Annotated in this window: 51 protein-coding genes and 1 tRNA gene (2 of these 52 only partly in view); 23 read left to right on the top strand and 29 right to left on the bottom strand. The window is 65.4% G+C overall.

Annotated features, from left to right (window positions below):
- The 8 genes from F624_RS0117180 to tolB form a co-directional block, all read right to left on the bottom strand.
- Nucleotides 1–271 carry the beginning of a cytochrome c gene (locus F624_RS0117180; RefSeq protein ID WP_245573662.1) on the bottom strand. It extends 980 nt beyond the left edge of the window, so the window shows 271 of its 1,251 coding nt (coding positions 1–271); it begins with the start codon at nt 269–271; the stop codon falls past the left edge of the window.
- A gap of 47 nt (nt 272–318) precedes the next feature.
- A complete protein-coding gene (locus F624_RS0117185; RefSeq protein ID WP_019575568.1) occupies nt 319–1,041 on the bottom strand; it encodes a c-type cytochrome in 723 nt (240 codons plus the stop codon).
- Nucleotides 1,042–1,159: 118 nt separating this feature from the next.
- Nucleotides 1,160–2,230: an acyltransferase family protein gene (locus F624_RS0117190; protein ID WP_019575569.1), complete on the bottom strand. Its 1,071-nt coding sequence runs from the start codon at nt 2,228–2,230 to the stop codon at nt 1,160–1,162.
- A 72-nt stretch (nt 2,231–2,302) separates the two neighbouring features.
- Nucleotides 2,303–2,378 (bottom strand) — tRNA-Lys (locus F624_RS0117195).
- Nucleotides 2,379–2,420: 42 nt separating this feature from the next.
- Nucleotides 2,421–3,227 (bottom strand): tRNA threonylcarbamoyladenosine dehydratase, encoded by an 807-nt coding sequence (locus F624_RS0117200; RefSeq protein ID WP_019575570.1) that lies wholly within the window; start codon nt 3,225–3,227, stop codon nt 2,421–2,423.
- 4 nt (nt 3,228–3,231) lie between these two features.
- Nucleotides 3,232–4,005 carry a tol-pal system protein YbgF gene (gene ybgF / locus F624_RS0117205; RefSeq protein ID WP_245573663.1) on the bottom strand — a complete coding sequence of 258 codons (774 nt, stop codon included), beginning with the start codon at nt 4,003–4,005 and terminating at the stop codon, nt 3,232–3,234.
- Nucleotides 4,006–4,025: 20 nt separating this feature from the next.
- Nucleotides 4,026–4,568 carry a peptidoglycan-associated lipoprotein Pal gene (gene pal, locus F624_RS0117210; RefSeq protein ID WP_019575572.1) on the bottom strand — a complete coding sequence of 181 codons (543 nt, stop codon included), beginning with the start codon at nt 4,566–4,568 and terminating at the stop codon, nt 4,026–4,028.
- A 68-nt stretch (nt 4,569–4,636) separates the two neighbouring features.
- Nucleotides 4,637–5,956 (bottom strand): Tol-Pal system beta propeller repeat protein TolB, encoded by a 1,320-nt coding sequence (gene tolB, locus F624_RS0117215; protein ID WP_031255352.1) that lies wholly within the window; start codon nt 5,954–5,956, stop codon nt 4,637–4,639.
- A 235-nt stretch (nt 5,957–6,191) separates the two neighbouring features.
- Here tolB and msbA point away from each other — a divergent pair, with 235 nt between their 5' ends.
- The gene (gene msbA, locus F624_RS0117220) at nt 6,192–7,994 is read left to right on the top strand and encodes a lipid A export permease/ATP-binding protein MsbA (protein WP_019575574.1); all 1,803 of its coding nucleotides are present in this window, start codon (nt 6,192–6,194) and stop codon (nt 7,992–7,994) included.
- Between the two features lie 235 nt (nt 7,995–8,229).
- Here msbA and F624_RS0117225 read toward each other — a convergent pair whose 3' ends face one another.
- The 9 genes from F624_RS0117225 to F624_RS0117265 form a co-directional block, all read right to left on the bottom strand.
- Complete coding sequence (locus F624_RS0117225) at nt 8,230–9,027, bottom strand: aldose epimerase family protein (protein ID WP_157443503.1); 798 nt, start codon at nt 9,025–9,027, stop codon at nt 8,230–8,232.
- Between the two features lie 10 nt (nt 9,028–9,037).
- Nucleotides 9,038–10,522, bottom strand: a complete 1,485-nt coding sequence (gene rng, locus F624_RS0117230; protein ID WP_019575576.1) for a ribonuclease G — start codon at nt 10,520–10,522, stop codon at nt 9,038–9,040.
- A gap of 37 nt (nt 10,523–10,559) precedes the next feature.
- Nucleotides 10,560–11,180 carry a Maf family protein gene (locus tag F624_RS0117235; protein WP_019575577.1) on the bottom strand — a complete coding sequence of 207 codons (621 nt, stop codon included), beginning with the start codon at nt 11,178–11,180 and terminating at the stop codon, nt 10,560–10,562.
- A gap of 70 nt (nt 11,181–11,250) precedes the next feature.
- Nucleotides 11,251–11,718 carry a 23S rRNA (pseudouridine(1915)-N(3))-methyltransferase RlmH gene (gene rlmH / locus F624_RS0117240; protein WP_019575578.1) on the bottom strand — a complete coding sequence of 156 codons (468 nt, stop codon included), beginning with the start codon at nt 11,716–11,718 and terminating at the stop codon, nt 11,251–11,253.
- A gap of 12 nt (nt 11,719–11,730) precedes the next feature.
- Nucleotides 11,731–12,495, bottom strand: coding sequence for a ribosome silencing factor (rsfS, locus tag F624_RS0117245; protein WP_019575579.1), 765 nt, complete (start codon nt 12,493–12,495; stop codon nt 11,731–11,733).
- Nucleotides 12,495–13,106, bottom strand: coding sequence for a nicotinate (nicotinamide) nucleotide adenylyltransferase (nadD, locus tag F624_RS0117250; RefSeq protein WP_043426138.1), 612 nt, complete (start codon nt 13,104–13,106; stop codon nt 12,495–12,497). The genes rsfS and nadD overlap by 1 nt, the downstream gene beginning before the upstream one ends.
- Nucleotides 13,097–14,035 carry an oxygen-dependent coproporphyrinogen oxidase gene (gene hemF, locus F624_RS0117255; RefSeq protein WP_019575581.1) on the bottom strand — a complete coding sequence of 313 codons (939 nt, stop codon included), beginning with the start codon at nt 14,033–14,035 and terminating at the stop codon, nt 13,097–13,099. The genes nadD and hemF overlap by 10 nt, the downstream gene beginning before the upstream one ends.
- Nucleotides 14,035–15,315 (bottom strand): phosphoribosylamine--glycine ligase, encoded by a 1,281-nt coding sequence (gene purD, locus F624_RS0117260; RefSeq protein WP_031255356.1) that lies wholly within the window; start codon nt 15,313–15,315, stop codon nt 14,035–14,037. Before purD ends, hemF begins: the two co-directional genes overlap by 1 nt.
- Nucleotides 15,316–15,320: 5 nt before the next feature.
- Nucleotides 15,321–16,040, bottom strand: coding sequence for a YebC/PmpR family DNA-binding transcriptional regulator (locus F624_RS0117265; RefSeq protein WP_027474422.1), 720 nt, complete (start codon nt 16,038–16,040; stop codon nt 15,321–15,323).
- Nucleotides 16,041–16,102: 62 nt separating this feature from the next.
- On the opposite strand from F624_RS0117265, the gene F624_RS0117270 reads away from it, so the two are divergent.
- Nucleotides 16,103–17,638, top strand: coding sequence for a helicase HerA-like C-terminal domain-containing protein (locus F624_RS0117270; RefSeq protein ID WP_019575584.1), 1,536 nt, complete (start codon nt 16,103–16,105; stop codon nt 17,636–17,638).
- An 18-nt stretch (nt 17,639–17,656) separates the two neighbouring features.
- A complete protein-coding gene (locus F624_RS0117275; RefSeq protein ID WP_019575585.1) occupies nt 17,657–18,631 on the top strand; it encodes a threo-3-hydroxy-L-aspartate ammonia-lyase in 975 nt (324 codons plus the stop codon).
- A gap of 24 nt (nt 18,632–18,655) precedes the next feature.
- On the opposite strand, the gene F624_RS0117280 is transcribed toward F624_RS0117275, so the two are convergent.
- On the bottom strand, nt 18,656–18,922 hold the full coding sequence (locus tag F624_RS0117280) for a DUF2798 domain-containing protein (protein WP_019575586.1): 267 nt from the start codon (nt 18,920–18,922) through the stop codon (nt 18,656–18,658).
- Between the two features lie 127 nt (nt 18,923–19,049).
- Between F624_RS0117280 and F624_RS0117285 the strand changes: the two genes are divergently transcribed.
- The 8 genes from F624_RS0117285 (at nt 19,050) to F624_RS0117320 (ending at nt 27,849) form a co-directional block, all read left to right on the top strand.
- The gene (locus F624_RS0117285) at nt 19,050–20,039 is read left to right on the top strand and encodes a LysR family transcriptional regulator (RefSeq protein WP_019575587.1); all 990 of its coding nucleotides are present in this window, start codon (nt 19,050–19,052) and stop codon (nt 20,037–20,039) included.
- A gap of 284 nt (nt 20,040–20,323) precedes the next feature.
- Complete coding sequence (upp, locus tag F624_RS0117290; RefSeq protein WP_019575588.1) at nt 20,324–20,953, top strand: uracil phosphoribosyltransferase; 630 nt, start codon at nt 20,324–20,326, stop codon at nt 20,951–20,953.
- Between the two features lie 127 nt (nt 20,954–21,080).
- Nucleotides 21,081–22,049: a BMP family protein gene (locus F624_RS0117295; protein ID WP_019575589.1), complete on the top strand. Its 969-nt coding sequence runs from the start codon at nt 21,081–21,083 to the stop codon at nt 22,047–22,049.
- Complete coding sequence (locus tag F624_RS0117300) at nt 22,049–22,993, top strand: 5'-methylthioadenosine/S-adenosylhomocysteine nucleosidase (RefSeq protein ID WP_031255360.1); 945 nt, start codon at nt 22,049–22,051, stop codon at nt 22,991–22,993. Before F624_RS0117295 ends, F624_RS0117300 begins: the two co-directional genes overlap by 1 nt.
- The gene (locus F624_RS0117305; RefSeq protein ID WP_019575591.1) at nt 22,986–24,563 is read left to right on the top strand and encodes an ABC transporter ATP-binding protein; all 1,578 of its coding nucleotides are present in this window, start codon (nt 22,986–22,988) and stop codon (nt 24,561–24,563) included. The genes F624_RS0117300 and F624_RS0117305 overlap by 8 nt, the downstream gene beginning before the upstream one ends.
- Nucleotides 24,560–25,621, top strand: a complete 1,062-nt coding sequence (locus F624_RS0117310; protein WP_019575592.1) for an ABC transporter permease — start codon at nt 24,560–24,562, stop codon at nt 25,619–25,621. The genes F624_RS0117305 and F624_RS0117310 overlap by 4 nt, the downstream gene beginning before the upstream one ends.
- The gene (locus F624_RS0117315; RefSeq protein ID WP_019575593.1) at nt 25,618–26,541 is read left to right on the top strand and encodes an ABC transporter permease; all 924 of its coding nucleotides are present in this window, start codon (nt 25,618–25,620) and stop codon (nt 26,539–26,541) included. Before F624_RS0117310 ends, F624_RS0117315 begins: the two co-directional genes overlap by 4 nt.
- Nucleotides 26,542–26,577: 36 nt before the next feature.
- Nucleotides 26,578–27,849: an amidohydrolase family protein gene (locus F624_RS0117320; protein ID WP_019575594.1), complete on the top strand. Its 1,272-nt coding sequence runs from the start codon at nt 26,578–26,580 to the stop codon at nt 27,847–27,849.
- Between the two features lie 30 nt (nt 27,850–27,879).
- Here F624_RS0117320 and F624_RS0117325 read toward each other — a convergent pair whose 3' ends face one another.
- The 8 genes from F624_RS0117325 to dnaE form a co-directional block, all read right to left on the bottom strand.
- Nucleotides 27,880–29,121 (bottom strand): cystathionine gamma-synthase family protein, encoded by a 1,242-nt coding sequence (locus F624_RS0117325; protein ID WP_019575595.1) that lies wholly within the window; start codon nt 29,119–29,121, stop codon nt 27,880–27,882.
- A gap of 36 nt (nt 29,122–29,157) precedes the next feature.
- A complete protein-coding gene (gene sbcB, locus F624_RS0117330; RefSeq protein WP_019575596.1) occupies nt 29,158–30,600 on the bottom strand; it encodes an exodeoxyribonuclease I in 1,443 nt (480 codons plus the stop codon).
- Between the two features lie 37 nt (nt 30,601–30,637).
- Entirely contained in the window at nt 30,638–32,851 is a 2,214-nt protein-coding gene (locus tag F624_RS33495) for a PKD domain-containing protein (RefSeq protein WP_169426626.1), read from the bottom strand.
- 355 nt (nt 32,852–33,206) lie between these two features.
- The gene (locus F624_RS0117340) at nt 33,207–33,503 is read right to left on the bottom strand and encodes a hypothetical protein (RefSeq protein WP_019575598.1); all 297 of its coding nucleotides are present in this window, start codon (nt 33,501–33,503) and stop codon (nt 33,207–33,209) included.
- Nucleotides 33,500–33,712 (bottom strand): hypothetical protein, encoded by a 213-nt coding sequence (locus tag F624_RS0117345; RefSeq protein ID WP_019575599.1) that lies wholly within the window; start codon nt 33,710–33,712, stop codon nt 33,500–33,502. The genes F624_RS0117340 and F624_RS0117345 overlap by 4 nt, the downstream gene beginning before the upstream one ends.
- Before the next feature lie 214 nt (nt 33,713–33,926).
- On the bottom strand, nt 33,927–36,263 hold the full coding sequence (gene clpA, locus F624_RS0117350) for an ATP-dependent Clp protease ATP-binding subunit ClpA (RefSeq protein WP_019575600.1): 2,337 nt from the start codon (nt 36,261–36,263) through the stop codon (nt 33,927–33,929).
- A gap of 57 nt (nt 36,264–36,320) precedes the next feature.
- A complete protein-coding gene (clpS, locus tag F624_RS0117355) occupies nt 36,321–36,689 on the bottom strand; it encodes an ATP-dependent Clp protease adapter ClpS (RefSeq protein ID WP_019575601.1) in 369 nt (122 codons plus the stop codon).
- 134 nt (nt 36,690–36,823) lie between these two features.
- A complete protein-coding gene (gene dnaE, locus F624_RS0117360; protein WP_019575602.1) occupies nt 36,824–40,336 on the bottom strand; it encodes a DNA polymerase III subunit alpha in 3,513 nt (1,170 codons plus the stop codon).
- A 264-nt stretch (nt 40,337–40,600) separates the two neighbouring features.
- Between dnaE and pilV the strand changes: the two genes are divergently transcribed.
- From pilV to F624_RS0117395, 7 genes are all read left to right on the top strand, one after another.
- The gene (gene pilV, locus F624_RS0117365; protein ID WP_051107443.1) at nt 40,601–41,236 is read left to right on the top strand and encodes a type IV pilus modification protein PilV; all 636 of its coding nucleotides are present in this window, start codon (nt 40,601–40,603) and stop codon (nt 41,234–41,236) included.
- Nucleotides 41,236–42,255: a PilW family protein gene (locus F624_RS0117370; protein ID WP_031255365.1), complete on the top strand. Its 1,020-nt coding sequence runs from the start codon at nt 41,236–41,238 to the stop codon at nt 42,253–42,255. Before pilV ends, F624_RS0117370 begins: the two co-directional genes overlap by 1 nt.
- 1 nt (nt 42,256) lies before the next feature.
- The gene (locus tag F624_RS0117375; RefSeq protein ID WP_019575605.1) at nt 42,257–42,880 is read left to right on the top strand and encodes a pilus assembly PilX family protein; all 624 of its coding nucleotides are present in this window, start codon (nt 42,257–42,259) and stop codon (nt 42,878–42,880) included.
- 63 nt (nt 42,881–42,943) lie between these two features.
- Complete coding sequence (locus tag F624_RS0117380; protein WP_245573664.1) at nt 42,944–47,404, top strand: pilus assembly protein; 4,461 nt, start codon at nt 42,944–42,946, stop codon at nt 47,402–47,404.
- Nucleotides 47,401–47,910, top strand: a complete 510-nt coding sequence (locus F624_RS0117385) for a type IV pilin protein (RefSeq protein ID WP_031255371.1) — start codon at nt 47,401–47,403, stop codon at nt 47,908–47,910. Before F624_RS0117380 ends, F624_RS0117385 begins: the two co-directional genes overlap by 4 nt.
- Nucleotides 47,907–48,542, top strand: a complete 636-nt coding sequence (locus F624_RS0117390; protein ID WP_043426180.1) for a GspH/FimT family pseudopilin — start codon at nt 47,907–47,909, stop codon at nt 48,540–48,542. The genes F624_RS0117385 and F624_RS0117390 overlap by 4 nt, the downstream gene beginning before the upstream one ends.
- Before the next feature lie 12 nt (nt 48,543–48,554).
- Nucleotides 48,555–49,313 (top strand): sulfurtransferase, encoded by a 759-nt coding sequence (locus tag F624_RS0117395; RefSeq protein WP_245573665.1) that lies wholly within the window; start codon nt 48,555–48,557, stop codon nt 49,311–49,313.
- A gap of 54 nt (nt 49,314–49,367) precedes the next feature.
- On the opposite strand, the gene F624_RS0117400 is transcribed toward F624_RS0117395, so the two are convergent.
- The 3 genes from F624_RS0117400 to F624_RS0117410 form a co-directional block, all read right to left on the bottom strand.
- Nucleotides 49,368–50,252 carry a pirin family protein gene (locus F624_RS0117400; protein ID WP_019575610.1) on the bottom strand — a complete coding sequence of 295 codons (885 nt, stop codon included), beginning with the start codon at nt 50,250–50,252 and terminating at the stop codon, nt 49,368–49,370.
- 92 nt (nt 50,253–50,344) lie between these two features.
- Nucleotides 50,345–50,899 carry a flavodoxin family protein gene (locus tag F624_RS0117405; RefSeq protein WP_019575611.1) on the bottom strand — a complete coding sequence of 185 codons (555 nt, stop codon included), beginning with the start codon at nt 50,897–50,899 and terminating at the stop codon, nt 50,345–50,347.
- A gap of 42 nt (nt 50,900–50,941) precedes the next feature.
- A complete protein-coding gene (locus tag F624_RS0117410; RefSeq protein ID WP_031255375.1) occupies nt 50,942–51,646 on the bottom strand; it encodes a pirin family protein in 705 nt (234 codons plus the stop codon).
- 99 nt (nt 51,647–51,745) lie between these two features.
- Here F624_RS0117410 and F624_RS0117415 point away from each other — a divergent pair, with 99 nt between their 5' ends.
- From F624_RS0117415 to F624_RS0117435, 5 genes are all read left to right on the top strand, one after another.
- Nucleotides 51,746–52,705 (top strand): LysR family transcriptional regulator, encoded by a 960-nt coding sequence (locus F624_RS0117415; RefSeq protein WP_031255377.1) that lies wholly within the window; start codon nt 51,746–51,748, stop codon nt 52,703–52,705.
- Between the two features lie 133 nt (nt 52,706–52,838).
- The gene (locus tag F624_RS0117420) at nt 52,839–53,936 is read left to right on the top strand and encodes an NAD(P)/FAD-dependent oxidoreductase (RefSeq protein ID WP_019575614.1); all 1,098 of its coding nucleotides are present in this window, start codon (nt 52,839–52,841) and stop codon (nt 53,934–53,936) included.
- A gap of 39 nt (nt 53,937–53,975) precedes the next feature.
- Nucleotides 53,976–54,887, top strand: coding sequence for a tRNA glutamyl-Q(34) synthetase GluQRS (gene gluQRS, locus F624_RS0117425; RefSeq protein ID WP_019575615.1), 912 nt, complete (start codon nt 53,976–53,978; stop codon nt 54,885–54,887).
- 120 nt (nt 54,888–55,007) lie between these two features.
- Nucleotides 55,008–55,790, top strand: a complete 783-nt coding sequence (trmB, locus tag F624_RS0117430) for a tRNA (guanosine(46)-N7)-methyltransferase TrmB (RefSeq protein WP_019575616.1) — start codon at nt 55,008–55,010, stop codon at nt 55,788–55,790.
- 280 nt (nt 55,791–56,070) lie between these two features.
- Nucleotides 56,071–56,460, top strand: the 5' end (the start) of a protein-coding gene (locus F624_RS0117435; protein ID WP_031255383.1) for a GGDEF domain-containing protein. The gene runs 633 nt beyond the window's last position; 390 of the gene's 1,023 nt are visible here — the first part of the coding sequence; its start codon is at nt 56,071–56,073; the stop codon falls past the right edge of the window.

Raw genomic sequence — 56,460 nt, forward strand, 5'->3', positions numbered from 1 at the left:
AGTCCCCCTCCGTCCAACGCCCCAGCCCCGTGGCCGGGTCGGAGGTCAAATTGCTGGAGTACACCCGCCCGAACGGCGTCTCGATCGCCCGCCCTCCGGCAAAAGGCCTGCCGCCTTGCGCCGTATGACAAGCCACGCAATTCCCCGCCCTGGCCAGATAAGCACCCCGAGACACCTGATCAACCGGCGACGCCTGCCCAGAAGCCCCGGCCGCGTCAGACCAGGACTCCGGCGCCTGGCGCCACCCCATCCAGAGCAGCACAGCAAACACAGCCGCCCCCAAACCCAGTACAAGCACCCCACCCCAAATCCACCGCCTCATGAGCCCTCCCCGGCGGTCATGCCACCACATTTCAAGGGCAAAGGCTGGGGCAGACTCTTGACAGCCCGGGGATTTGCAGGAAGCGCCTGACTGGCCAGCCACGCCGAGACGGCACTGACCTCGTCCGCGCTCAGCATGCGCGCCACCTTGGCCATGCAGTCTGGCGCCTGAGCCTGCCGCTGGCCGGTCTGCCAGGCCCCCAACTGGCTGTTGAGGTAATCCCGGGGCAGGCCCAGCAAACCCGGCACCGCCGGAAGCAAACCCGTCATCGACGGGCCATGGCATTGGACGCAAGCCGGCAAGCCCCGCCCAGCATCACCCTGCTGCACCAGGCGCCTGCCGCGCTCCAGCAACGCGGAATCCACCACCGGAGGCCGAGGTGGTGGATAGGGAATCTCAAGGCTGGCAAAGTAGCCAGCCATCTCGGCCAGGTAGGCATCACTCAGGTGCTCCAACAGGCCAGACATCAGCGGGTAGCGACGCCGCCCCTCGCGGAAATTCAACAACTGGTGATAGAGATAACCTTGCGGCTTGCCCGCCAGACGGGGGAAGTAGCCATCCGGAGTGGCCCGCCCTTCACGGCCATGACAGGCCGTGCAGGCCTGGACCCGCGCCGCCGTCGATTCAGGAGGGGGCACAGCAGAATTCACCGCCGGCACACCGGCATCCGGCTTTTGCGCCCAGGACAGGGCCGAGGCCAGCAAGACCGGCACCAACAAAGCCCTCAACAAGCAAACACCATGCACCAGCAACCTCGCCCGCCTTGAATCAACGATACGAAGACTCTAACGGTTGCCGGTCATGCAGCCCATAGCAGAAGCCCGATAAAAGACCGGATCAGCGCAAAGCGGCCAGTGCGCCCATCACCTTGGCACTGCCGCGATTTTCAACCAGGACCCAGAACAGATGACCGCAGGCCAGGCTGGCCGTCAAAGCCAAACCCATCCCCAAGATGTTCACCCAGGGCTGGGTCGGAAACCAGTGGTGCCATGCGGCGTTGAACACCAGGCACACCGGGAAATGGATCAGAAACACCGAATAGGAGATGCGCCCCAACCAGGCCAGCAAGCCGTGATGCAACCAATGCCAGGAACCACGCAACAACACCACACCCAACACCATGGACGTTGCCAAGGCGATCGCAATGCGGATGCGGAACTCCAACATCAAGGCCAGACCACCCACCGCAGCCAAGGCCGCCAACCACAGCCAGGGGTGTCGGCGACCCGAGGCCCAGCGGGCCATCATGCCCAAGGCATAGGAGCCAAAGAAATAAAGACCGGTGATGTCGAAGCCCGCATCCCGGTTGAAGAACAGGAGCGACGCAAGCATCAACATGCTCGTCAGGCTGACCACCCATGCGGTCAGACGAGAGCGCGCGACCACGTCATGGGGATCCATCGGGCCAGCCAGCTTCTGGCCAATCCAGAAAAGCAGCACCGCCAGGCTGTACAACTGCAAGTCGATGGCCACATACCAGACACCAGCCGACAAGGCCTCATGCCCCACCCAGTTGTGCAGCATGAACACATGGGAGGTAACACGCCAGAAATCAGGCGCCGAAGGTACCGACTCGTGATGCAGCCAAGGGCGAATCAGGGCCGCAACGACGATGGCCACCAGCAAGGCAGAGACATAGGGAATGGCCAGGCGAAGATAACGCTGCCAGACCAGAGACAAGAGGGGAACACACTGCCCAGAACGGGCAAAGCGGGACAGCTGAGCTGCCGTGAGAAAGCCGGCCATGACCAGAAACACCTGAACAGCCAGGCGCCCATAGTCATACAGCCAACTGATGAGCGAGGGCGCCAAGGACAGCGCCACATCAGACATGGGCCCGTAAAAAGCCAGATGGTGACTCACGATGAGCACACAGGCGACACCCTTGAGGGCATCGACCAGAGGCATTCGATTGACAGCACTAGAAGTCATTGACGGCCCATGAAAAAAGCCAGCCCCACGGGCTGGCTTGGGTGTCTTTGGTGGGACGTGCGGGGGTCGAACCCACGACAAACGGATTAAAAGTCCGCTGCTCTACCAACTGAGCTAACGTCCCAACAGCTTCTTCAAACATTTGAATATCTGAATCAGCGAAGCCTCAAATTATATCGTGTTTTTTTGGCTTTTTAGAACTCGGCGCTGCCAATTGATCCAGAACCCAACCTGCCGCACATTGTCCGAAGGTGGCCGTGACACTCACGACGGATCCGTAGCCATGGCAATTCAAAGAGCCATCACCAGACAACTGGCAGGATGGATCCGGTGGCGCCACCGCCTCACGACTGAACACGCAGCACACCCCCATGCGCTTGCCGTCCTTGGGGGCCCCCTGCTCACGCCGCAGGCGGTACCGAAGTTGGGCCAGCAAGGGGTCGTGCGTGGTCTGACTCAGGTCGTCGATGTCCACCAGATGGGCGTGCCGCTTGCCACCAGCCGCGCCCACCGAAATGAAGGGCACCGAACTGCGCCTGGCCCAGGCTGCCAGTGCCGTCTTGGTCTTGACCTGATCGCAGGCATCGATGACCGCCGAAGCCCCGGCTGGACAGAAGCCCGGCCAGTTCTCTGGCGTCACAAAGTCTTCCACCCGGTGCACCACGCAAGCCGGATGAATGTCGGCAATGCGCTCGGCCATGGCGTCCACCTTGGCCTGCCCCACCGTCGCACCCAGAGCGTGGATCTGGCGGTTGATGTTGGATTCGGCCACGTTGTCCAGGTCGATCAAGGTCAGCTCGGCCACACCGCTGCGCGCCAAGGCCTCGGCCGCCCAGGAGCCCACGCCCCCGATGCCAATCACCACCACGTGAGCGGCACGGATGCGCGCGGCGCCATCCACACCGTACAAACGGGCCAGCCCGCCGAAGCGCCGCTCCAGATCGGGCTCCAGGCCCACCAGCACATCCGTCACAGGGTCACTTCATGCGGGCAATGCGGTCGCGTGCCGCGGTCGCGGCCTCGGACTGCGGGTACACCTTGACCAGGTCTTCCAGCGTCTTGCGGGCGGCCTTGGTGTCCTTCAACTCGGTCTGGCAGTTGGCAATCGACAACGCGGCCTCAGGCGCACGTGGAGAGTCGGAAGCCACGCTCAACAGCGTCTTGAAATTGGCGATGGCCTCTTTGTAGTCACGCGTTGCGTACTGGGCATTGCCCAGCCAGAACAGCGCGGTCGGCATGTACCCGCTTTGCGGATAGCGCCGGATGAAGTCGGCAAATGCACTCTGCGCCTGAGGGAAAGCTCCCTGCCTGAACTGACCCAGGGCGGCCTCGAAGTCTTTCTTTTCGGCCGGATCGACCTGGAACTCGCGACCATCCACCGTCACCTTGACGGGCTCGAAGCGCCGCAGGCGGTCGTCCACGCCCTGGGCCATGTCCTTCTGACGCCGTTGCAGTTCGGCCACATCGCGCGCAAGTTGTTCGTTCTGACCGCGCAGACTGGCCTGCTCGGCACGCAAGGTCTCGATCTGAGCCTGCAGATCCAGCAGGCTGCGGCGCAACTGACCCAAGTCTTCGGCGGCCCGGGAGGCCTCGTCAGCTTGGCGCCGAGCTTGAACATCCACTTTCTGGCGCAACTCGATGATGGCCTGACGCGCCTCATCGTCACCAAACAGCGCAGCCTGGCTGGGCTGCGAAACCAAGGCCGCGCAGGCCAGGGCCACGCCCGACAGGGCGCGGACAACAGGGTTCATGGTGCAGCGCATGGCCGTGCTCAACGGTAGGTGAGTTCAACGCGGCGGTTCTGCGCCAGCGAGGCTTCGTCGGTGCCCAGGGCCACCGGCTTTTCCTTGCCGAAGCTCACAGCTTCCAGCTGCGAATCAGACACGCCCAGCAGGGTCAAAGAACGACGCACGGCCTCGGCACGCTTCTGCCCCAGGGCCAGGTTGTATTCACGACCACCGCGTTCGTCGGTGTGGCCTTCCAGGTTCACTTTGCGGGCTGGATTGGCCTTCAGGAAGCGGGCATGGGCATCCAGCAGCGCCTGGAATTGCGGCTTGACCACGTAGCTGTCGTAATCGAAATACACCAGACGCTCCACACCGACCGGGCCCGCCACCTTGCTGTCTGCGCCGTTCAGGTCAACGCCCTTGACACCGCTCTGGGACGTGCCAGCAGCATTGCCGCTGGCATCGGTCGAACCCGTGGTGCTCGTGGCGCTGCGGTCTTCGACCGGGGCCTGGTCAAGCTTGACGCCGGAGCTGCAACCGGCCACCAGCATGGCGGCGACCAGAGCGATAGAAAAACGTTGGATCATGAAAAAACTCCTGAATGATGTGAATCTGTAAGTCTGTCAGGCCTGCGGTGCACAAGGCACAGCCAGGCTCAATTCTTCTGGAAAGGGGCCCAGTCGGGCTCGCGGATGTCACCGCCCTGCCCGGCCAGGCGGGCTTTGATCTTGCCGTCCAACGTGGTGGTCATCAGGGCTTCACGCCCCCCCTGCTGGGTGGCGTAGACGATCAGCTTGCCGTTCGGTGCAAAACTGGGGCTTTCATCGGCCATCGTGTCGGTGATCGCGTTGACGGTGCCCGAGCCGAGGTCCATCACATGCAGCTTGAAGGCGCCAGACACTCGCGAGATATACGCCAGCCAGCGGCCGTCCGGACTCAGTGTGGGCGAAATGTTATAGCCCCCCGTGAAGGTGACCCGTTCCGCAGCGCCGCCGGAGGTGGACACGCGGTAGATCTGCGGAGCTCCACCCCGGTCACTGACAAAGTAGATGTACCGGCCATCTGCCGAATACACCGGCTCGGTGTCAATGCCATTGCTCTGCAAGAGCCGGCGGGGTTCACCGCCGTTGACCGAGTCAATGGTGTAGAGCTGAGAGCCCCCATCGCGGCTCAGCGTGACGGCCAACTGGCGGCCATCGGGCGACCAGGCCGGCGCACTGTTGGAGCCCTTGAAATTGGCGATCAGTCGGCGCTTGCCACTGGCCACGTCGTGAACATAGACCACCGGCTTGCGCGACTCGAAGGACACATAGGCCAGTTGCCCGCCCGAAGGCGACCAGGCCGGCGAGATGATGGGCTCGGGGCTGGTCAGGGCCGACTGGGCGTTTTCACCATCGGCATCGGCCACCCACAGGTTGTACTTCTGGCCCGCCTTGGTCACATAGGCGATGCGGGTCGAGAAGATGCCTTTTTCGCCGGTGAGCTTTTCGTAGACGAAGTCGGCGATGCGGTGCGAGACCAGGCGAAGGTCGGCGGCCGGCACGGCGTAGCTCTGGCCGCCCAGATCCTGCCCCCTCACCACATCCCACAGCCGAAAGCGAACGTCGTAACGGCCATCGGCCAGTTTGGAGATGCTGCCCGTCACCAGCGAATCGGTGTTGCGCTGCCGCCAGGCGCTCATCTCAGGGCGGGAGGCCTCATCCAATTGAGGGCCGGAGGCGTCGATGGGGCGGAACTGGCCGCTTCGCTCCAGGTCGGCGGCGATGATGCTGGCCGGCCTTTGCGGTGTGCCGGCCTCGCCCTTGAAGGGCGCCACCGCAATCGGCAATTGCGTCAAGCCCACACCTGACACTTCGACGCGGAACTGGGCCATCGCCGGTACCGCGGCCGACAAGGCCAAGGCCGACAGCAAAGCGCGCCGCGAAGCAAGGAACAGGGGGGCGGAACCGGGGAGATCGTGACGTTGAAGATTCATTCGCAGTGGTGGTCAGGTGACGACACGGGAATCGGTCGGGCGGCTGATGAAAGGCGAAAGGGGCCGCGCCAAAGACCGTGATGTTACACACTGCCCGAGGGGCACTGTCACAAAGTGTGTACTTTACACGCCCTGCAGAGGTGTCAATCTGTATCAAACAGGGGCTTTCACGCCGCCCCGACGCGTGCTTGCGAGCCGTTGAGGCAAGCAGTGGGCCCGTAGAATCGGCGCCAACATGCCCACCGACGAAGCCAACCACCCCACCCTGCCCCTGCGCCAACGACTGGCGCGCCTGAATGGCTACTTCGGCCGCCAACCCATGGCCTGGAGCATGGCGGTGCTGGCCACCCTGATCGGGGCCGGCACCGAACCTTTGATCCCGGCGCTGATGCAACCGCTGCTGGACCAGGGCTTCACCAAGGGCACCTTGCCACTGTGGTTTGTGCCACTGGCCTTGATGGGCTTGTTCGCAGTGCGCGGCTTGGCCCAATTTGTAGCGCAGTACGCGCTGGCCCGCATCGCCAATGACGGCATGATGCGCCTGCGCAAAGACCTGTTTGCCCGCCTGCTCAGCGCCGACCTGCGCCTGTTTCGCGAGCAAAGTGCCAGCGCCTTGTCCAACACCGTGGTCTACGAGGTACAGACCGGTGCCCAATTGCTGGTGCAATCGGCCCTCGGCTTCTCTCGTGACGGCTTCACTCTGCTGGCCCTGCTGGGCTACCTGCTGTACCTGAACTGGCAGCTCACCCTGATCGTGGGGGTGGTGGTACCGGGTGTGGCCTGGGTCATGAAAACGCTGTCCAAACGACTTTACCGCCTGACCAAGGCCAGCCAGCAAGCCACTGATGAGCTGGCCTATGTGGTGGAAGAGAACGTGCTGGCCCACCGCATGGTGCGACTGCATGGCGCGCAGAGTGGCCAGGCAGGCCGTTTTGAGGGGCTGAGCCAGCGCCTGCGCGGCCTGGCCATCAAGGGCACGATTGCCTCCTCCGCCATGACGCCCCTGACCCAGTTGCTGTCGGCGGGCGCCTTGTCTGTGGTGATCTGCGTGGCGCTTTGGCAGGGGCGCCAGGTGGCCGGTGCCGCCAACGCCTCCATCACCGTGGGGGGCTTCGTGGCCTTCATCACCGCCATGCTGATGCTGATCGCCCCCATCCGGCGCCTGGCCGACCTGGCCAACCCGCTGACCCGTGGCCTGGCTGCGCTGGAGCGTGGACTGCGCCTGATGGACCAGGTTCAGCCCGAAACCGAAGGTTCGCACCGGGCCGCCACTGTGCGCGGGCATCTGGAACTGCAGGACGTCTCCGTGAGCTACCACGCCGACAGCCCGCCCGCCCTGGACAAGGTCAGCCTGCGCATCGAGCCCGGCGAGGTGGTGGCCCTGGTCGGCCCCTCGGGCTCGGGCAAGACCACACTGGCCAATCTGCTGCCCCGTTTTGTGAGCCCCAGCCAGGGCCAGGTGCTGCTGGACGGCGTTGCCCTGCCCGACTGGAACCTGGGTTCGCTGCGCCACCAGTTCGCTCTGGTCAGCCAGGATGTGGTGATGTTCAACGACAGCCTGGCCAACAACGTGGCCATGGGCCAGGCCGTGGATGATGCGCGTGTGCTGGCCTGCCTGCAGGCAGCCAACCTGGGCGACTACGTGGCCAGACAGCCCGACGGGCTGCGCAGCATCGTGGGGCACAACGCCCACCAATTGTCAGGCGGTCAGCGCCAGCGCCTGGCCATTGCCCGGGCCCTGTACAAGGACGCCCCGATCCTGATCCTCGACGAAGCCACCTCAGCACTGGACACCGAGTCCGAGCGCCTGGTTCAAGAGGCCTTGAACCGGCTCATGGCGGGCCGCACCACCGTGGTGATCGCCCACCGCCTGTCCACCATCGAACATGCGAACCGGGTTGTAGTGATGGCCGAGGGGCGGATTGCCGAACAAGGCACCCATGCGGAACTGATGGCCCGCCAAGGCCTTTACGCACGCTTGCAGGCCCAAAGCGGCGGCGGGCACGGCACCTCGCTCGACAGCGCAGCCGGGCCCTGAGGGCGCTCCCAACGGGCCTGGAGCACGCCCTCATGGCCCCTTGCTTCTGAAAAACAAACTTAGCAGGCGGCTGTTCAGATCGATGCAGATAACATTTAGGACCTTCTGATCAGACCGCTCTGTGGGGCCAATGCCCTCTTCAAGCGGTGGATTCCAAATCAGTCACTGTACGAATCCGCGGCCCTGCATGGGTCACGTGTGCATGGGCAACTTCAGGCGCAGCGGGGGTAAGCCCCTAAGCGCCTTCCCAACGCACCTGCAGCGTGCCCTCGAATCCCGCCCCCGGCGCCAACCACTGCATGGGGCGGGCGCACACCGGTTCGATGCAAATGAAACGGAGCGCATCGTGATCAGGCAGATCAGCCAAACCCCTGGCCCCTTCCAGCCCTGGATTCCAGACCATCCACTGTGTGAATCCACTGCCCTGCAAGTGCAGGGTGTGGGTGGGGGTTCTCAGTTGCAGCGCGGGCAGCCCCTCGAACAAGTACTCCATGCCCTGCGGCCCAAAGCGCCAGGGCTGAGCCTGAGGCAGCAAGGGCTGGCCGGACAGGTTGTCCAGCCCCGGGGTGGTCTCCAGCCCCAGCAACTCACAGGCCTCCAACGACGGCACCGCCCAATAAGGATGCAAGCCGCCACCCCATTCGAAACCCGTCTGGCCGGTGTTTTCCACCTGCCATTGCAGGTTCAAGGCCCCGCTGCCCAGGGTGGCGATCAAACGCAGTCTCGCAGCGTGGGGCCAACCGTCCAACTGGCCCGGCGGCACCTCCAGGCCATAGCTCAGGGCTTGCGGCTCAGCGCGCTCCAGCGTCCAGCGCTGATGCCGGGCAAAGCCGTGTTTGCGCCCAGGGCCGAACTGAGCAAACTGCGGAAACAGCAAGGGCACGCCCCCACGGGCCGGCTGACCGTCCACGCTCAAAGGGCTCAGGTACAGCAGCGGCAAGCCCTCTGGGGTGATCGCCTGAAGAACCTGGGCGCCCAAAGCCTGGTGCTGCAGGCCCTGCATCCCCTCTGAAATGGCCTCTGAAGAGTTCACCCTGGCAGCCTCACAGCAACACGATGTCGTACTGATCCTGCCCCATGCTGCCTTCGGCCTGCAACGAGATCGGCTTGCCGATGAAATCCGACAAGCCAGCCAGGTGCTGGCTTTCTTCGTCCAGAAACAGATCGACCACCTGGGTCGAAGCCACCACCCTGAACTCGCGCGGATTGAACTGTCGGGCCTCGCGCAGGATTTCGCGCAGGATGTCGTAGGTCACGCTGCGGGCGGTCTTCACCTGCCCCGAGCCATGGCACAAGGGGCATGGCTCACAAAGCATGTGGGCCAGCGATTCGCGCGTGCGCTTGCGCGTCATCTCGACCAGGCCCAGTTGCGAGAAGCCCCCGATCATGGTCTTGACCCGGTCGCGCCCCAACTGCTTGCGGAACTCGCCCAGCACGGCTTCGCGGTGGTCATCGCGCACCATGTCGATGAAGTCGACAATGATGATGCCGCCCAGGTTGCGCAGCCGCAGTTGCCGCGCAATGGCCTGGGCCGCCTCCAGGTTGGTCTTGAAGATGGTGTCGTCGAAATTGCGCGCCCCCACAAAACCGCCGGTGTTCACATCCACCGTGGTCAGGGCTTCGGTCTGGTCCACGATCAGGTAGCCACCCGATTTCAGATCCACCCGCCGCCCCAGGGCACGCGCGATCTCCTCCTCCACCCCGAACAGGTCGAAGATGGGCCGTTCGCCCTTGTAATGCTGCAGCTTGCCCACGGCCGAGGGCATGAACTCCTGGCCGAAAGCCAGCAGCTTCTCGGATTGCTCTTTCGAATCGATGCGGATGTTCTGCGTCTGCTCGCCCACCAAGTCGCGCAGCACGCGCTGCAGCAGGTTCAGGTCTTCGTGCAGCAGGGAGGCCGGCGGCAGGCGCACCGAGGCGTCCTTGATGCGGGCCCAGGTCTTGCGCAGGTAGGCGATGTCGTCGCCCAGTTCGGCATCCGTGGCATCCTCACCATTGGTGCGCAGGATGAAGCCCCCCCCTCCCCCGGTGGCTTTTTCGCCCACCAGGGCCTGCAAGCGGCTGCGCAAGGCCTCACGCTCGCCCACGGGGATCTTCTGCGAAACACCCACGTGCTCGTCCTGCGGCAGGAACACCAGCAAGCGCCCGGCGATGCTGATCTGGGTGGACAGGCGCGCCCCCTTGGTGCCAATCGGGTCCTTGATCACCTGAACCATCAAGGCCTGCCCCTCGAACACCTGGCGCTCGATGGGCACCGCGGGCTGGGCCTGGCGCGAAGCCGGGGACTCCCCTTCCGGGTGCTTTTGCCACACGTCGGCCACATGCAGAAAGGCTGCGCGCTCCAAGCCGATGTCGATGAAAGCCGATTGCATGCCGGGCAGCACCCGGGTCACCTTGCCCAGGTAGACATTGCCCACCAAGCCCCGCTCCAGCGAGCGCTCGATGTGCAGCTCTTGCACGGCGCCGTGCTCGATGACGGCGACACGGGTTTCCTGGGGCGACCAGTTGATCAGAATGTCTTGTTGCATGGCTTGGCTTTTTCCTCAAAGTCAGGCCGGGCAGGCCTCAAAGTTTCCAGCCGCACTGGCGCAGCAGTTCGGCCGTTTCAAACATCGGTAGCCCCATGATGCCCGAATAACTTCCACTCAACTGCGAGATCCAGGCCGCCGCGCGGCCCTGCACGGCATAGGCCCCGGCCTTGCCCATGGGCTCGCCACTGTCCACGTAAGCCTTGATGCGCGCCGGCGTGAGTTCGGCGAAAGTGACTTTGGAGGTGCTCAGGGCCGTCACGCGCTTGCGCCCTTTTTGCAGGGCCACCGCGGTCAAGACCCGGTGGGTCTGACCCGACAGCTCGGCCAGCATGCGCCGGGCGTGCGCCGCATCGTCAGGCTTGCCAAAAATCTGCCGGCCCAGGGCCACCGTGGTGTCCGAGCACAACACCGGCGCCACCGGCAGGCCCCGGCGCTTGAGCCGGGCCAGCGCCGCATCGAGCTTGAGTCCGGTCACGCGCTGCACATAGGTGGCCGGCGCCTCGCCAGGCAACACGGCTTCGATGGCCTCGGCGTCTTCGCCCAGATCGCCGTCGGTGTTGGGCAGCAGCAGCCGGTGTGGCACACCAAGTTGCTCCAGCAACTGGCGACGCCGCGGGCTTTGGGAGGCGAGGTAGATGAATTCAGGGTTGGCCATGGTCAGGCTCCAGCCGGTTGGACACGGAACAGGGCCGGGCCAAGGCCAGGCCCGGGAAATCACCTGGAGATCACTCGCGGTGATAGGGGTGGCCGGCGTTGACCGACCAGGCCCGGTACAGCTGCTCGATCAGCAGCACGCGCACCATGGCATGAGGCAAGGTCAGGTCAGACAGCCGGATGCGCTCATGCGCAGCCTGGCGAAACGCGGGCTCCAGACCATCCGGGCCCCCGATGATCAGGGCCACATCGTCGCTCTCCAGCTGCCAGCCCTTGAGCTTGGAGGCCAGAGCCATCGTGGTGAGCTGGGTACCCCGCTCGTCCAGCGCCACCACACGGGCACCTTTTGGAATGGCCGCCTCGATGCGCTCACGCTCAGCCGCCAGCAGGGTTTCGAGCGTCTTGGAACTGCGCGGCTCGGTTTTGACGGTCTTGAGCTCCACCTTGAGCTCAGGCGGGAAGCGCTTGGCGTAGTCATCCCACGCTGTCTGGGCCCAATCGGGCACGCGCTGCCCGACCGCCACGATCACCAGCTTCATGCCAGCGATCCATCAAGCCTTGCTGGGCTTTTTGCGCGGGGCCGGTGCGGCGGCCGCCTTCTTGGCGGCCGGCTTCTTGGGCGCGCCCACCTTGATCACCTTGAGTGGCGCCTTCTTGGCGGCCGGCTTGGTAGCGGATTTGGCAGCAGGTTTGGCGGTGCTGGTCTTGGCTGCCGTCTTGGCGGGTGCCTTGACAGCGCTCTTGGCCGGAGCCCGGGTCGATGTCTTGGCCGGTGCCTTTTCGGCCACCGGTGTGCCCTTCAGGGCTTTGGCGGCCTTGGCAGCGGCCTTGGCCGGGGTGGTGGCGGCCGGCTCGGCTGCCTTGGCCGACTTGGCGGCTGTTTTCTTGGCAGCAGCCTTCTTGGCCGGTGCCTTGGCGCCTTCTGCGGCAACCGGCTTGGGCGCGCCCAGCTTCAGGCGCACGGGCGTCGCGCCCCAGATCTCTTCGAGGCGGTAGTACTGGCGGATCGCCGGCTGCATCACGTGCACCACGGCTGCGCCGCAGTCCACAATGATCCATTCGCCGTTTTCTTCGCCTTCGGTACGGGGCTTGTTGAAGCCAGCCTCACGCACGGCATCGCGCACGCTGGAGGCCAGGGCCTTGGTCTGGCGGTTGGAGGTCCCGGAGGCCACGATCACACGCTCAAACAGCGGCGAGAGGGCTTCGGTGTTGAAAACCTGAATGTCTTGGGCCTTCACATCCTCCAGGCCATCGACGATGGCCCGCTGGAGTTTCTGGATGTCTTTTTTGGCGGTGGAGTCCGTGGAGGTGGTCATCAGGCGGATTCGTAAAGATGATGTTGTTCAATATAGCGCGCAACGCCAGCGGGAACCAGATGTTCGATACCCAGGCCTTGTGCGACGCGCGACCGGATGTCCGTCGCACTCACGGACATGAGGGGCCACTGCAGAGGCTCCCATCGCCCTCCCGGGAGATCTTGAAGCTCAGTTTGACCGCCGGCCGCAGCACCATGCTCACGACCAGCTACCGAAATTATAGCTTTGCGCAAAATCTCATCGTGGCGATGCCACTGCCCGAAGGCCCGGGCCTGGTCCGCACCGATGATCAGCACCAGCTCGAAAGCCGGGAATTCGCGTTGCAATTCATCGAGCGTGTCCACCGTGTAGCTGGGCCCGGCACGGTGGAATTCGCGCTCGTCCACCACCACACGCGGCAGCTCTGCAAAGGCCAGCCGGGCCATCGCCAGTCGATGCTCGCCCGGCGACAAGCCGGCCCGATGGGCAGCCTGCCCCGTGGGCAACACGTGCAGCCGCTCCAGGCTCAGCTGCTGCAGCGCAGCCTCGGCGAGGGCCACATGCGCCCGGTGCGGAGGATCGAAGGCCCCCCCGAACACCCCAAGGCGCGGCCGTTTCGGGGTCACACCCACGCCTGGCGCACCAGAAAATGCTCGTACAGGCGTGCTTCTGGTGTGCCTGCAGACGGAGTCTGCTGGTAGGCCCAGCTGGCCAACGGCGGCATCGACAGCAGGATGGATTCGGTGCGCCCACCCGACTGCAGCCCGAAGTGGGTGCCCCGGTCCCAGACCAGGTTGAACTCCACATAGCGGCCGCGGCGGTACAGCTGAAACTCGCGTTCGCGCTCGCCATAAGGGGTTGCCACCCGGCGCTCGACGATGGGCAGGTAGGCACGCAAGAAAGCATCACCCACGGCCTGCGTCATGGCCAGGCTCTGGTCAAAACCCAGCTCGGCAAAGTCGTCGAAAAAGACCCCACCGACGCCACGCTGCTCGTTGCGGTGCTTCAGAAAGAAGTACTCATCGCACCAGGTCTTGAAGCGGGGGTATTTGTCGTCGCCAAAACGCGCCAGCGCCTGCTGGCAGGTGGCGTGAAAGTGCCGTGCATCCTCGTCAAAGCCATAGAAAGGCGTGAGGTCCATGCCACCACCGAACCAGCACACCGGCGCCTTGCCCGCCGGGGTGGCAGCAATCATGCGCACATTCATGTGCACGGTAGGAACATAGGGGTTGCGTGGGTGGAACACCAGCGACACACCCATGGCCTCGAAGGGCGCACCAGCCAGCTCGGGCCGGTGCTGGGTGGCCGAAGGTGGCAGCTGGGGGCCCCGTACGTGCGAAAAGCCGCAGCCGGCACGCTCGAACACCGTGCCCCCTTCCAGGATCTTGGTCAGGCCATTGCCTTGCAGCTTTTCGCCTGCAGGCTTGTCCCAGGCATCGGCCAGGAAGCGGGCCGAGCCACCCCCGGCCGTTTCCTGGGCCTCGATCGCCGAGGTGATGCGATCTTGCAGGCCCAGCAGCCAGGCCCGCACCGAGGCCACGGCGTCGTGTGCGGCCTCCATCAGCTCTTCACCGCCCGGTAGCCGATGTCGCGACGGTATTGGGCGCCATCGAAATGGATGCCTGCCGCCACCTCGTAGACGCGTTGCTGAGCCAGCTTGACGCTGTCGGCCAGGGCCGTCACGCACAACACCCGACCGCCGGTCACGTGCACTGCGCCATCCTTCAGCTCGGTGCCGGCATGGAACACCACGGCATCATCGGCTTCGGCGGGCAGCCCGGTGATCACGTCACCCTTGCGCGGGTTCATGGGGTAGCCATGGGCCGCCATCACCACGCCCAGGGCGGTGCGACGGTCCCACTGCAGCTCGACCTGATCGAGCTTGCCGTCCACGGCCGCGGCCAACACGTCGGACAGATCGCTCTTCAGGCGCATCATGATGGGCTGGGTTTCCGGGTCGCCCATGCGGCAGTTGAACTCGAGCGTCTTGGGCCGGCCTTGGGCGTCGATCATCAGGCCGGCATACAGGAAGCCGGTGTACGGAATGCCGTCTTTTTCCATGCCGCGGATGGTCGGCAGGATGATCTCGCGCATGGCGCGGGCATGCACATCGGCCGTCACCACCGGGGCGGGCGAGTAGGCGCCCATGCCGCCGGTGTTGGGGCCTTCGTCACCGTCGAGCAAGCGCTTGTGGTCCTGGCTGGTGGCCAGGGCGGTCACGTTCTTGCCATCGCACAGCACGATGAAGCTGGCCTCTTCGCCCTGCAGGAACTCTTCGATCACCACGCGAGCGCCGCCGTCGTTGTGTACCACGCCCAGCTTGTTGTCGAGCAGCATGAAGTCGATGGCTTCATGGGCCTCGGCCGCCGTCATGGCCACCACCACGCCCTTGCCGGCGGCCAGGCCGTCGGCCTTGACCACGATGGGCGCGCCCTTGGCGTCCACATAGGCATGGGCCAGGGCCGCGTCGGTGAAGCTCTCGTACTCCGCGGTCGGGATGCCGTGCCGCTTCATGAAGGCCTTGGAGAAGGCCTTGGAGCTTTCCAGCTGGGCGGCGGCCTTGGTCGGGCCGAACACCCGCAGGCCGTGGGCCCGGAACTCGTCCACCACACCGGCTGCCAGCGGGGCCTCAGGGCCCACCACGGCCAGACCGATCTTTTCGGCCTGGGCCCACTCACGCAGCGCCTTCACATCGGTGATGGGCACGTTGATCAGGCGATCGTCGAGGGCCGTGCCGCCGTTGCCGGGCGCCACATAGACCTTGTGCACCTTGGGCGACAGGTTGAGTTTCCATGCCAGGGCATGTTCGCGGCCACCGCCGCCAATGACTAATACTTTCATGGTGCTCACAGTGCAGCGTTGTGGTAGACCTCCTGGACATCGTCCAGGTCTTCGATCATGTCGAGCAGCTTTTGCATCTTGGCGGCGTCGTCGCCGGTCAACTCGATGGTGTTCTCGGCGCGCATGGTCACCTCGGCCACCTCGGGCGTCAGGCCGGCGGCCTCCAGGGCGTTCTTCACGGCTTCAAAGTCGGCCGGCGCCGTCAGCACCTCGATGGCGCCGTCATCGCCCGTGATCACGTCTTCGGCCCCGGCTTCGAGGGCCACTTCCATCAGCTTGTCCTCGTCGGTGCCCGGCGCAAAGATCATCTGGCCACAGTGCTTGAACTGGAAAGCCACCGAGCCTTCGGTGCCCATGTTGCCGCCGTACTTGCTGAAGGCGTGGCGCACATCGGCCACGGTGCGCACACGGTTGTCGGTCATGGTGTCGACGATGATCGCGGCGCCGCCGATGCCATAGCCCTCGTAGCGGATTTCCTCGTAGCTCACGCCTTCGAGGTTGCCGGTGGCCTTGTCGATGTTGCGCTTGATGGTGTCGGCCGGCATGTTGGCGGCCTTGGCCTTGTCCACGGCCAGGCGCAAACGCGGGTTGATGGTCAGATCACCGCCACCGGCGCGTGCAGCCACCATGATTTCACGGATGACGCGGGTCCACACCTTGCCGCGCTTTTCATCCTGACGGCCCTTGCGGTGTTGAATATTGGCCCATTTACTGTGTCCAGCCACGGGAGATTCCTTATTAATTGTTTAATCTATCGGGACCGATTTTACTTTTCGCCCACCCCACCATGGCCGACCCGATCCTGATTGCCCAAAATGCCCACGCCCAATGCACCCTGCTGCCCAGCCTGGCCAACCGCCACGGACTGATCACAGGCGCCACCGGCACCGGCAAGACAGTCACCCTGCAAACCCTGGCCGAGAACTTCTCCCGCATCGGTGTGCCGGTGTTCATGGCCGATGTCAAGGGCGATCTGACCGGCATCAGCCAGGCCGGCCAGATCAGCGGCAAGCTGGCCGCCGCCCTGAAAGAGCGCCAGCTTCCCACGCCCGAATCCCTGGCCTGCCCCACCACCTTGTGGGACGTTTTCGGCGAGCAAGGCCACCCGGTGCGGGCCACGGTGACTGACATGGGCCCCCTGCTGCTGGGGCGCATGCTCAACCTCAACGACACCCAGTGTGGCGTGCTGAACCTGGTCTTCAAGATCGCCGACGACCACGGCCTGGCCCTGCTCGACCTCAAGGACCTGCGCGCCATGCTGCAGCACGTGGCCGACAACGCCTCGGAGTTCACCACCAGCTACGGCAACATCAGCGCCGCCAGCGTGGGCGCCATCCAGCGTGGGCTGCTGCAGATCGAGACCCAGGGCGGCGACAAGTTCTTCGGCGAGCCCATGCTCAACATCAGCGACCTGATGCAGACCGTGGACGGCCGTGGCGTGGTCAACATCCTGGCGGCCGACAAGCTGATGAACTCGCCGCGCCTGTACGCCACCTTTTTGCTGTGGATGCTGTCCGAGCTGTTCGAGCACCTGCCTGAGATCGGTGACCCCGACCAGCCCAAGCTGGTGTTCTTCTTTGACGAGGCCCACCTGCTGTTCAACGAGGCGCCCAAAGTGCTGGTCGAGCGCATCGAACTGGTGGTGCGCCTGGTGCGCTCCAAGGGCGTGGGCGTGTATTTCGTCACCCAGAACCCGCTCGACATCCCCGACACCGTGCTGGCCCAGCTCGGCAACCGCGTGCAGCACGCGCTGCGCGCCTTCACCCCGCGCGATCAGAAGGCCGTCAAGGCCACCGCCCAGACCATGCGACCCAAGGCCGGCCTGGACATCGAGGCCGCCATCACCGAACTCGGCGTGGGCGAGGCCCTGATCAGCCTGCTGGACGCCAAGGGCCGCCCCTGCGAGACAGAGCGCGTCTACGTGCTGCCGCCCGGCAGCCAGATCGGCCCCATCACCCCGGCGCAACGCCAGGCCCTGCTGACAGGCTCGCTGGTGGCGGGCGTTTATGAAAAGGCGGTGGACCGCGAATCCGCCTACGAAGTGCTCCGAGGCCGCACCGCCAGCGCGCCACCGGCCCCGGCCCAGGGAACGGCCAAGCCCACCCTGCCCGGCCTCCAGCCGGGCAACACCCAGACTGGTGGCCCCGGCCTGGGCTCGGTGCTCAACGATGTGCTGTTCGGCACCACCGGCCCGCGGGGGGGCCACCACGACGGCCTGGCCCAGACCCTGGCCAAATCGGCCTTGCGCACCATGGGCTCCAGCGTGGGCAAGGAAATCATCCGCGGCGTGCTGGGCGGCATCTTTGGCGGCAAGAGCCGCTGAACACCAGGGCCCCAGACCATGACCGAATTGACCCTGCCCACCTACGCCGATGTCGAAGCTGCCGCGGCCCGCCTGGCCGGCCATGCCCACCGCACCCCGGTGCTGCGCTCGCGCACGGCCGATGCGGCCCTGCAGGCCATGCTGTATTTCAAGTGCGAGAACCTGCAGCGCATGGGCGCCTTCAAGTTTCGCGGCGCCTTCAATGCCCTGAGCCGCTTCAGCGCCGAACAGCGGCGCGCCGGCGTGCTGGCCTTCTCGTCCGGCAACCACGCCCAGGCGATCGCCCTGTCGGCCCGTGAACTGGGCATGCCGGCCGTGATCGTGATGCCCGCCGACGCCCCGGCCGCCAAGCTGCAGGCCACCCGCGGCTACAGCGCCGAAGTCATCACCTACGACCGCTACAGCGAAGACCGCGACGCCATCAGCCGCCGCATCGCAGCCGAGCGCGGCATGACCCTGATCCCGCCCTTCGACCACGCCGACGTGATCACCGGCCAGGGCACGGCGGCCAAGGAGTTGTTCGACGAAGTGGGCCCGCTCGATGTGCTGCTGGTCTGCCTGGGCGGCGGCGGCCTGCTGGCCGGCAGCGCGCTGGCTGCACGGGCTCTTTCGCCCGACTGCCGGGTGTACGGGGTCGAACCCGAGGCCGGCAACGACGGCCAGCAATCGCTGCGCCGTGGCGAGGTGGTGCACATCGCCCCGCCCCGCACGATTGCCGACGGCGCCCAGACCCAGCACCTGGGGCAGCTCACCTTCGGCATCATCCGCCGCGATGTCAACGACATCCTGACCGTCAACGACGCCCAACTGGTCGAATCCATGCGTTTTTATGCCGAACGCATGAAGCTGGTGGTCGAGCCCACCGGCGCCCTCAGCCTGGCTGGCGCCCACCATGGGGGGCTGTCCCTGAAGGGCCTGCGGGTGGGCGTGATCATCAGCGGTGGCAACGTCGACCTGCCGCGCTATGCCCAGTTGCTGAGCCAGGGCGTCTGAACTCCAGCTTAGTAGGCTGGAGGCTCAGGCCTGAACGGTGATGGCCACCAGGCGCATCACCAGAGGCCGCACCCCCATCACGCAGACAAAAGCCACTGGCATGGCCAGCGCATAGGCGCGCAGCACGCGCCAGAGGTAGTCCGCCCCCAGGCCGGAGCCGGCAGCCACAATCACGGCCGACATCAGAAAGGCCATGATGCCCGCCATGTAGAAGGCGAACACCAGGGGGGTGAAGCGTTTGTGAAGACGCCGCAGGCGCCGCGGCGGCTGGCTCTTGGTGGGGTGTGTCATGGAAAAGTCCCTCAGATATTCAATTGGATGGAGGCATTCTGGCCAGCCTCCCGCATCCGCGGAAGGTGGCTTCACACACCGTCAGTCATCCTAAAATATGATGACTGAGGCCTTCCATTCAAAACACATGACCACCCCTTCCCTGCGCGGCATCGAGGCCTTCATCAAGGCCGTTGAGGGCGGCAGCATTGCCGCAGCGGGCCGTCAACTGGGCCTGAGCGCGGCGGCGGCCAGCCAGAGCATTGCCCGCCTGGAGGCCGAACTGGGCACCCGGCTGCTGCGCCGCAGCACCCGATCCCTGGCCTTGACCGACGAGGGACAGATCTATTTCGAACGGGTGCGCCCGGTGCTCGGGGTGCTGGAGGACGCGCACGGTGAGATCGGGGCCCTGCGGGGTGAGCCCCAGGGCCGCTTCAAGGTGGCCTGCTCGGTGGCCTTTGGGCGGCATGTGCTGGGGCCCTGGATCACCGGCTTCATGCAACGCTACCCGCGCCTGAATGTGGAGTTGCTGGTGGTCGACCGCCAGGTCGACTTCATGCACGAGAACGTCGACGCCAGCATCCGCTACCAGCACATGCTGGAGCCTGGCCTGGTGGCCCGGCGCATCGCCAGCGCCCCCATCCACTACTGCGCCTCGCCGGCCTACCTGAACCGGCATGGGCAGCCGGCCACCCTGGAAGACCTGGCCCGGCATCGCTGCCTGGCCTACCGCATGGCCATGGATGGGCGGATCATGCCCTGGCCCTTCATCCGCGACGGGCTGCGCATCGAGGCGGCCTTTGAGCCCAGCCTCACCTGCAGCGACATCGACACCCTGGCCCAGGCCTGCCTGGCCGGTGCCGGCATTGCGCGCCTGGGCAGTTTTGTGTCCAACCCGCTGATCGAGTCGGGCGAGTTGATCCCGCTGTTCATCGAACCCGCCATCCCCGGGGGCGCTGAAGCGGCTCAGGCCCATGCCGCGCCCGAGCCGCTGGAGTTCTATGTGTGCTACCGCGACCGCCAGCATGTGCCCCCCAAGCTGCGCCTGTTCATCGACGAACTCAGCGAGGCCCTGAGTGATCACCCCGGGCTGCGCATGCCCCGCTGCCCGGGGGCGCCCCGGCCGCCCATTTCTTGACCATCTGATCAAAATTGGTGCCCGCCAGGCACCAGCCGGGTGCGCCTGCATGGTATTCTTTTGCCCCAGCTGCCGCCCGCTGCGGGGGCGCGCTCCGGCCCCGCATCCGCACGGGCCCGGGCTCGCCCGACAGCGACCCCTCTTTGCCAAGCCCTGCAGGAGCCCCGCCACCCCATGCCGCCGGTCTTCCCCCATCCTGGCACAGCGCTTGCACTGATCACCCCGGTCCGGCCAGCGCTGCCGGCGGGCGTCCCTGACTTTTCACTGCACTCCAGCCACACACCATGAGCAACGTCCACGTCATCGACCACCCCCTGGTTCAGCACAAGCTGACCCTGATGCGCAACCGCGAGGCCAGCACCAACAGCTTCCGCCGCCTGCTCGGCGAACTGGCCAGCCTCATGACCTACGAGATCACCCGCGAGCTGCCGCTGCAGGACATCGAGGTGCAGACCCCGCTGGAAACCACCACCGGCCGCGTGATCGATGGCAAGAAGCTGGTGTTCGTGTCCATCCTGCGCGCCGGCAACGGCATCCTGGAAGGCATGCTCAACGTGGTGCCCGGCGCCCGGGTCGGCCACATCGGCCTGTACCGCGACCCCGACACGCTCAAGCCGGTCGAGTACTACTTCAAGATGCCCTCCGAGATGACCGAGCGCGACATCATCGTGGTCGACCCCATGCTGGCCACCGGCAACTCGGCCATCGCCGCAATCGAAAAGCTCAAAGCCCTCAAGCCGAAGTCGATCAAGTTCGTCTGCCTGCTCACCTGCCCCGAGGGCGTGGCCGCCATGCAGGCTGCCCACCCCGACGTGCCCATCTACACCGCCTCGATCGACCGCCAGCTCAATGACCACGGCTACATCCTGCCGGGCCTGGGCGATGCGGGCGACCGGATCTTCGGCACCCAGTAAACGCCTCTCACGGCCGCCACGACGGGCCGTCGAAGCCTGCCGGGCCCGCTCAATTTCGCAACCCCCGCCAACTTTGCCAAAAGGAGCCTTCATGTCCCGTCGTTTCGCCCCGTCCCGCCGCCACCTGATGGTGGCTGCCACCGCACTCGCGGCCTCGGTCTCGCTGCCCGCCCTGGCCCAGGCCAAGATCAAGGTGGCGGCGATCTACACCGTGCCCTTCGAGCAGCAGTGGGTGAGCCGCATCCACAAGGCCCTGAAGGCCGCCGAAGCCCGTGGCGAGATCGAATACAAGGCCAGCGAGAACGTGGCCAATGCGGATTACGAGCGCGTGATGCGCGAGTACATCGCCGGGGGCAACCAGCTGATCGTCGGCGAGGTGTTCGGCGTCGAGGCAGCGGCCCGCAAGGTGGCCAAGGACTCGCCCAAGACCTCCTTCTTGCTGGGGTCCTCGGGCAAGCCCCAGGCGCCCAATTTCAGCGTCTTCGACAACTTCATCCAGGAGCCGGCCTACCTCAGCGGCATGGTGGCAGGCGGCATGACCAAATCCAACAAGATCGGCATGGTGGGCGGCTTCCCCATCCCCGAGGTGAACCGACTCATGAACGCCTTCATGGCCGGCGCCAAGGAAGTCAACCCCAAGGTGGAGTTCAGCGTGAGCTTCATCAACAGCTGGTTCGACCCGCCCAAGGCCAAGGAAGCCACCTTCGCCATGATCGACCAGGGCGCCGATGTGCTGTACGCCGAGCGCTTTGGCGTCAGCGACGCGGCCAAGGAAAAAGGCAAGCTGGCCATCGGCAACGTGATCAACACCCAGGACAAGTACCCCGACACCGTGGTGGCGTCTGCGCTGTGGAACATGGAGCCCAGCATCGACCGCGCCCTCAAGCTGGTCAAGGAAGGCAAGTTCAGCGCCGAAGACTACGGCCCCTACTCGATGATGAAGCACAAGGGCTCGGAACTGGCCCCCCTGGGCACCTTCGAGAAAAAGGTGCCGGCCGACATCGTGAGCAAGGTGAAGGCGCGTGAGGCCGAGATCCTGGCCGGCAAGTTCACCGTCAAGGTGGACGACAGCCAGCCCAAATCCAGCGCCAAGTGATGAGACCGCCTGCCTCACCCGGCAAAACGGGGTGGCGCGGCTTGCTGACGGCGGGCCTGCTGGCCACCGCCTTGGTCGCCCCGCTGCAAGCCGCCCCCTGGCTCGATGCCGTGCCCCGCACGGCCATCGTGTCGGCCTTCGAGCCTGAACTGGTGCTGCTGCGCTCACAGCTGCGGCAGCCCCGGGTGCACCGTGTCGGCGGGGTCGAGTTCACCACCGGCCGGCTGCAGGGCAAACCGGTGCTGCTGTTTCTCAGCGGCATCAGCATGACCAATGCCGCCATGAACACCCAGCGCGCGCTGGACCACTTCAAAGTGCGACACATTTTGTTCAGCGGCATTGCCGGCGGCGTCGACCCGAGCCTGCACATCGGCGACGTGGCCGTGCCGCGGCGCTGGGCACCCTACCTCGAAGGCGTGCTGGCCCGCGAAACAGCCCCAGGCCAGTACCAGCCGCCGCCCTGGATGAACGATCTGGTCGGCCCGGGCTTCGGCCCCTTCATTCCGCGCACGGTCGAAGTGCGATCCAGCCGCCAGGCCGACACCGAACGCAAAGCCTGGTTCGAGGTCGATGCGGCCCTGCTGGCCACCGCCGAGCGCATCGCCCAGACCCCGCTGGAACGCTGCGATGCGCAGCGCCAATGCCTGAGCCAGGCGCCCCGCGTGGTGGTGGGCGGCAGCGGCGTCTCGGGCGCGGCCTTTGTCGACAATGCCGCCTGGCGCGAATACGCCTTCAACACCTTTCAGGCCCAGGTGCTCGACATGGAAAGCGCCGCCACCGCCCAGGTGGCTTACAGCAACCGGGTGCCCTTCATTGCCTTCAGATCCCTCAGCGACCTCGCTGGCGGCGGCGAGGGCGAGAACGAAATGCACACCTTCATGACACTGGCGGCCAGCAATTCGGCGCGGGTTCTGCTGGCTTTTCTGGCGGCCCACCATGACTGAGGCCCCAGGCACAGCCCCGGTGCTGCAATTGCAGGGCATCACCAAGCGCTTTGGCAGCCTGGTGGCCAACGACAACATCTCGCTGAGCCTGAACGCGGGCGAGGTACTGGCCTTGCTGGGCGAAAACGGCGCCGGCAAATCCACCCTGATGTCCATCCTGTTCGGCCACTACCGGGCCGATGCCGGTCACATCACCCTGCACGGCCAGCCCCTGCCGCCCGGCAACCCGGCCGCCGCCCTGGCCGCCGGCATCGGCATGGTGCACCAACACTTCACGCTGGCCGACAACCTCAGCGTGCTGGACAACGTGATCCTGGGCACCGAACCCCTGTGGCAGCCCTGGTCGGCCCGGGCCCGCGCCCGGGCCCGCCTGCTGGAGGTCGGCCAGCGCTTTGGCCTGGCTGTGCAGCCCGAGGCCCGGGTGGGCCAGCTCTCGGTGGGCGAGCGCCAGCGGGTCGAGATCCTCAAGGCCTTGTACCGGGGCGCGCGCATCCTGATCCTGGACGAGCCCACGGCCGTGCTCACCCCGCAAGAGAGCGAAGCCCTGTTCGACACCCTGGCCCAGTTGGTGCGCGAGGGCCTGTCGGTGATCTTCATCAGCCACAAGCTGGCCGAGGTGCTGCGCGTATCGCACCGGGTGGCCGTGCTGCGGGCTGGCCGCCTGGTGGCCGAGGCCCCGGCCGCCGGCACCAGCCAGGCCCAGTTGGCGCAATGGATGGTGGGCCACGCCGTGTCGGCGCCCGAACGCCGCCCCGCCGGCGCACCGGGCCCGGTGGCGTGTGAGCTGCGCCAGGTCAGCACCCCGGCCGGCCAGCGCGAGCGCCTGAGCCAGGTCAACCTGCAACTGCGAGCCGGCGAGATCGTGGCGATTGCCGGGGTGTCGGGCAATGGGCAACTGGCACTGGCCGAGTTGCTGTGCGGCAGCCGCCGCGCCGCCCAGGGCGAGGTGCTGCTCAAGGGGCAGCCACTGCAAGCCTCCCCCGCCTGGCTGGTCACCCAGGGGGTGGCCCGCATTCCCGAAGACCGGCACGCCGTGGGCGTGGTCGGCGATCTGCCGGTGTGGGAGAACGCCGTCTCCGAACGCCTGCGCCACCCCGTGTTCTCGCGCTGGGGTTGGGTGCGCCGGGCCGTGGCCCGGCAGCATGCCCAGCGGGTGATCGAGGCCTTCGACGTGCGCGGCGCCGGGCCCCTGAGCCCGGCCCGGGCCCTGTCGGGCGGCAACATGCAAAAACTCATCCTGGGCCGCGCCCTGCTGCCCCTGCCCGGGCAGGCGGCCAGCCAGGTGCCCACCCTGATCGTGGCCCACCAGCCCACCTGGGGGCTGGACATCGGGGCCGTGGCCTATGTGCAGCAACAGTTGCTGGCCGCCCGTGATGCCGGGGCCGCCGTGCTGCTGATCTCCGATGACCTGGACGAGGTGCTGGCCCTGGGCGACCGCATTGCGGTGATGCACCACGGCCACCTGAGCCCGGCCCACCCGGCCACCCACTGGAGCCGCGAAAGCATCGGCCTGGCCATGGCCGGTGGCCCGGTCAGCGCCCCCGCCCAGCGCATGACGGAGACCCCATGAGACTGGAGAAACGACACCAGACCTCGCCCCTGGCCCATGTGCTGGCCCCCCTGGGGGCCATCGCCTTCACCCTGCTGATCAGCGCCCTGCTGGTGTTGTGGGCGGGGGCCCCGGTGGGGCGCACCTATGGCCTGCTGGTGCAGGGGGGCTTCGGCTCGCTGTTCGCCTGGAGCGAGACCCTGACCCGCGCCACCCCCCTCATCTTCACCGGCCTGGCGGCGGCCGTGGCCTTCCGCGCCCGCCTGTTCAACATCGGCGCTGAGGGCCAACTGTATGCCGGCGCACTGGCCGCCGTGGCCGTGGGGGGCGTGCACGACAGCGCTGGCTGGGCCTTGCCCCTGCCCCTGCTGTTCACCCTGATGCTGCTGGCAGCCGCCGCGGCCGGTGCCCTGCTGCTGCTCGGGCCGGCGCTGCTGAAAAGCCGGCTGGGCGTGGACGAGGTGGTCACCACCCTGCTGCTCAATTTCATGGCCTTGCTGGGCGTGTCAGCGCTGCTGGACGGCCCCATGAAAGACCCCACGGCGCTGGGCTGGCCGCAGAGCGTGGCCCTGCAGCCCGAGCTGGAGCTGTCGCGCCTGATCGAGGGCACCCGGGTGCACACCGGCTTGCTGCTGGCGGCGGCGCTGTGCCTGGGCGTGTGGGTGCTGATGCGCTTCACCGTGCTGGGCTTCGACATCCGGGCCACGGGTGCCAACGCCCGCGCGGCCGCCTTTGCCGGGGTGGCCACCGGGCGCACCGCCCTGTTGGTGGCGGTGCTGTCGGGGGCCCTGGCCGGCCTGGCGGGGGCCATCGAGGTGGCCGGCCGCACCAGCTACGTGACGCTGGACATGTCGCCCGGCTACGGCTACAGCGGCATCGTGATCGCCATGCTGGCCGGGCTGCACCCCTTGGGCGTGCTGGCCGCCAGCATCTTTGTGGCCGGCGTGCAGGTGGGCGCCGACAGCATGAGCCGCGCCGTGGGCGTGCCCACCTACATCGCCGACGTGATCGTGGCGGCCTCGCTGCTGTCGGTGCTGGTGGCCACCCTGCTCACGCAATACCGGGTGCGCCTGAAATGACCGAACTGCTCGACATCCTGGCCCAACCCGCCTTCTGGGTGGCCGTGCTGCGCATTGCCACACCGCTGATCTTCGGCACCCTGGGCGTGCTGCTGTGCGAACGCGCCGGCGTGCTCAACCTGGGCATCGAAGGCATCATGGTCGCAGGGGCCTTTGCCGGCTGGCTGGGGGTGTACCTGGGCCTGCCGCTGTGGGGCGGCGTGGCCGTGGCCGCCCTGACGGGGGCCGCCTTCGGCCTGCTGCACGCGGCGCTCACCGTCGGCCTGGCCCTGTCGCAACACGTGGCGGGGCTGGGCATCACCCTGCTGGCCACCGCGCTCAGCTACTACGGCTACCGGGTCAGTTTCCCCAAGGTGAACACCCCGCCCACCATCACCCCTTTCGCCCCCATGGAGGGGCTGGGCATCCCGGTGCTGTCGGCCCAGACCCCACTCACCCTGCTGGCCCTGCTGCTGGTGCCGGCCCTGGCCTGGTGGCTGTACCGCACCCCGTCGGGTCTGGCGCTGCGCATGGTGGGCGAGAACCCGCAGGCCGCCGAGGGCCAGGGCCTCAGCGTGGGCCGCACCCGCACTGCGGGCATCGTGGCCGGCTCGGCCCTGATGGGGGTGGCGGGCTCATTCCTGACCCTGTCGGCCTTCAACGCCTTTTTCTTCAACATGGTCAATGGCCGGGGCTGGATCTGCGTGGCCCTGGTGGTGTTTGCCTCGTGGCGGCCCGGCAAGGCCTTGCTCGGGGCCCTGCTGTTCGCCTTCTTCGACGCGCTGCAGCTGCGCCTGCAGCAATCCGGGGGCAGCACCCTGCCCTACCAGCTCTACCTGATGCTGCCCTATGCGCTGTCGATCCTGGCCTTGGTGGTGGTGGCGCGCAAGGCCAGCTACCCCCAGGCCCTGATGAAACCCTACCGCAAGGGTGAGCGCTGAGCCGCCCGCCGCCAAGCCCCCTCATGGAACCCGCGCATGCTTGACCTTCTGATCCAACACGTGAACCTGCCCGACGGCCGCCGCGACCAATCGGTGGCGGTGCAGGACGGCCGCATTGTCGAAGTGGCCGCCGGCCTGCAGGCCCAGGCCCACGAGACCCTGGACGGCCAAGGCCGGCTGCTGAGCCCGCCTTTCGTGGATGCGCACTTCCACATGGACTCCACGCTCAGCTACGGCCTGCCCCGCATCAACCAGAGCGGCACCCTGCTGGAAGGCATTGCCCTGTGGGGCGAGCTCAAGCCCCATTTGACCCACGAGGCCATCGTGCAACGGGCTCTGAGCTACTGCGACTGGGCCGTGGCCCGCGGACTGCTGGCCATCCGCTCGCATGTGGATGTGTGCGATGACCGCCTGCTGGCGGTGCAGGCCCTGCTGGAGGTCAAGAAGACCGTGGCGCCCTACCTCGACCTGCAGCTGGTGGCCTTTCCGCAGGACGGGGTGCTGCGCTCGCCCAACGCCCTCCACAACCTGAAGCGCGCCCTGGACCTGGGGGTGGAGGTGGTGGGCGGCATTCCGCACTTCGAGCGCACCATGGCGCACGGCGCCGACAGCGTGAAACTGCTGTGCGAACTGGCGGCCGACCGCGGCCTGCTGGTGGACATGCACTGCGACGAGTCCGACGACCCGCTGTCGCGCCATGTGGAAACCCTGGCCGCGGAAACCCACCGCCTGGGGCTGCACGGCCGGGTCACCGGTTCGCACCTGACCTCCATGCACAGCATGGACAACTACTACGTCAGCAAGCTGCTGGCCCTGATGGCCGAAGCCCAGCTGGGCGTGGTGGCCAACCCGTTGATCAACATCACCCTGCAGGGCCGCCACGACAGCTACCCCAAGCGCCGTGGCATGACCCGCGTGCCTGAGCAGCTGGCCGCCGGCCTGACCGTGGCCTTTGGCCACGACTGCGTGATGGACCCCTGGTACAGCCTGGGCTCGGGCGACATGCTGGAGGTGGCCAGCATGGGCCTGCACGTGGCTCAGATGACCAGCCAGGCCGCCATGCGCCAGTGCTACGAGGCCGTGACCACGGCGCCAGCACGCCTGCTGCACCTGGACGGCTACGGCATCGCCCCCGGCTGCCACGCTGACTTTGTGCTGCTCGACGCCCGCGACCCAATCGAGGCGCTGCGCCTGCGCCCGCCCCGCTTGCGCGTCTACCGCCGTGGGAAATGCATTGCGCAATCGCAGCCGGCGGTCAGCACCTTGCACCTGCCAGGCCGCCCCGACAGCACGGCCTTCCGAAGCTGAGCCGGGGCCTCAGCCGGCCTGCCTGAAGACTCAGCCCAGCGCCTGGGCAAAGTCGGCGATCAGGTCGTCGGCCTCTTCCAGCCCGACCGACAGGCGGATCATGCTGTCGGCAATGCCCATGCCGGCGCGCACCTCGGCGCCGGCCTCCCAGAAGATGGTGTGGGCCACGGGGATGATCAGGGTGCGGGTGTCGGCCAGGCCGGTGGCCTTGATGGGCAGCTGCAGGCGGTTGCACAGGCCCAGGCAGTCGTCGGCGTTCTTCAGCTCAAACGACAGCAGCCAGGAGCCGGCCTTGAAATGCTCACGCGCGCGCTCGTACTGCGGGTGCGACGGCAGGCCGGGGTACAGCACACGGGCCACCGCAGGGTGCTGCTCCAGCCACTGCGCCAGGGCCAGGGCGGTGGCGCTGGTGCGGCCCATGCGCAGTGCCAAGGTCTCGGCGCCGGTGGCCAGCTGGTTGGCCGCATGCGAAGACAGCGTGCCACCCATGTCGCGCAAGCCCTTCTTGCGGATCTGTTGCAGGCCCCAGCCCTTGGCGTCGCCCTTGCGGTAGGAGGCAAAGATATTGGGATAGCCGGCCCAGTCGAACAGGCCGGTGTCGGTGACCGAGCCGCCGAGCGCGTTGCCATGGCCGCCGATGCTCTTGGTCAGCGAGTGGATCACCAGACCAGCGCCCACGCTGCGCGGCTTGAACAGGTAGGGCGAGGCCACGGTGTTGTCGACCACGTAGAGCAGCCCCTTGTCGCGACACAGCTGGCCGATGCCGGCCAGATCGGCCACCTGGGTGCCGGGGTTGGCAATGGTCTCGACAAACACCATGCGGGTGTTGGGCCGCACGGCCGCAGCCACCTGGGCGGCGTCGGTGGCGTCCACCGTGCTCACCTGGATGCCCAGGTCGGCCAGGGTGCCGAAGATGCTGTTGGTGTTGCCGAACACGAAACGGCTGGCCACCAGGTGGTCGCCCGCCTTGAGCAGGGTCAGGAACACGGCGCAGATGGCCGCCATGCCGGTGGAGAAGCTGATGCTGCCCAGGCCCTGCTCCATCTGGGTGAGCTTGGCCTCCAGCGCGGCCGTGGTGGGCGTGCCCTGGCGCGCGTAGTTGAAGCCGCCCTTGGCGGTGCCCTGGAACACGGCAATCAGGTCTTCGACGCGCTCGAAGCCGTATTGCACCGAGTTGTGCACGGGCTTGTGCACGCCACCATGTTCCACGTTGCCGCGGCGGTCGGCGTGGACGATCTGGGTGGTGAAGCCGTTGGTGTGGGTGTCGGTCATGGCAGGGTTCGGAAAACAGTAAAAACGGGGGTGCCCTTAGAACTCGGGGGCAATGTGTTCGGCGTAATCGTACAAGGCGCCCAGGATGGCCTCACCCCGCTCATCTGCCGTCTCGGAGAGCGAATCGATCTCGGCAAACAGCTGTTCCAGGGTGCGCGCCCCGCCCTCGCCTTCAAACAGGCGGGCGGTGCGCAGTTGCTCCCAGCGCTGGGCTTCGGCCGGGGCCAGGGTGGCCGGGAAGTTGCGCGCACGGTAGCGGAACAGCAACTCACCCAGGCGCGGGTCGTCAAAACCGGTGCGGCTGGTGGCCAGTTCCTCGGGCGACTGGGCGCGCAGCTGGTTCAGGCGACGGCGGTCGCCCGGGCCGATGAAGCCGCCGTACAGATCCTGGTCCACATCGGTGGGTTGGTCATCGGCAGGCCGGTTGAACACGGCCTTCCAAAGCTCGCTGAGGTCGGGCAGCGCCAGGGCCTTTTCGGCATGGCGCCTGGCCTGCTCCAGGTCGATGCCCCAGCGCTGGGCCATCTCGGGCCGCAACGTCTTGAGCTGACCGACCACCATGGGCGACTTGTTCAGGTGAACCGATTTGACGGGCAGGCGCTGCACGCCCTCGGGCAACTCGTCGCGCTTGCTGAACAGGCGCTGCCGGGCGGTGGCGGCATCGAGCGAGGCCAGCTCGCTGGGGTCTTGCGACAGGTCCCAGGCCAGCAGCTCGTTCTTGTTGGTGGGATGGGTGGCCAGGGGCCACATCACGGCCAGGCAGCCGCGATCGGCCGGGAACATGCCCGACACATGCAAAAACGGCTTGGCGTGCTGGGGCGAGGTGGGCAGGCCCAGTTCAGTGGCCACGCGGTCTTTCTTGTGCAGGCTGAAGCAGAAGTCGAACAGGCGGGGCTGCTTGTCGCGGATCAGCCGAGCCAGCGCGATGGTGGCACGCACGTCCGACAAGGCATCGTGGGCGGCTTCATGCAACAAGCCGTTGGCGGCGCTCAGGTGCTCCAGCTTGAAGCTCTGGCTGCCGTCTTCCTTGGTGGGCCAGACGATGCCCTCGGGCCGCAGCGCGTAGGCCATGCGCACCACGTCCAGCAGATCCCAGCGGCCGCAGCCGTTCTGCCACTCGCGCGCATAGGGGTCGATCAGGTTGCGCCAGAACATGAAGCGCGTGATCTCATCGTCAAAACGGATGGTGTTGTAGCCCACGCCCACGGTGCCGGGCTCGGAGAACGCGGCCTCGATCTGGGCGGCGAACTGGTGTTCGGGCAGGCCTTTTTCGAGGCACAGCTGAGGGGTGATGCCGGTGATCAGGCAGGACTGCGGGTCGGGCAGGTAGTCGGGCGCCGGCTGGCAATACAGCATCAGCGGCGCGCCGATCTCATTGAGCTCGGCATCGGTGCGGATGGCCGCGAACTGCGCCGGGCGGTCACGCCGGGTGTTGGCGCCAAAGGTTTCGTAATCGTGCCAGAGGAAGGTGTGCGACATGGGCGCCCATTATCCTTGCTGCGCAGGGCCTCCCGCCTCAAGGGGGCAGGTCGACACTGCTGCAGGACACGGTCTGCCGCTGGCCCAGCCAGCCCAGCACGCACTTGTCGCCCTCACGCCGGTAGGAGAAACCCACTTTGAAGCGGTTGTCGCGCAGCAGATCGGCCTCGGTGGGCGTGGGGTTCAGGGTCAGCGAGATGCTGTCCTGGGTCGAGCTGACATGGTAGGGCTGGTTGAAGAAGTTGCCGTAGATCACCGGCGGCCCATCCGTGGGGATGCCGCGGATGCCGATCACCACCCGACTCATGGTGCCGTATTGGCCGTAGTCGAACCAGTTGTCATGGATATCCAGAAAAGCCCCCGCCCGCGTGGTGTTGGGGTAGGCGTGCATGTCGACCTGGTGGTAGGCATCGCGCCCGCCGCCGGGCCGCACCAGGTTGTGGTGCACCTCATAGCGCTCGCCGGTCTGACCCGAGCCCGCGACGGCGTGGCGGTTGAAATGGAACACATTGCAGGCGATGTCGGCCGAGGTGCGCCCGTTTTGCACCACCACGCCATAGCCCAGGCCGGATTTGATGTTGTGGTGGATGTGGTTGTGGTGGATGCGCGCCTGGCGCGAGGCCTTGACCGACACCGCGGCCCAGGGCCAACCATAGATCTCGGAGTTGTCGACTTCGATGCCCAGGGCATCGACCGCCAGTTGCAGGCCGATGGTGTTGTTGGCCGTGTTGGCCGCCTGGTAGGGGCCCTCGATGCGCAAACCACTGATGCGGGAGCCGGTGTCCAGGCTGAACACCGCCCACTCATGGGGCTGCTCGTCTTCATAGGCCACGCGCAGCAAGGCCCCAGGCTGCCCGTCTTGCCCACGATCACCAAACAAGGTCTGCCCCCGGTGCAGCACCACGGCGTACTTGCGGTTGGGAATGTCGATGGTGACCCCGGCGGGCACGTAGATCAAGGGCTCCAGCCGATCCAGGTGACGCTTGAGCGTGGCGTAGTCGGTGGCTGTGACATAGCTCAGGCCGGCCCGGTCCACCCCACCGGTGCTCAGGCCACCGCCGCCCAGCACGCCACAGCGGCCCGCATCGGGATCAGGCTCCACAGGCGCCGGGGTCACCTCCCAGGCCAGCACGGCACGGGCCTGCGCGCCAGCGGCGTCCAGCACTTGCACCTCTGCACTGTAGCGGCCGGGCTGCTCGAAGCGGGCGGTCACGGTGGCGCCCGAAACGCCCAAGACGGTCTGTGCGTCGGGCACCAGGCTCAGCCCTGCCGGCACCGGCACTAGCCATTGCCAGCGCAAGGTATCGCCGTCGGGGTCGTGGGCCTGCAGGTTCAGCGGGGCTGACTGCCCTGCCACCAGGGTTTGCAGTGGGGGCAGCGCCGACTGCCAGAGCGGCGCATGGTTGTTGCCGCGGGAGCGCAGACGCAGGAACAGCGTGTCCTGGCGGGTTTGGGCCTGCAGACTCAGCAGGTCGGGGCTGCCAGCGGGAACATCGCCTGCGGCATCCACGCTTACCACAGGCAGCTCTGCCGGCATCTCGGCCCAGGCACGGCCTTGCCAGGGCGTCGCCACCAGCAAAAGGCCCAAGCCGCACACAGCCCAAACGGACCGCCCACCGCGACGCCAGCCCCACCCAGCGGCACCGGCCAGGGCGATCATCAAAACCCACCGCAGGGCCGGCTGCAGCGCGGGCACGGCCTGCACGGCCCCCGCCCCGGGGGTCGGCAATCCGCTCGCCTCAGACCGGGCCAGCCAGATCGGACCGCCGCTGCCGGCCCCGGCTTCGAGCACATCCGCCCCGGCACCCACCAGCACACGGACCGCCTTGGCATCACCCAACAGGGCCCAGGGCACAGCCAGATCCAGCACATCCTCCAGCCCAGCCGGCCCGGACAGGGTGCTGCTGGCCAGCACTTCAATGGGGGACGAAGGGGCCGCTTCGACAAAGGCACCGCCCTGACAGACGCTCCACCGCGCTGGCAGAGGCTCGCCCTGCGCATCCAGATCCACTTGCAGGCGGAACTCAAACCCTGCGGCAAGGCCCCCTGGGACTGAAGCGGCCGCTGTGCAGCCCCCTTGCTGCTGGCCGTCGCTGTCCAGGTAGAGCTGGTAAGACACACCGGCCGCCCCCGCCCAGGCCAGCGCAGACTGACAGCAAAGCAGGCCCAGAGCCAGGCGGCCCAAGCCACCCGTGTGGCAGACCGCCACGATGCGACGGCACACCGCCAGGAGAGAGAAAAACCAATGCATGAACAGCCCAGCCGACATCACCCGCAAGAGGCACCCATGGCGCCGCATGAGCAAGGCACCCCGAAGGTCCAGGCCAAGGCGCCCTGGGCGCGGGCCTGAAAAGCGGGCAGTCTAGGAGTCAGGGTGGCACAGCACCGACAGAGACGTATCCGGGCGTTAGCAGCCGCTACAAAGCCTGGTGGGAACATGCACCAAGCGCAGTTAAGTGCTTGTTATTAAAGTAGTTCGTGAGCCGCAACGATCTGACAGATTTCAGCAATTACGCGCCGATACATCGTTGGGGAGACTGTCCCGACAGCCGGGGAATGCTGTCGATGGAGGTTTCTAGAACGTGACCGGACGCGATGCCATGCGCTTATCGCAACAACTCGCGCACGGCGAACACCAGAGAGGCCAGTCCGGCCAGGCCCAGAGAAACCGTGCTCGACGCCAACAACATGGGTAGCAAGGCCTTCCAGGCGACAGCACCGATCATCCACAACAACGGCGGAATGGTGGCTGCGCAAGAGGCATCGGTGATCAGACGCGCCACATCCAGGGTGAGCTCGCGATCATTGCGGGCGCCGAGCATTCGCAAGAGACGGACCAGGGTGGCCAACAAGGCCATGACGATGCACAAGATGTCGATGGGGTTGCCGTCAGGCGGACTCATCGACGCACCACGAACACCAGGGCCACCAACATCAGCACCACGGCCCCGACCGCATCCGAGCCTGCGGGCAATTGAAGCCCCCCATAGGCCAGCAAACCCACCGCACTGGAGCCGATCACGCCCACACCAGCCAACAGGCGAATGGTGTCGGCCCACTTGACATAGCGCCGCCGTGGCTGCACCGGGCTGGCCTCTGAATTCAAAGACATGGGGCGGGATGACATCGCGACTCCTTTGCAAAAGAGAGGATCAAACACCGCCGGCAGCCCATCCGGCTGCCAGCGGCAAAGTTGTTTGATGCTCACAGGCCCAGCCGCCAACATCAACGCCAACTGTTCATTCCAAGCCTGCAAAAAGCAAAAAAGCTGACCCGGATCGCTCCTGGGTCAGCTCTTGAGATCAGCCTCGGATGACCGGGGCAGCTCAGTCGGCTGCGGCGGCCTCTTCCGGCTCAGTCGGTTCGGCCTTGGGGGCACGCTCCTTCTTGGGCAGGGGCTGGATGTCCAGCACCACGTCGGGCTTCTCGGCGTTGTCGTCGAGATCGACCGTCAGGCGGCCACCGTCGGTCAAGCGTCCGAATAGCAGTTCGTCGGCCAGCGCACGGCGGATGGTGTCCTGGATCAGGCGCTGCATCGGGCGGGCGCCCATCAGCGGATCGAAGCCCTTCTTGGCCAGGTACTTGCGCAGCTTGTCGGTGAAGGTGACCTCGACCTTCTTCTCGGCCAGCTGGGTCTCGAGCTGCAGCAGGAACTTGTCGACCACGCGCAGGATGACCTGCTCGTCCAGGGCCTTGAAGCCGACGATGGCATCCAGGCGGTTGCGGAACTCGGGTGTGAACAGGCGCTTGATGTCAGCCATCTCGTCGCCCGCCTCACGCGGGTTGGTGAAGCCGATGGTGGCCTTGTTCATGGTCTCGGCGCCCGCGTTCGTGGTCATGATGAGGATCACGTTGCGGAAGTCGGCCTTGCGCCCGTTGTTGTCGGTCAAGGTGCCGTGGTCCATCACCTGCAGCAGCACGTTGAAGATGTCCGGGTGCGCCTTCTCGATTTCGTCGAGCAGCAGCACCGCGTGCGGCTTCTTGGTGATGGCTTCGGTCAGCAGGCCGCCCTGGTCAAAACCCACATAGCCCGGGGGCGCGCCGATCAGGCGGCTCACGGCATGGCGCTCCATGTACTCCGACATGTCGAAGCGGATCAGGTCGATGCCCATGATGTAGGCCAGCTGCTTGGCGGCTTCGGTCTTGCCGACGCCGGTGGGGCCGCTGAACAGGAAGGCGCCAATCGGCTTGTCGCCCTTGCCCAGGCCCGAACGGGCCATCTTGACCGCAGAGGCCAGCACTTCCAGCGCCTTGTCCTGACCGAACACCACGCTCTTGAGGTCACGCTCCAGCGTCTGCAGCTTGCCGCGGTCGTCATTGGAGACGTTGGCGGGCGGGATGCGGGCGATCTTGGCCACGATTTCTTCGACCTCGGTCTTGCCGATGGTCTTCTTGCGCTTGGACGGGGCCAGGATGCGCTGGGCAGCGCCGGCTTCGTCGATAACATCGATGGCCTTGTCGGGCAGATGGCGGTCGTTGATGTACTTGGCGCTCAGCTCGGCGGCGGCTTGCAGGGCGGCCGCAGCGTACTTGACGCTGTGGTGCTCTTCAAAACGCGACTTCAGGCCCTTGAGGATCTCGATGGTCTGGTCCACGGTGGGCTCGACCACATCGACCTTCTGGAAGCGGCGCGACAGGGCAGCGTCTTTTTCGAAGATGCCGCGGTACTCGGTGAAGGTGGTAGCGCCGATGCACTTGAGCTGGCCGCTGGACAGCGCTGGCTTGAGCAGGTTGGACGCATCCAGCGTGCCGCCCGAGGCCGCACCCGCACCGATCAGGGTGTGGATTTCGTCGATGAACAGGATGGCGTTGGGCTTTTCCTTGAGCGTCTTGAGCACACCCTTGAGGCGTTGCTCGAAGTCGCCGCGGTACTTGGTGCCGGCCAGCAAGGCGCCCATGTCGAGCGAGTAGACGATGGCCTCAGCCAGGATCTCGGGCACATCACCCTGGGTGATGCGCCAGGCCAGGCCCTCGGCGATGGCAGTCTTGCCCACGCCGGCTTCACCCACCAGCAGCGGGTTGTTCTTGCGGCGGCGGCACAGGATCTGGATCACGCGCTCGACCTCGTACTCACGCCCGATCAGTGGATCGATCTTGCCTTCCTTGGCCTGCTGGTTGAGGTTTTGCGTGAACTGCTCGAGCGGCGAGGCCTTCTCGTTGCGTTCACCGCCCTCTTCCTGCTCGGCCTGGGGCTGGTCGTTGCCCTTGACGGGTTCCGGCGGCTCGCCCTTCTTGATGCCGTGGGCAATGAAGTTCACCACGTCCAGACGGGTCACGCCCTGCTGGTGCAGGTAGTAAACGGCATGCGAATCCTTCTCGCCGAAGATCGCGACCAGCACGTTGGCACCGGTCACTTCCTTCTTGCCATTGCCCGTGGACTGCACGTGCATGATGGCGCGCTGGATGACGCGCTGGAAGCCCAGCGTGGGCTGGGTGTCCACCTCGTCGGTGCCGGCCACCTGGGGGGTGTTGTCCTTGATGAAGTTGGTCAAGGACTTGCGCAGATCGTCGATGTTGGCTGAGCAGGCCCGCAGCACCTCGGCGGCGCTGGGGTTGTCGAGCAAGGCGAGCAGCAGGTGCTCCACGGTGATGAACTCGTGGCGCTGCTGGCGGGCCTCAACAAAGGCCATGTGCAGACTGACTTCCAATTCCTGGGCAATCATGTGAATTCCTTTTGCCTTGCTTTAAGTGGTTGAACTTTAAATCGGATCGAAAGCCATTTATTCAACAGGCTCACTGACACATTGCAGCGGATGCCCGGCCTTGTGAGCCGCATCCATGACCTGATCCACCTTGGTGGCGGCCACGTCCCGCGAGTACACGCCACAGACGCCTTTTCCATCGAGATGGATCTTCAGCATGATCTGGGTCGCGCTTTCGCGGTCCTTGTTGAAAAACTCCTGGATCACGAGGACCACGAACTCCATCGGGGTGTAGTCGTCGTTCAGCATGACCACCTGGTACATCTGCGGCGGCTTGACCTTTTGCGTCAAGCGTTCGAGCACCACGGAATCGCCGCCGCCATGCTCCGGCGGCGCCAGCTTGGGTGCAGCGGGTTTGGAAGGTGATTTCGTTGCCATGAATTTCATTCTAATGACGGTCTCGGGGGCCCGTGGGCTCAAAGGGCAATTGGCCCCCACGAGCGGACATTTCAAGGCCTAAATTTTCACAAAATGAAAAAAATGCCCTTTTCAAAGGCCGTTCAACGGGGATCTCTGGCCGTTCAGTCGTAAACGATGCGGGCCTGGCCCTCATGGGCCTGGGCCGTCCAACCCGCCAGGGCGGCATCGCTGGGGAAGAATCGCGCCCCTTCGCCCAGGTGCAGCTCGGCCGACACGGCCATGCCGTCCTTTTCGCGCAACACCTGCAGACGGATGTCCATGCCGCGCTCCAGGGTGCCGGATTCGGACTCTTCCAGGCGTGGCGGGTGCTCGCGCAGCAGGCGGGCAATGTCGGGCGCACGCCCGTTGACCACCACCTGCAGGTGCTTGCCAAAGCGGCAGCGCGCCGAGGCCAGGTCCCAGACCTGCACCACCTGCAGGCGCAGCCCGCCCGAGAACCGGTCAGGCTGGCACTTGGCACTGACGATGATCATCTCGTCGTCCTTGAGCAGGTTCTTGTTGGCGTTGATCAGGGCTTCGTCGGCGGTGGCCTCGATGGTGCGGCTCTTGTCGTCGAGCTTGAAGATGGCCAGCTTGCCGCGCTGGCCGTTGATGACCCGCAGATCGCTCACGATGCCGGCCACCATCTGGGGGTCGCGGCTGTCGGCCAATTCATCGATCTGGCGCCGCACAAAGCGCCGCACCTCGGTGGCCACCTCGTCGAACAGGTGGCCCGACAGGTAAAAGCCCACCGCCGTCTTCTCGTAGGTGAGCCGCTCCTTGATGCCCCAGGGCAGGGTTTCGACCAGACCGGGCTCTTGCGTGCTGGAGCCATGGGCGTCGTCGCCGAACATGTCGAACAGGCCGCCCTGGTTGGCATTGGCCGCCGTGGCGGCGGCAAATTCGAAGGCCCGGTCAATCGAGGCGACCAGCGCGGCCCGGTTGGGCTCGATGGCATCAAAGGCCCCGGCCTTGATCAGCGCCTCGACGGTGCGCTTGTTGATGGCCTTGCGGTCCACCCGCAGGGCAAAGTCGAACAGGCTCTTGAAGGGGCCGCCCTCTTCGCGCGCGGCCACCACGGCCTCGATGGCCGACTGGCCCGTGCCCTTGACGGCGCCCAAGCCGTAGCGGATCACGGTGTTGGTGACCGGCTCGAAGCGGTAGCGACCCCGGTTCACATCGGGCGGCTCAAAGCTCATGCCCATCTTCACGCCGTCTTCGTACAACACCTTGAGCTTGTCGGTGTCGTCCATTTCGACGGTCATGTTGGCGCAGAAGAACTCGGCGGTGAAATGCACCTTGAGCCAGGCCGTGTGGTAGGCCAGCAGCGAGTACGCGGCCGCGTGCGACTTGTTGAAGCCATAGCCCGCAAACTTCTCCATCAAGTCGAAGACTTCGTCGGCCTTCTTCTCGTCCAGCCCATTCTTGGCCGCGCCGGCCCGGAAGATCTGGCGATGCTCGGCCATTTCCTCGGCCTTCTTCTTTCCCATGGCGCGGCGCAACAAGTCGGCGCCGCCCAGCGAGTAGCCGCCCAGCACCTGGGCGGTCTGCATCACCTGCTCCTGGTACACCATGATCCCGTAGGTTTCCGCCAGCACCGCCTCCACCAGCGGGTGCGGGTACTCCACCTCTTCGCGCCCGTGTTTGCGGGCCACAAAGCTGGGGATCAGGTCCATCGGGCCCGGGCGGTACAGCGCATTGAGCGCGATCAGGTCTTCCAGGCGCGAAGGCTTGGCGTCTTTCAGCATGCCCTGCATGCCGCGGCTTTCAAACTGGAACACCGCCTCGGTCTTGCCCTCCTGGAACAGGCGGTAGGTGGGCAGATCGTCGAGCGGGATGGTCTCGAAGTTGAAGTTCTCCTGGCCCTTGTGGCGCTTCATGATGAATTCGCGCGCGATCTCCAGGATGGTCAGCGTGGCCAGACCCAAGAAGTCGAACTTCACCAGGCCGATGGCCTCCACGTCGTCCTTGTCGTACTGGCTCACGGCCGACTCGCTGCCCGGCTGCTGGTACAGGGCGCAGAAATCGGTCAGCTTGCCCGGCGCGATCAGCACCCCCCCGGCGTGCATGCCGATGTTTCGGGTCATGCCTTCGAGCTTTTGCGCCATCTCGATGACGGTCTTGACGTCTTCTTCCTTCTGGATGCGCTCGGCCAGCACCGGCTCCAGTTCGATGGCGTAGTTGTTCTTGTCGCCCTCTTTCTTGGGGTTGGGCGGGTACTGCAGGGTGTAGGACATGCCCGGCTTGTTGGGCACCAGCTTGGAGATGCCATCGCAGAAGGTGTAGCTCATGTCCATCACGCGCCCCACGTCGCGGATGGCCGCCTTGGCCGCCATGGTGCCGAAGGTGGCGATCTGGCTCACGGCGTCCTTGCCGTACTTGTCCTTCACGTAATCGATCACGCGGTCGCGGTTGCCCTGGCAGAAGTCGATGTCAAAGTCAGGCATCGACACCCGCTCGGGGTTCAGAAAACGTTCGAACAGCAGGTTGTATTGCAGCGGGTCCAGGTCGGTGATCTTCAGCGCATAGGCCACCAGCGAGCCGGCCCCCGAGCCCCGGCCCGGGCCCACCGGGCAACCGTGGGTCTTGGCCCACTGGATGAAGTCGCCCACGATCAGGAAGTAGCCCGGAAAGCCCATCTTCAGGATGGTGTTGAGCTCGAACTCCAGCCGCTCCACATAGCGTGGCCGCTGCGCGTCGCGCTCCTCGGCTTTTGGAAACAGCAGTTTCAAGCGTTCTTCCAGCCCCTCGTGCGAGGCAAAGCGGAAGTACTCGGCGATCGGCATGCCGTTGGGCGTGGGGAAATCGGGCAGCTGCGGCTTGCCCAGCACCAGCGACAGGCTGCAGCGGCGTGCGATCTCGACCGTGTTGCGCAGCGCCGAAGGCAGATCGGCAAACAGCGCCGCCATCTGCTCGGAGTTCTTGAAATACTGCTCGCGGGTGAACCTGCGCACCCGCCGCGGGTTGGCCAGAATTTCACCCTCTGAAATACAGACCCGCGCCTCATGGGCCTCGAAGTCGTCCGGCCCGGTGAACTGCACCGGGTGGGTGGCCACCACCGGCAGCTTGAGGCGTGCGGCCAGCTTGACTGCGGCCACCACATGGGCCTCGTCCTCGGCCCGGCCGGCGCGCTGAACCTCCATATAGAAGCGGTGCGGGAACACGCTGGCCATCTGCAAAGCCAAGTCGGCCGCCGCGCCCTCGTCGCCACGCAGCAACGCCTGGCCCACGGCGCCCGAATGGGCGCCCGACAAGGCGATCAGACCCTCGTTGAGCTCGGCCAGCCAGGCCCGGGTGCACACCGCCTGGGCGTTGTGCACATTGCGCGTCCAGCCCCGAGCCAGCAATTCGCACAGGTTCAGGTAGCCCTGGCGGTTCTGCACCAGCAGCAGCATGCGCGACACCAGGGTGGGTGCCTGCGGCGTGCCTTCCAGCACGATTTCGGCCCCGATGATGGGCTTGACGCCCTTGCCACGGGCCTCTTTGTACAGCTTGATCGCGCCAAACAGGTTGTTGAAATCGGTCAGAGCCAGGGCAGGCTGGACATCCTTGGCCGCCAGCTTGACGACTTCATCGATGCGGGTGGTTCCGTCGACCACGGAAAACTCGGAGTGCAGGCGCAGGTGAACAAACATCCGGCCATTGTAGGAAACGCGGCCCGCCGCCGAGAGCTTGCCAGCACAAATCCTTTGGCCCTGTTCGGGCCCCGCCGGGTCCTTGCCGGGTCCTTGCCATGGAGCCGACAAATGGTCATGAGGAAGCAGACGAGCGGCTCAAACAGCCGCTCATCGTTCAATATTTGCCAATCATCACTTAAATTCACCAGATCTGAACCATTCGCGGGCGCAATGTTAAATTTAGTATCGGTGGTAATCCATTGATCAATCCAGTTACAAGCCATGCCCCCGCCCCTGAACCCAAGCCCGCGCCAGCTCACTCGCGTCCGATGTGCCGACGGTCGCGCGCAGCGAGGCTTTTCCTTGCTGGAAGTGCTGGTCGCCATTTTTGTACTGTCCTTCGGCATGTTGGGCATGGTGGGCATGCAGTCGTTTTCGCTGCAGGCCAATCGGCAGGCGCGGCTGGCTTCCACCGCCGCGGGCTTGGCCCGTGAAATGGCAGAAATGATGCGGGGCAACAAGAATCAGGCCCTGCTGACCACCAACAACCCCTATTTCGTCGACCTCAGCGGTACCTTGACGGCGCCAACGGCGAGTTACTGCCTCAGCGTCAGCAACACCAGCACGGGCTGCACCAGCGCGACCGCCATTGCCAATGCCGAAATGACCGAGTGGCTTTACCGCGTGCAAACAGAGCTGCCCGGCGCCAAGGTGCAAATCTGCTTTGACAACGCCCCCTATGACAGCAACAACCTGCCGCAGTGGGGCTGCAATGGCACGGGTACCGACTTTGTGGCCTATATCAAGCTCGCCTGGCCCCAGACCAGCACCGACCGCAGTGACACGGGTTCAGCGGTCACGGTGCAAGCCAGCACGCGCCCCATCATCATGATCCCTGTCACAGCAGGAAACACCTGATGCCTCTTGATCTGACTCCCACACAACGGCAGCGGGTTCGAGGCGTGACCCTGGTCGAACTGATGGTGGCCCTGGCCGTCAGCATGGTCGTGGCCCTCGCCGCGCTGGCGGCCCTGAATATCGCCCGTCAAGGCTTCACGGTCAATGATTCGGCAGCTCAGCTGCGAGAGAACGGTCGCTTTGTCTCAGACCTGCTGCAGCGCCTCGTGGTGCAGACGGGCTTCAAGGATCTCAGCTACGCCACCACCCCGCGACCCACCAATGTCGCTGGCCTGGTCAGCAACCCGCCCCCCGCCATCTATGGGCTCAACAACCGCAGCCGGGTCAGCACCGACGCCTGGGATGCAGGTACCGCCTGGACATCCGGCGCCACTGGCTATGGCAGCGACATCCTGGTGCTGCGCTTTCAGCCCAGTTCGAACTCATCGACCGCAACGGCGGCAGATGGCAGCATGATCAACTGCAATGGTGAAAGTCTGACCACGCTGCCCACCAACCGAGACGACCGCGCCATCAGCATCCTGCATGTCGGCACCGACTCGGACGGCGAGCCCAGCCTCATGTGCAGTTCCATCCCGGTCAACAGCAGCACCGTGACGCAGACCACCCTGGTGCGCGGAGTGGAGAATTTCCAGGTGCTCTATGGTGTGGACGGCATTGCGCCAGGCAACACGAGCACAACATCTCCCTCGACAGCCCCCAATTTGCCGGATCGCTATTTGCGAGCCGACCAGTTGACTGTGAGCAACCTCGCGGCCAGCTACTTCAACTGGCGCCGAGTGCGTAGCGTGCGCATTGGTCTGGTGCTGCGCAGCCCTCCGGGGCAGTCCCCTGATGTCACCTCGGCGACCTTTCTCCCTTTCGGCGTGGGTAAGTCCAGCAGCACCGCTGCGGATGGCAGCGCCTTCGCCAGCACTGACGATCCAGGCACAACGGCCAGCGAGAACACCTTCACCGATACCCGTTTCCGCCGCGCCGTGACCTTCACCATCCACTTGCGCAATGACCAGGGAAGCTGACATGGCCATGGCCTCTTCCACCCGCAATGCCTCAACAGCTTGCGCCCAGAAGGGCGCATCGCTGATAGTGGTGCTGATTCTGCTGATTGTGGTGTCCTTGCTGGGCGTGGGCAGCATCCAGATCGCCACCATGGGCGAACGAAGTGCTCGCAACGACCGGGATCAGCAGATTGCCTGGCAGGCCGCCGAAGCAGCCCTGATGGATGCCGAACTGGACATTGACCCGAACGGCATGGGCACAGGATCAAGGCGCAGCACCTTCGCACCGACCACTGACGCCAGTGCCTTTGTGCTCAACTGTGGAAGTTCGTCCACCAACCGGGGACTGTGTGCAGAAAACCCGACCGGCAAGCCGGCCTGGTTAAGCGTCGACTTTTTAAGCACCAGCACACCCAAAACGGTCGGTTGGGGCGATTTCTCCAACAGGGGCGCCAACACCTATCCGACGGGTGGTGGCCTGAAGTCCTACCAGGCGCCCCGTTATGTGATCGAAGCCATCAAGGACCCTGCCGAAGTGCAGACCAAAGGCATCGTCGAATCCCGTTATGTGTACCGCGTGACGGCCATGGGCTTCGGCCCGCGCCAAGACATCCAGACCGTGATGCAAATGATTTACCGCGATTGAGAAGGCAACTCCATGAACGCCCCTACCCCTCATCTCTCGTGGCTTCAACGATCGCGCCTTGCCTTGAGCCAACGTTCCGTTTTTGCGACTGTGACACTGGCACTGCTGCTGACGGGCTTGGGGCTGTCTTGGCTGGTGCATGGCCAAAGCACAGCGCCCAATTACCCGGCCATCTTGCTGTCTTCCAACCCACTGTATGCCACCACCCCCATCGACAAGCCCAGCTTGGCGCTGGCGCTTTCGGTGGAATACCCCACCGTAGGCGCCCAATACACCCCTGGCGGGAGCAGCGACAACACCTATTCCAACGCCACCGAGTACCTGGGTTATTACGACGCAGAGTCGTGCTACACCTACAACGACAGCCCCACTGAAACGCCGACCACTGGCCTCAGCGCCAGCGACTACAAGCGCTTCGATCGCAGCGGTGCCGCCACCAGCCGCAAATGCAGCAACGCCTTCAGCGGCAACTTTCTGAACTGGGCCAGCAGCTCGGCCATCGACATGCTGCGCCTGGCCCTGTCGGGCGGCGACCGCTACATCGACCAGGACGGTCTGACCATTCTGCAGCGCGCCCTGATCCCCAATGGCGACCCGATCTGCATGTGGAACAGCAGCAACTTTCCAGCCAAGCAACTCAGCAAAGATGGTGGCGGAGCAGGCACCTATTGGGGGGCCGTGCCCACGGCCATGATCACCGCCGCCAATGGCAGCGACATTTATGTGGCCAACACGCTCAACCGCATCTATTTCGGCACCTCTGCAACGGGTGATTGTGGCAGTGGCCCTAGCAGTTACACCCTTGGCGCTGCAGTTTTGACGCTGCCATCGGATGCCACTTTTTGCGTCAATGAGGGAGGGACCTGCACCGTCAATGGCAACTATGAGATCTGGTACGGTGCCGGCCAATCCTGGTCTGTGCTTCCCTATCAGGGTCGGAGAAACAACGTCAGTTGCAGCAACGGAACCTTTGGTGACCCCATTCCAGGTACAGCCAAAAAGTGCTATTACCGCGCCTACTCGGGTACGTGGACTGCGCCCCAGCCGACCGGGGGCATGAACAGCGATGGCTATTTCTTCTCGCGGGTCCAGGTTTGTAACAAAAGCAGCGGCGCCCTGGCCGACGTACGCGATTACGGCCTGTGCTCGCTCTACCCCAGCGGCAACTACAAACCCACAGGCGTGATCCAGAAGTACAGCGACCAACTGCGACTGGCCGCCTTCGGCTACTTGATGGACCAGACCGCCAGTTACAACACCGGCGGTCGCTACGGTGGGGTGTTGCGTGCGCCTATGAAGTACGTGGGCTACAAGACCTTTGACGAAACCGGCAACGACAACACGCCCAGCACCGGCAACGCCAACGTCGAATGGAACACCACCACCGGCATTTTTGTGGCCAACCCCGACAGCAATGCCATGGGCATCAGCGGCGTGGTCAACTACCTCAACAAATTTGGCCGCACCGGTCCGGTGCCCGGGCGCTACAAGATCTATGACCCGGTGGGCGAGTTGCATTACGAGGTGCTGCGCTACCTGCAGGGGCTGAGCCCCAGTGCCGATGCCATCAGCAACATCACCGACACCTACAAGGACGGCTTCCCGGTCTTCACCACCTGGACCGACCCCTATGGCGGGAGCCGCAGCAGCACGGCCGACTACTCCTGCGTGCGCAGCAACATCGTGGTGATTGGCGATATCAACACGCACGATGGCAACCGACTGCCCAGCACGGACATGGCCAATAACATCATCGACATCAATGGCTGGCGCACGACGGTGCAGAATTTCGAAAAGAACGTCACCACTGCCACCTACACGGACGGCCAAGGTGTATCGCGGAACACGGGCAACCCCAACGGAGCCAACAACAGCGTTCCATCTGGCACCAGCACCAGCCAGATCATGGGTTCGGCCTACTGGGCACATACCCATGACATTCGAGGGACCACCTGGACCAATGCGACGTCAATGCAACGGCCTGGGCTGCGTGTCAAGACCTTCCTCTTTGACGTGAACGAATACGGTGCTCAGAACGACGCCAACACCCGCCACTACGCCAACCAGTTCTTCATGGCCTCCAAGTACGGTGGCTTTGAGACCGACGCCTCCAACGTGGGCAGCAACCCCTACAACACGTGGGGCAACCCCTTCAAGCGGCAAGACGGCACCAACGACAACAATGTCTGGCAGAACCTGACCTCTCCCGGCGAAGCCAGCACCTATTACCTGCAAAGCAGTGCGCGTGGGGTGTTGAGCGCCTTCAACGGGATTTTCAGCCGCGCAGCCAACTCGTCACGCAACATTGCTGGCGTGGCGCTGCAGTCCAAATACCTCACCGCCACCAATGGCAGCGTGATTTATCAGGGGGCTTTCGACACCAGCAACTGGACCGGTGACGTGCTGGCCTTGCCGCCGAGCGTCAGTGGCACGACGGTGACGCTGGGTACCAATGCCAACTGGAGTGCGGCCGATGTGCTGACCAATCGAGCCAACCCGGCCACCTCACGCAACATCGTCATGGGCGTGGCTGGCGCCACTGCCAACCCCACGGCGACTGATTTTCTATGGACTTCCATCAGCACCACCGTTCAGAGTGCGTTGAACAAGGCCTCACCAACTGCAGCGACCGACACCCTGGGCCAGAGCCGCCTCAATTACCTGCGGGGCGACCGGTCGCTGGAAGGCACGACCTTCCGCACCCGCAGCAAGCTGCTGGGGGACATCATCAACTCCAGTGTGGTGTATGCGGGCAAACCCGCCACGGGCTACACCGAGAACAGCTACAGTACCTTCTACAGCACCAATGCGAGCCGCACAGCGGCCGTCTACGTTGGTGCCAACGACGGCATGCTGCATGCCTTCAATGCCAGCACCGGTGCAGAGTTGTTCGGCTATATACCGAGCTGGATGGCCACCAAGCTGTCTGCCCTGACCGGAGCCAGCTACGCCAACAACCACCAAAGCTATGTGGATGGCCTGCCCGCCGTAGGTGAAGCCTGCGTGGGCGCCTCGCACACCTTGAGCGCCACCACCTGTACCTGGAAGTCAGTGCTGGTCTCGGGCACCGGCGCTGGTGGCCAAGGCGTGTTTGCCCTGGATGTGACCGACCCGACGGCGTTCTCGGCCTCCAAGGTCATGTGGGAGTTCACCAACACCGATGACAACGACCTGGGTTATGTGGTGGGTCAGCCGCAGATCCTCAAGATGGTCACCAGTGCGCCCGGAGCCACGTCCACCACCTACCGCTGGTTTGCGGTGGTAGCCAGCGGTGTTGACAACTACGTCACCGATGCCAACGGGCGCTTCAGCAGCACCGGCAAGCCAGCACTGTTCTTCCTGGCTTTGGACAAGGCGGCCGGTGCCGCCTGGACACTAGGCACCAACTATTACAAGGTATCGTTGCCCTTGGACACCACGCTGGCCGCCAGCAAGGCGCCTGGCGTGACCAATTTCACAGCCCTGTACGACGCGGCCGGCGCAGCCAACCGCATTTTTGTCGGCGACCTGCATGGCAAGCTTTGGAAGTTTGATTTCACGCCCCGTGCCGTCAGCACCACCCGGGCGGCTTTCGATCCAACGGTACTGGCCAACTGGAACGCCGACAACCTGTCCTTCTTCTCCAAAAGCGGCGACCCGGCCGCCCCGACGGCCTACCCGATGTACATCGCCAAGGACGCGACCACCAGTACCAACAACCAGCCCATCTTTTCGGCCCCAAGAGCGGTGACGGGCCCAGTGGTGGGCGGACTGCAAACCTTCTACGTGATCTTTGGGACCGGCAAATTTCTGGAGTCAGGAGACAAGACCTCGACCGCGCAGAATTCGATCTACGCCGTTTATGACGACGGTAAGACCACGCTGAACCAGTCGGACAGCGCCACGCTCACCAGCACGACCCCCAGCGTGATCACCGGGCGCAGCCGGCTTCAGCAGGGCACCCCAACGACCACCACCACCACAACCACAACAGGCACCACCACCACCACCACGACGACCAAGACCATCGTGGTGTCAGCGTTCGTCTGGGGCCGCCCCTTGACGGACACCGCAACCAACACGGACTCAAGCACGGGCTCGAATGTCACGCTGCCACTCAAATCCGGTTGGTACTTCGATCTGCCCGACTCGGGCGAAAAGATGATCAGCAACTTCCTGGACCTGAGCCCCCAGGTCACCTTCAACACCATCATTCCAGGTGCAGCGGGGGCCACGGGCTCATGTACCGCCACACCGGGTAGCGGCAATCAGTATGTGGTGAACATTGCAACCGGCAACGGCACCTACACCGCCTCTACTGTGGGTTTGCTGGGGGCCAGTCTCTACATCGACATCGATTCGGGCAGTTCGGTCACGAGCAGTGACAACACTGGCCGTCGCACGCGAACCACCACGAAGACCAGCCTGCAAAGCGGCTCCACGGGCTCCGCAGTGGCCGGAACCCAGGTCGTCATCACCGACATCCTGGGCCGCCTAAGCTGGCGCCAGATCAACAATTACTGGGACTTGAAGGCAGCACCATGATGTTCAAACGAGCCAATCAAGGCTTCACCCTCATCGAGTTGATGATCACCGTCGCCATCGTGGCCATCCTGGCCAAGGTGGCCCTCGGGGCCTACCAGGACTCGGTGCTCAAGGGCAAGCGTGCCCAGGGCCGCACAGCCATCACCGAGTTGCTGCTGCAGCAGGAACGCTACCTGACCCAGCGCAACTGCTACCTGGGCTTCTCATCCACCACCAGTGGCGCTAGCGCGAGCGCCTACCCCTCGGGTGTCTGTGGCGGCGGCACACCCTCGTTCACAGCCACCACATTCCCGTTCAAGTACTACTCTGGCGACAACGCCAGCAGCCCGGCCTACCTGTTGAGCGCCGCGAACTGCAGCGGCAGCACCATTGCCGATTGCGTTCAGATCACCGCCACACCCCAGTTCAATGACACCGCCGTTGGATCCCTTCAGGCCACCAGCAGCGGCACCAAGAGCTGCACCGGCACCGCCGCATCCACCAACCCCAAGCTGTGCTGGCCATGAAAGCCTTGCCACATCAGGGCTCGCGGGGCTTCACACTGATCGAGTTGATCATGGTCATGGCCATCATCGTGGTGTTGGCCGTGGTGGCCATCCCCAATTTTGTGACCTTCCAGCGCAACTCGCAGCTGACCTCGACCGCAAATGGCCTGCTGGCCTCGATCAATGCCGCGCGTGGTGAGGCCATGAAGCGCAACCAGACCGCCTTTGTGGTACCCAACACCGGCACCGACTGGACAACGGGCTGGAAGGTGTTTGTTTCGAGACCCGGCTACAGCACCTCTACCGGGGTGTACGACCCGACCTCGACCGACGTCACATCCTCCACCTACAACGACGGACATGACCTGCTGGTGCAAAGCGTGCCGGCCCAGGCCAGCTACCTCAGTATCACCTCCAGTGACTCGGCAGGCACAGCCGTGGGCCTGATCCGCTTCGACGGTTCAGGCTACTCCAAGACCTCCGACAATAGCGGCTTTCAAGCCATGACCTTGCGCTTGCGCCGCAACGACGTGAGCACGGGCCAACAGCCGTCGGAAACCCGCATCCTGGTGTTGGCCCGTACAGGGCGCGCCCGTGTCTGCAAGCCAGCCTCGTCCAGCGACACCAACTGCAGCACCACATCCACACAGTGAGTTCGGGCTGCCATGGCCCCTACAATGCCGGGCGTGAACACCCAGGTCCTCAACATCTCCTGCTACAAGTTTGTGCCGCTGCCCGATGCGGCCCAGCTGCGCGATCAATTGGCCGAGCAGACCCAGCGCCTGGCGCTGCGCGGCACCATCCTGCTGGCCGAAGAAGGCATCAACTTCTTCCTGGCCGGGCCCGCTGAGGCCGTGCGCGAGGTGGTGGCCACCCTGCGCCAGGACCCCCGCCTGGCCGATCTGGCGCCCAAAGAGAGCTGGTCGGCCCACCAGCCGTTTCGCAAGATGCTGGTCAAGGTCAAGCGCGAGATCATCCGCATGAACCACCCCACCATCCGCCCGGCCGAAGGGCGGGCCCCTGCGGTGACGCCTGACACGGTGCGTCGCTGGCTGGCACAAGGCCATGACGACGATGGTCGCCCGGTGGTCACGCTGGACACCCGCAATGCCTTCGAGGTGGACCACGGCACCTTTGAAGGCGCGGTGGACTGGCGCATCAACAAGTTCACCGAATTCCCCGACGCCTTGCGCGCCCACAAGGCCGATCTGCAAGGCAAGACGGTGGTGAGCTTCTGCACCGGCGGCATCCGCTGCGAAAAGGCGGCCATCCTGATGCGCGAGGAAGGCCTGCCCCATGTGTACCAGCTCGAAGGCGGCATCCTCAAGTACTTCGAGGAAACCGATGGCGCCCATTACCAGGGCAGCTGCTTTGTGTTTGACGAGCGCGAGGCGCTGGCGCCAGACCTGTCTCCCCTGCGCTGAGCCCGTTCGCGGGCCACGATGCCCAGGCCCCCTGCCCCCTGGCTGTTCTCAGGTTCAGTGCCCCGGGCGCACGGGCAGTTCAATGCGCTCGGTCTCGCCGGGTACCTGGCCCATGCCGGCCTCAACGCGGCCTTGTGCCCAGTCCAGCTCGGCCTGCTCGATGCGGGCCTTGGAGGTCGAAACAAAATTCCAGCGGATATGGCGATGCCCCAGGGGCTGGCCCCCTACCAACACCCAGCGGCAGCCCTCAGGCCCGGCCTGCAGGTCCAGCGAGCCTTGCGGCACCACCAGCTGCTGCAATGGCAAGGCCTGACCATCCGCCAGCAAGCCGCCCTGCACCGCGTACAGGGCCTGCTCCTGGGCCAGCAAGGGCAGATGAAAGCTTGCGCCTGGCGCCATCTGCACATCCAGGTACAGCGTGGGCGACAGGGTCTGCACCGGAGAGCGCTGGCCAAAGGCCTCGCCCACCAGCACCCGCACCTGCACACCGGGGTGTTGAACTTCAGGCAGCGCTTCGGCCGGGGTGTGGACAAAGCTCGGCGCCACGTCTTCCAGCGCTTCGGGCAGGGCCACCCACAGCTGCAAGCCGTGCATGGCATAGGACTGGTCCGCCAGGTCAGGCGGGCGACGTTCGGAGTGCACAATGCCACGGCCGGCCGTCATCCAATTGATCGCGCCGGGCTCGATGCGCTGCTCAAAGCCCAGGTTGTCGCGGTGGATCTGTGCGCCTTCAAACAGGTAGGTCACCGTGGCCAGCCCGATGTGCGGGTGCGGGCGCACATCGAACTGGTCGGCCGGCTGCACCTGCACCGGGCCGAAGTGGTCAAAAAACAGGAAGGGCCCCACGGCCTGTCGCTGCGCGGCCGGCAGAGCCCGGCGCACCAGGAAGCCACCACCCAAGTCTTTGGTGTGGGGCGAAATCACGGTCCAGGCCGTCATGGGCTGTCCTCCTTGTGAAATGAACGAAAAAGGAATGAAACATGAATGAAGGGCCTGCGCCCCACCGGGCGGCAGGCCCCAGACACCCATGCTTACTTGGCGAGGCGGGCCGCGGTGGCCGCAATGCGGGCACCGAAGGCCTTGCCGCCTTCCAGGTCGCCCTGCGGCATTTCGGCCGGCGAGCTGTCCGAGGGGCTTTGCGCCATGGCACCCAGCGAGGCACCCAGCACGTTCGAATCGTTGCGCTGAGCGGCCTTGCTGTTGCTCGGCAGCTCGCCCAGGCCCACCCACAGGCCGCCATGCTGCATGGCCAGGGTCATCAGGTATTGCAGGGTGCTTTGCTTGTCGCCATTCAAAGAGGCGCTGTTGGTGAAGCCGGCAAACAGCTTGTCCTTCCAGGCGCGGGTGAACCAGGCCTTGGAGCTGGCGTCGGCAAACTTCTTGAACTGCCAGCTCACCGAGCCCATGTAGGTGGGCGAACCGAAGACGATGGCGTCGGCAGCGTTCAGGGTGTCCCAGCCACCTTCGGGCAGGTTGCCCTCGGCATCGATGGCCAGCAAGGTGCCGCCAGCGCCTTCAGCCACCGATTGCGCCAGGCGCAGGGTGTGACCATAACCCGAGTGGAAAACAACAACAACTTTTGCCATGAAAGACTCCTAGGTTGAGAAAAATGAATTCTGCCGCCCTGCTCAGGGCGCCAGATCGAACACCAACACCTCGGCATCGCTGCCGTGGCTGAGGGTCAACTGGTTTTCGTGCTCCAGCAGCAGCGCGTCGCCGCCTTCCAGCACCTGACCATTGGCCTGCAGACGGCCACGCACCAGGTGCACATAGGCCTTGCGGCCCGGTTGCAGCGCCAGGGTGGCCTGCTCGGCCTCGCCGTCGAACAGGCCGGCATGCAGGCTGGCGTCCGCATGGATGCGCACCGAGCCCTGGGCGCCATCGGGCGAGGCCACCAGGCGCAGCCGGCCACGCTTGTCGGCGTCGGGAAACGTCTTTTGCTCGTAGCCGGGCTCGATGCCCTGCACGTCGGGCAGGATCCAGATCTGCAGAAAGTGGGTGTTCTGGCCCGGCGCGTGGTTGAACTCGCTGTGCGTCACGCCGCGGCCTGCGCTCATGCGCTGCACCTCGCCGGGGCGAATGCCTTTGACGTGGCCCATGCTGTCCTGGTGGGCCAGCTCGCCGCTCAGCACATAGCTGATGATTTCCATGTCGCGGTGCCCGTGGGTGCCAAAGCCGGTGCCCGGGGCGATGCGGTCTTCGTTGATCACCCGCAGGTTGCCCCAGCCCATGTGGCGGGGGTCGTGGTAGCCGGCAAAAGAGAAACTGTGGAAGGACTTCAGCCAGCCGTGATCGGCATAGCCTCTTTCCCCTGATTTGCGAACGCTGAGCATGGTGTGCATCTCCTGAGGCTGAACTTTAGGGCCCGCCCCAGCTTCTGCGATGCGTGGTGATTGATGGCATCATTCATTTTTTTTGAATCGACGGTGGCCATGCCCTCCACGAAACCCACGGCCCGCGATGTCCTCACCCCCGATGCCCTGGGCATGCTGAAGGAGATCGCGCAGAGCGGCAGCTTTGCCGCTGCGGCGCGCCAGCTCAACCTGGTGCCCAGCGCCCTCACCTACCGGGTGCGCGCCATCGAAGACGCGCTGGACGTGCTGCTGTTCGACCGCAGCAGCCGCCAGGCCCGCCTGACCGAGGCCGGGCAGGAGTTGCTGCGCGAAGGCGCGCGCCTGCTCGACGAGATCGACGCCGTGGCCAACCGCGTCAAACGCGTGGCCACCGGGTGGGAGCCCCAGTTCACCGTGGCCGCGGATGGTGTCATCACCCGCAGCACCCTGCTGGAATTGACGGGCGATTTCTTCCAGCTCAACCCGCCCACGCGGCTGCGCATCCGCGACGAGATCATGACCGGCACTTTGCAGGCCCTGGTGCTGGGCCATGCCGATCTGGCCCTGGGCGTGATCATGGATGGCACCACCCCCAGCGATATCCAGCAACGCGAGCTCGGTGCCATGCAGTTCATCTACGTGGTGGCACCGCACCACCCCCTGGCCAAGGTGCAGGAGCCGCTGTGCGACGACCTGATCCGGCAACACCGCGCGGTGGCCGTGGCCGACTCCAGCCAACGCGGCAGGGGCATGACCGTGAACCTGCTGCCTGGCCAGGACGTGTTCACCGTGCCCACCATGCAGGCCAAGGTCGAAGCCCAGTTACGCGGCCTGGGCGCGGGCTTCCTGCCTGAATCCATGGTGCGCAACTACCTCGATGCCGGCATGCTCATCCACAAACCCCTGGAGCGGGCCTCGCGCCCGATGCGCTGCAGCTACGCCTGGCGGGCCAGCCCCGGCCAACGCCCCGGCCGGGCCCTGCAGTGGTGGCTGGACCGGCTGGAGTCGGCCGCCACTTGCCAGGCCCTGCTGGAGCAGCCCCGGCATGTGGTGCGCTGACAGCCAGGCTGCGACGGCACGCTGGGGGCGGGAAAGCCCTGAAGCCCGCAGCGCAAAACGCTGATCCAACTCGCCCGGAAGGCCCGCCAATTGGGTTAGGCTTTGTGACGTCCTCATTGATCGGAGACTCAGCATGGCAAAACGCCCTCGAAGCTCGACCGGCCCGCGCAAGAAGCCGGCCCAACCCACCCTGGTGCCCCAACGCATTGCCATCGTGGGTGCCGGCATGGCCGGCATCACCTGCGCCCGCACCCTGGCCCAGGCAGGGCATGATGTCACCGTGTTCGAGAAAAGTGCCGGCGCCAGCGGCCGCATGGCCAGCACCGACACGGCCTTTGGCAGCTTCGACACTGGCGCCCAGTACTTCACGGTGCGCGACCCCCGCTTTGAATTGGCGTTGGCCACAGCGCCCAACGCCGCCCGCCGCTGGAGCGCCAACGCCGTGCGCATCCTCGATGAACACGGCCAGGTGAGCTCCCCCAGCCTGCCCCACCCCGAACCCCATTGGGTGGGCGTGCCGGCCATGAACCGCCTGGTGCGCGACTGGGCCGCCCCCTTGCAAGCCCAGGGCAGGCTGCTCACCCAGACCCGGGTGAGCGCCCTGCAACGCGACACCCTGCAACCGCAGCGCTGGCAACTGCACACCGCCGGTGACGATGGCAGCAGCCAGGTGCATGCCGGCTTTGATGCCGTGTTGCTGGCCCTGCCCGCGCCCCAGGCCGCCGAACTGCTGGCCGCCGTGCCCAGCGCCGGCGCCCTGGCCGAAGCCCTGCAACCCGTGACCATCGCCCCCTGCTGGACCCTCATGTTGGCCTTCCCGCAGGCGGTGCAACCGGGCCTGACCACCCTGGGCCCGCAATGGAACGCGGCCCGCAGCACGCACCACCGCATCGCCTGGCTGGCCCGCGAGTCGTCCAAGCCCGGGCGCAGCCAGATCGAGCGCTGGACCGTGCAGGCCAGCGACGTCTGGTCGAGCGAACACCTCGAAGACAGCGCCGAGCGCGTGCAGGGCAAACTGCACCGCGCCTTTGTCGACGTCACCGGCATCCATGCCGAGCCCAGCCACATCGCCCTGAAGCGCTGGAAACACGCCAAAACCCTGAAGGCCCTGGGCCAGACCCACCTCTGGGACCCGGCCAATGGCATCGGCCTGTGCGGCGACTGGTGCCTGGGGCACCGGGTGGAAGACGCCTTTGTGTCCGGCCTGAGCCTGGCACTCTCGCTGAGCTGAGCTGCCCCCGGGGCGGCCCTGCAGCCGCCCCCGCCTGCCATGCCCCTGCCCCCTGGCGGCTACATCGGCCGCTTTGCCCCCTCCCCCACCGGCCCCCTGCACGCCGGCTCGCTGGTGGCCGCCCTGGCCAGCTGGCTGGACGCCCGAGCCCATGGCGGGCAGTGGCTGGTGCGCATCGAAGACATCGACCCACCCCGCTGCAGCCCGGGCGCCGACCTGTTTCTGCTGCAACAGCTGGCGGCCTGCGGCCTGCACCCGGACCAGCCGCCCGTGTGGCAATCCCAGCGCCACGCCCTGTACGCCAACGCTTTGCAGCGCCTGATCCAGGCCGGCCTGGCCTATGGCTGCGCCTGCACCCGCAAGGAGATCGAAGCCGCCTTGCAGGCCCAGGGCGTGCAACGGGCCCGGCACCAGCAAGCCGTCTACCCAGGCACCTGCCGCCTGGGCAGCCACGGGCGGGCTGTGCGCGCCTGGCGGCTGGAGGTGGAGAGGATCGCCGGGGCCACCGACCTGCATTGGCAAGACCGCCGATTGGGCCCCCAAACCCAGAATGTGGCCGCCGAGGTCGGCGACTTTGTGCTGCAACGGGCCGATGGGCTCTGGGCCTACCAATTGGCCGTGGTGGTGGACGACGCCGCCCAGGGCGTGACCGACATCGTGCGCGGCGCCGACCTGCGCGACAACACGGCGCGCCAGATCCTGCTGCAGCGCGCGCTGGGCCTGCCCACGCCGCGCTACCTGCACACCCCCTTGGTGCTGGACGCCCGCGGCGAGAAACTGTCCAAACAACACGGCGCACCCGCCATCGACACCCGCAGCGCGGCCAGTTGTCTGGCGGCACTGCGTCAGGCGGCCCAGGCCCTGGGCCTGCCCGAAGAGCCCGGCGCCGATGCCGGCATCAGCGATCAATTGCTCAGGTGGACCACCATGTGGCGGGCCCGCTGGGGCTGAACAGGCCTGAATGGGCGCAGACGGCGCCCGCTTGCCTACAATCTCACTCCATTTGGCGCCCTGTTTGCGCCTCGATCGCGCCCTGATCGCGCCCGGCCCTGCGCCTGAAACCCCGACACCATGCAAGAACACCCAGAAAACACCGACCCCGTGGCCCCCCAAGCAGCGACCGAAGCGATTGGCACGGCCTCAGAGGCCCAGCCCGCCGGCGCCCCGGCCGGCGTGGCCTTTCCCAAGACCATCAAGAGCTTTGTGCGGCGCGCCGGCCGCACCACCACCGGCCAGGCCAAGGCCTTTGAGCTGCTGGGCCCGCGTTTTGTGCTGCCTTACCGCGCCGCACCGCTGGACATGACCGAAGCCTTTGGCGCCCCGGGCCCGGTGGTGCTGGAGATCGGTTTCGGCATGGGCGACGCCACGGCCCACATCGCGGCGCTGATGCCCGACACCCACTTCCTGTGCTGCGAAGTGCATGAACCCGGTGTGGGTGCCCTGCTCAAGCAGGTGGGCGAGCGCGGCTTGAGCAACATCCGCATCCTGCAGCATGACGCGGTCGAGGTCATCGACCACATGCTGCCGCAGGGCGTGCTCGAAGGGGTGCACATCTTCTTTCCAGACCCCTGGCACAAGACCAAGCACAACAAGCGCCGGCTGATCCAGGCGCCGCTGGTGGCCAAATTGGCGGCCCGTTTGCGCCCAGGCGGCTACCTGCATTGCGCCACCGACTGGGAGCCCTATGCCGAGCAGATGCTGGAGGTGCTGGGTGCGGAACCCCTGTTGCGCAACCGCCAGGCCAGCGGCGGCTATGCCGATCGCCCGGCCTACCGCCCCGAGACCAAGTTCGAGCGCCGTGGCCTACGCCTGGGCCATGGGGTGTGGGACCTGGTGTTTGAGAAGGTCAGCTGACAGCTTGTGCCTCGGCGTGAGCCGCCCCGGGGATGCGCCCGGAGCTGCCAGACGGGCACAGACACAAAGCCGCGGGCAATACCAGGGCCTGGTGCATTTTTGCGACAAAACCACCTGATTTCGAACAAATCTCAGGACAGCTCGGCGCGGCACAAGCGTGCTTTTACAAAAACTGGCTACCATCGCGCCTCATCCATCTTATGCCGGGATTGAAACGGATCCGTCCCCTTCGGCCCGGCTCGAACTCGTCATTTCCCCTTGTGTGCAACCGGTTTTGACAATGAATCCACTTTTGCAGCATCTGGTCGAGATCACGGGTCATCGAGATCATGCCCGCCTGGAAATTTCGGTCATCTCTGCCTTGCACCAGTTGGGCAATGTGCAAGAGGTGCGCGCACTGGAAGTGGTGACCATCGGCGAAGAAACCCATGTGCGGCCCAAGGCCTGGATCAGTGATGGCGCATTGCAATCCATTGAAGACCCCCAGCACGCAGAGATTCCGCGCCTGCCCCTCATGGCCTACCCGGCATTGGCTGCCTGTATCGCCGAGAAATCCGCCGGGCGTGAAGAGCGCTCTGCCGGCGGAGAACACGAGTTGTGGCTGCCTGTATGGCTGCAGGAAAAGGTGGTGGCTTGCCTGGAAATCCGAAACGACCGCCCCTTTGCCCAG

The organism is Curvibacter lanceolatus ATCC 14669, from assembly GCF_000381265.1.
In the GTDB taxonomy this organism is placed as follows: Bacteria; Pseudomonadota; Gammaproteobacteria; order Burkholderiales; family Burkholderiaceae_C; genus Curvibacter; species Curvibacter lanceolatus.

What these genes read in the sequence shown, in the direction of transcription:
- tolB (WP_031255352.1), bottom strand. Translation starts at nt 5,956, where the DNA reads ATGAATCTTCAACGTCACGATCTCCCCGGTTCCGCCCCCCTGTTCCTT.
- F624_RS0117370 (WP_031255365.1), top strand. Translation starts at nt 41,236, where the DNA reads ATGCCTCTTGATCTGACTCCCACACAACGGCAGCGGGTTCGAGGCGTG.
- F624_RS0117395 (WP_245573665.1), top strand. Translation starts at nt 48,555, where the DNA reads ATGGCCCCTACAATGCCGGGCGTGAACACCCAGGTCCTCAACATCTCC.
- F624_RS0117235 (WP_019575577.1), bottom strand. Translation starts at nt 11,180, where the DNA reads ATGGCCAACCCTGAATTCATCTACCTCGCCTCCCAAAGCCCGCGGCGT.
- F624_RS0117405 (WP_019575611.1), bottom strand. Translation starts at nt 50,899, where the DNA reads ATGGCAAAAGTTGTTGTTGTTTTCCACTCGGGTTATGGTCACACCCTG.
- rlmH (WP_019575578.1), bottom strand. Translation starts at nt 11,718, where the DNA reads ATGAAGCTGGTGATCGTGGCGGTCGGGCAGCGCGTGCCCGATTGGGCC.
- sbcB (WP_019575596.1), bottom strand. Translation starts at nt 30,600, where the DNA reads ATGTCGCACACCTTCCTCTGGCACGATTACGAAACCTTTGGCGCCAAC.
- F624_RS0117345 (WP_019575599.1), bottom strand. Translation starts at nt 33,712, where the DNA reads ATGTCTTTGAATTCAGAGGCCAGCCCGGTGCAGCCACGGCGGCGCTAT.
- hemF (WP_019575581.1), bottom strand. Translation starts at nt 14,035, where the DNA reads ATGGAGGCCGCACACGACGCCGTGGCCTCGGTGCGGGCCTGGCTGCTG.
- purD (WP_031255356.1), bottom strand. Translation starts at nt 15,315, where the DNA reads ATGAAAGTATTAGTCATTGGCGGCGGTGGCCGCGAACATGCCCTGGCA.
- F624_RS0117270 (WP_019575584.1), top strand. Translation starts at nt 16,103, where the DNA reads ATGGCCGACCCGATCCTGATTGCCCAAAATGCCCACGCCCAATGCACC.
- F624_RS0117325 (WP_019575595.1), bottom strand. Translation starts at nt 29,121, where the DNA reads ATGACCGACACCCACACCAACGGCTTCACCACCCAGATCGTCCACGCC.
- F624_RS0117415 (WP_031255377.1), top strand. Translation starts at nt 51,746, where the DNA reads ATGCCCTCCACGAAACCCACGGCCCGCGATGTCCTCACCCCCGATGCC.
- F624_RS0117400 (WP_019575610.1), bottom strand. Translation starts at nt 50,252, where the DNA reads ATGACGGCCTGGACCGTGATTTCGCCCCACACCAAAGACTTGGGTGGT.
- rsfS (WP_019575579.1), bottom strand. Translation starts at nt 12,495, where the DNA reads ATGACCACCTCCACGGACTCCACCGCCAAAAAAGACATCCAGAAACTC.
- trmB (WP_019575616.1), top strand. Translation starts at nt 55,008, where the DNA reads ATGCAAGAACACCCAGAAAACACCGACCCCGTGGCCCCCCAAGCAGCG.
- F624_RS0117310 (WP_019575592.1), top strand. Translation starts at nt 24,560, where the DNA reads ATGAGACTGGAGAAACGACACCAGACCTCGCCCCTGGCCCATGTGCTG.
- F624_RS0117275 (WP_019575585.1), top strand. Translation starts at nt 17,657, where the DNA reads ATGACCGAATTGACCCTGCCCACCTACGCCGATGTCGAAGCTGCCGCG.
- pilV (WP_051107443.1), top strand. Translation starts at nt 40,601, where the DNA reads ATGCCCCCGCCCCTGAACCCAAGCCCGCGCCAGCTCACTCGCGTCCGA.
- dnaE (WP_019575602.1), bottom strand. Translation starts at nt 40,336, where the DNA reads ATGTTTGTTCACCTGCGCCTGCACTCCGAGTTTTCCGTGGTCGACGGA.
- F624_RS0117420 (WP_019575614.1), top strand. Translation starts at nt 52,839, where the DNA reads ATGGCAAAACGCCCTCGAAGCTCGACCGGCCCGCGCAAGAAGCCGGCC.
- msbA (WP_019575574.1), top strand. Translation starts at nt 6,192, where the DNA reads ATGCCCACCGACGAAGCCAACCACCCCACCCTGCCCCTGCGCCAACGA.
- pal (WP_019575572.1), bottom strand. Translation starts at nt 4,568, where the DNA reads ATGATCCAACGTTTTTCTATCGCTCTGGTCGCCGCCATGCTGGTGGCC.
- F624_RS0117295 (WP_019575589.1), top strand. Translation starts at nt 21,081, where the DNA reads ATGGTGGCTGCCACCGCACTCGCGGCCTCGGTCTCGCTGCCCGCCCTG.
- upp (WP_019575588.1), top strand. Translation starts at nt 20,324, where the DNA reads ATGAGCAACGTCCACGTCATCGACCACCCCCTGGTTCAGCACAAGCTG.
- gluQRS (WP_019575615.1), top strand. Translation starts at nt 53,976, where the DNA reads ATGCCCCTGCCCCCTGGCGGCTACATCGGCCGCTTTGCCCCCTCCCCC.
- F624_RS0117305 (WP_019575591.1), top strand. Translation starts at nt 22,986, where the DNA reads ATGACTGAGGCCCCAGGCACAGCCCCGGTGCTGCAATTGCAGGGCATC.
- ybgF (WP_245573663.1), bottom strand. Translation starts at nt 4,005, where the DNA reads ATGAACCCTGTTGTCCGCGCCCTGTCGGGCGTGGCCCTGGCCTGCGCG.
- F624_RS0117375 (WP_019575605.1), top strand. Translation starts at nt 42,257, where the DNA reads ATGGCCATGGCCTCTTCCACCCGCAATGCCTCAACAGCTTGCGCCCAG.
- F624_RS0117390 (WP_043426180.1), top strand. Translation starts at nt 47,907, where the DNA reads ATGAAAGCCTTGCCACATCAGGGCTCGCGGGGCTTCACACTGATCGAG.
- rng (WP_019575576.1), bottom strand. Translation starts at nt 10,522, where the DNA reads ATGCAACAAGACATTCTGATCAACTGGTCGCCCCAGGAAACCCGTGTC.
- F624_RS0117315 (WP_019575593.1), top strand. Translation starts at nt 25,618, where the DNA reads ATGACCGAACTGCTCGACATCCTGGCCCAACCCGCCTTCTGGGTGGCC.
- F624_RS0117280 (WP_019575586.1), bottom strand. Translation starts at nt 18,922, where the DNA reads ATGACACACCCCACCAAGAGCCAGCCGCCGCGGCGCCTGCGGCGTCTT.
- F624_RS0117190 (WP_019575569.1), bottom strand. Translation starts at nt 2,230, where the DNA reads ATGCCTCTGGTCGATGCCCTCAAGGGTGTCGCCTGTGTGCTCATCGTG.
- F624_RS0117300 (WP_031255360.1), top strand. Translation starts at nt 22,049, where the DNA reads ATGAGACCGCCTGCCTCACCCGGCAAAACGGGGTGGCGCGGCTTGCTG.
- F624_RS0117410 (WP_031255375.1), bottom strand. Translation starts at nt 51,646, where the DNA reads ATGCTCAGCGTTCGCAAATCAGGGGAAAGAGGCTATGCCGATCACGGC.
- F624_RS0117285 (WP_019575587.1), top strand. Translation starts at nt 19,050, where the DNA reads ATGACCACCCCTTCCCTGCGCGGCATCGAGGCCTTCATCAAGGCCGTT.
- F624_RS0117340 (WP_019575598.1), bottom strand. Translation starts at nt 33,503, where the DNA reads ATGAGTCCGCCTGACGGCAACCCCATCGACATCTTGTGCATCGTCATG.
- F624_RS0117320 (WP_019575594.1), top strand. Translation starts at nt 26,578, where the DNA reads ATGCTTGACCTTCTGATCCAACACGTGAACCTGCCCGACGGCCGCCGC.
- F624_RS0117385 (WP_031255371.1), top strand. Translation starts at nt 47,401, where the DNA reads ATGATGTTCAAACGAGCCAATCAAGGCTTCACCCTCATCGAGTTGATG.
- F624_RS33495 (WP_169426626.1), bottom strand. Translation starts at nt 32,851, where the DNA reads ATGCATTGGTTTTTCTCTCTCCTGGCGGTGTGCCGTCGCATCGTGGCG.
- clpS (WP_019575601.1), bottom strand. Translation starts at nt 36,689, where the DNA reads ATGAAATTCATGGCAACGAAATCACCTTCCAAACCCGCTGCACCCAAG.
- clpA (WP_019575600.1), bottom strand. Translation starts at nt 36,263, where the DNA reads ATGATTGCCCAGGAATTGGAAGTCAGTCTGCACATGGCCTTTGTTGAG.